We start from the raw sequence: 57,671 nt of genomic DNA, 5'->3' as shown, positions 1-57,671 counted from the left end.
GGATCGAGGACATAACGAAGTTCATCGCGGGACAGGCCATAAGCGCGCGCATACCAACCGTCGAGATCGGCGCGGAGTTGCGCTCGGCGATCTTCGTTCCAGGCGAAGGGCGGCCCTTCATAACAGAGGTCGCGAGCAAAGGGAGCCATCGCATGGCTCGTGTAAGCGAGTTCGAGAACGCGCGGAACGATGAAGGCAAGGTCACTTGCAGTATAAGCCGTTGGAGGGAGGATAGGAAGTTGTTGGTAGATGAAGAAATTGAGATGAGTTCCACCAACTTTATGCCGTGCTATAAAATCGGCCGATAGGGATGAGAGGTTGCCAATCAGTGCGGCAAGTCTCCGGCAGTCTATGGATTGATCGAAGAACATCAGCGGCAAGTTATTACCTACACCACTTGCAGGAAATAGGCTGGATATTATCGTCCGTTCATTGGTGGCGTTGGTAATATCACGCCATCCCATCAGCCAGCCGTGTAGCCAATTTTTGCTGCGTATGCGGTCTCCTACATCACCTTCCCGAACCCAATAGCGGGGGCAAGGTTCAAAATCAGCATCGACTTTTTCAACGAGCGAAACATCGCTGCTGGTCTCACCGCTGTTATCATAGCCTGCCCAGCGATGATCAAATTGGTGGATCATCTTTGCTTCATAGAGCGGCACATAGCGGTCGGTCGGTCTTGCGCCGCCGGTAGAGAGATCAAGATGAGCGGCGTCATGGCCGCCCAACAGGTCAAGCGCAGTCTGTTTTGGGGTTGTCCCCGCCGGGCCGACCCAATCTCGCCCGTCACGCTCATACCCCGCAGCTCGGAGCTGAAGTGCGTTGCGGAATAGCGCACTGTCTGACGTCATATTAAACAGACCTTGGCGGAACTCGACACCCCAAGGGCTGCCGTTGACACCCTTATCCTCCTCGATCAGCACCGGAACGCGGGCATAGATTTTGGCAGTAAGATCGGCATCAGCCTGCGCGCGAAAAACGGGTGCGGTTTTTGTGTTTGGATTGATTGCAGCGATCTGCGCCGGGGTGAGAAAGTAGTGTCGCCGAACGTCTTCGAGGTCGTCCATCTCTAGGATATACGCGGTAAATTCGGCTGACTCTTGGTTGGCACCGGCCGTAAAAAGCGTGAAGGGCGTATCCGGATGAATGGCAGGAAAAATTCGCTTGGCATTGTCAAATGCCAAAGATGACACAAGCCGACCTTCGCCAACAACGGAACTGAAAAAAGCGCTGGATGAAAAATCTGTGATAATGCCCGTGGGCACGATCACACCGGCTCGCCCTTCGGCTCCGACTAACCCCAGAAAATGTTCAGCGAACAAACCGTATGTGTTGACCTTCCCTCGCGCTGTCAGATCGAAACGTCCGCTCGCTCTTGCGAATTCGTTCATCGCATCGAAGCCACGTTTGTCATTCTCAAACTGCGCAAATATTTCGGGCTGTTCTGCCTCCAGCGCCGCAATCGCGCGCTTGCGAGTTGCACCCTTGAGTGACGCAATTTCGGGAACGCGCGAAGTGAAATATTCCTCCTCGCCAAGCTGGACGACCTCCCAGGGCGGATTGCCGATCACGACATCGAACCCGCCTTTGCCGATCATCACTTCGGGAAACGCGAGCGGCCAATGCAGTGCCCGTGCCGTCTCCGCCACATCCACTGCTGCTGCCTCCAACGGTACATAAATTTGCGCGCCGCTCAGCTTGGCGCGCACCGCCGCTGTCGTCGGGATCATCGCGCTATTGGCATTGGCCGGAATGCCGCCGCGTTTGGCAATAAGGAACGTAGCTACATAAAGATCGCAGGCGACCTTGGTTGCATAGCGTTTGGGGTCTCGCACCCAAGCGGCAAAGCGACTGCGCTTGGCTTCCACGTCCGCCACCGTATCCTCGGGTAGATCGCGCAAATGTTCCATGTCCGTCGAGAGCTTCGCCGGCGGCAATCCGCCACCGCCGCCCGCCGCCCAATCAAAGCTGCCCTGACCTTCGCGTTCGGCTTTGTTCTTCTTGCGGAACCAGACGGCAGTTTCCTTGTCATCGCCGGTCAGCGGTTTGTAGGCATCGTCTGGAATGCCATCTTCCAGCGCCTTCAAGTCGAAAATACCAAGCAGGCTGTCACCGCAGACAAGATTGGTATCGAGGAATCCAAGCGGCTTGCCCGGCTCCACGGTTTCGATCCACAGCGCGACCTTGGCGAGTTCAACCGCCATCGGATTGCGATCAACGCCGTGGATGCAGTTGCGGGCAACATCACGCATCGCGCGCGCATAATCCGGCGCATCGATGCCGTCGGCATTCGCCCTGAATTGCGCCACGCGCGTCGCCATGCGCCGCGCTGCACCCAGCAGGAAATGTCCCGAACCACAGGCAGGGTCGATGACGTCCAGCGCAAGAATGGCATCAACGCCGCCTTCGGCCTCGGCGCGCTCAAGCACGGGATCTAGCGCACTGTCGAGCAAGGTTTGAACAAGGCTATCGGGTGTGTAATAGCTGCCCGATATTTTGCGGGCATTGCCTTTGGCCTCTGCGCCGCCAGCAAAGGCGAAACTGCGCCCATCATCGCCGCGCACCGGCACGAGTTCGAGCAACCCCTCATAGACCGAGCCAAGTTCCTCGGTCGCCATATCGCGCCAGTTGATACGAACACGGCGGCCTTCCTCGATCAGCCACGACAGGCGAAAAATGGCGGTCAGGAAATTCCGATTTTGTAGAGCGGCGGCATCGAGATCGGGCGTCAGCCCGCGCGCGAACAGCCCGCCCAGAGCGGGCAAGCCAAGCTGCTTTTCACCCTGTTCGAGTGCGCGGAGGACAATCTTCGCCCCCTCCCACGCATCATGATGATGGTCATGCGATGAGCGCTTCGCGGCGCGATCGCGCAAATATGCGAAGCCATAGCCATTGGCGTAAAGTTCGGTCGCGGCTTTCGTGGCGCTTGGCGGATGAAGCAAGTCGCGGTCTTCGGCGACGGCTAGGAAAATCATCCGATAGACGAGCCGCAGCAATTGCTCGAACCACGCTTGCATGGAGAGGCTGCCGTCATCAAGCCGCCCACGAAGGGCGGGATTGCCGTCGAGAAAACCTTGGCCCAGGGCTATAAGCGCATCCTCGACATTGCCGCGCAGACGGTCACGCGCCGCGGTGCCTGCCCGTTGGCCAGCCTCGCGCCATCGCTCCAAAGCACAGTCGCTCGGGCCTGCGTCCTCCGCCCCGAACCGGCTCGAGTGAATCAACAACCAAAGGGCCGTGAAATCCGCAAACATTTCATCACGGAAAATCGCGCCAATATCGGCTTCGACATAGGCAGGACGGGTGAAACTGGCATTGTCCCGCATCAACCGCACCCGGTCGCCAGCGAACACAAGTCCCCAGTAAAACTCAGGACTGGCGTTCAACCAATCTTGCAGCAAGATGGCAGGTGATCGCCGCGCACTTCGCCCATCGGCCCCGTCGCCAAATTCAGGAAGCGATTTTGTGAATGCTTCGCCGCCGTCGATAGGCGCTGCGACGACGATAGGCACTCGTCCGCCTTTTGCCTCCCACGCAATACGAAAACGGTGATCATCGCGCGCATGAGTGTGTGGGCCAGTCAGCGCAAATCCAAACGCTTCCTCCAGCAAAGCTTTAACGAAGGCCGCCGTCTGGGTGACAGTGGGGGATTCGATACGCGCATATCCCTGCCAATGAGCTTGGCCGATCCGGAAATAGCGCGTGATTTCATCGCGCAGGCTGGTGCCTTTCGGGCAGCCATATTCAGCGGCGGTTTTCAAATCCGGCGTGGCAGCGGCGATGACAGCAAGTTGTTCAGGCGCGATGAGTCCGCCTTCCACACTGATCGCAGCAAGGCCAATATCGGCGGCACGTTTTTGCGGGCGCGTCACGCCGGCACACCGGGCAGCAAGGCATAGAGTCCGATAATATCGGCGGGCAATACAGGCGTCACTTTCACGGAAACACCGCCACCTGCTGCATCCGTGAGCCTAAGATGATCCTCGGATAGCGCCATCGCCCGCTCGTTGGCGAAGTCGGCGATAGCCTCTGAATATCCCGCAATCCGGCCCCTGGCATTGTCGATATGGCGGATGCGCGTATCGCTTTCCAGATTTTGGGAGGCTTCGGCTTCAAGAAGCGCAAGTGCTTCTATGCCGGAAAGCGAAGCGATATTGCCGGTTCCTGAGAAGGCGATACCGGTCGCCTCTTCCGCCAAAATCAAGCGATTGGTGCGGCCGCTCGTTACCAATTGGAAGCGAAGGCGAAGGAGGAGAAGGGTTGTCATCTCGGCAACGGCATTCGTGCGCCAAGCGCCCGCCCGCCCCAAGGCCTTGTTCTCCGAGCCAAGTGGATCAAGCGCACCCTCTGCCAAGGTTTCAGCGAGCGTCGCGACGAGCGGATGAACGCGGCCAACATAGCTAACCCCAGGTGCCGGATTATCGGTGAAAGCAATCTTGCGCGTGCCTTTCAGCCCGCGAAGTTCAAGCCGTTCCTTCATCGCATCTGGCAGCGCTGCCAGATGGACGAGGCGGTGGTCGCTCACCTTTTCGAGTGGCGCGCCAACGCGATTGAGGGCACGGCCCGTAAAGCGCGCCACTTCCTCTGGCCCGCCGTTGAGCGCGCGCATTTTGCGCCATTCCGGTATGACCTCATCGGGTTTGAGTGCGCCTTGGGCATAGCGCGCCCGGCTGGCCTTCGCGTTGTCAGCCGTATCCCGCCATTTCGTGTCGAGGCGTTCGACATCAGGGCCAAAATCGAATCTGAATTGCGCTGTGCTGCCGCCTTTACGAAGAAGGACCGCCTGCATAAGCGCAGAGGCAACGCCTTCCTGATCCTCAGGCATTGGCACGTTCACGCCTGTTGCCTTTTGAATTTCAGCGGCCTTGCGGATGATGACATTCAGAACAGCGCCATCAATTGCGCTATTGTCACCATACATCATGATCGAGCGAACGATAGCCGCTTGCTGGCCGAAACGATCCACCCGCCCCTCTCGTTGCTGGTGCCGAGTTGGATTCCAGCTCAGGTCGTAATGCACTACAGTATCGAACAAGGATTGCAGGTTTATCCCTTCTGACAGACAATCTGTGGCAACAAGGATGCGGTTTTCAAAGGGTTCGAGGGCATCGACCCGCGCGCGACGCTCATCGGGAGTGAGCGTGCCGGTAACAACCTCAATCTTGGCCTTGGGCCACGCCTTTCGCAGAGCCGCACCAACCGCCTCCGCAGTCGCGATGAAGCGGCAGAAAATGACTGGTTTTACGCCATCTTTCAGTAGCGGTCTGAGTTCGCCCTGCAATCGCCGTACCTTTGGATCTTCATCGCGGCGCTCGTCGAGGCGATGAGCTTGGGCAATCAGACTTTCTAGGGCCGCACATTCTTCGTTGCTTTCACTGGCGGTGGCAGGCTCGATGTCACTCTCATCAAGGAGACCATCTTCGGCATCAAAGATTGTCGGTTCGATGGTGTCTATATCGGCGATTCCGCTCAGCCGGTTGGTAAGCGCGCTGGCCGCTGCGGCGGGTGAAGAACCAACGCAACGCATCAACGCAAGGGTTCCCCAAAAAGCTAGCCGGCGTGTGCGTTGGTCAAAGCCTGCCCGTTCGGTGACGGCCAAACAGTAATCAAGCACGTCTTCGTGAAACGAAGCGAAATCGCCGGTCAGTGAATAAGGCGCTTCCTTGGCTTCATGTTTGGCAAACGCGCGAACCTCGTTCCAGCCGTCTTGAATATCAGGACGCCGACGCTGGACAAAATGCTGTGCAAGTCTGCGAGCATAGCGTTCACGAGCATTGGTATCGCCACTTTCCGCTCCTACTCCCAGGTCGCTATGCACGAGTCCAAGAAGGCGATTATAGGCACCTGCATCCCCGCTATGCGGCGTTGCTGTCAGAAACAGCATATGGCGGTTATTGTCGGTCGCCAGACGTTGCAGCAGGTCATAGCGTTGCTGCTTTCCCCGCTCGCCGCCAACACAGGCATGGGCTTCATCTACGATAACTAGCGGTGGACATGCGCGAGCGAATTCGTCGCGGCGACCATCGGCTTTAATATAATCGAGGCTGACGACGCTAAACGGGAAAGCATCAAACAGGCTCTGAGCCGTCGGAAGCCCTCGTTCTAGTCCGCGAGCTTTAGAGGAAGTGACGGCGACAGCATCAATGTCAAATTTTTCGGCGAGTTCGCTTACCCATTGGTCAACAAGATGAGGCGGGCAAAGCACAGAAAAGCTATCCACCGTGCCGCGGTCCAGCATTTCGCGCAAAATCAGTCCGGCCTCAATCGTCTTGCCAATGCCCACGTCGTCAGCAACCAACAGCCTCACCGTCGGGAGTTTTAGCGCCATCATCAACGGAACAAGTTGATAGGCGCGCGGCTCGACGCCCAAATGTGCTGAACAACGGAAGGGGCCGGCCCCGCGTCTGAGCGAAAGTCGCAGTGCATCCGCCAACAGACGCGCACCGTCCTGTGTGTCTATGCGGTCTGTCGTTGGAGCTGCAAAACTTGCGGGCGTAACAGGCACGGCCTCCAGAGCCGGTGCAATCACTTGAGAATCAGAATCTGCGCCGGATAGTGGCCTGATGGTAAGCAGATTATCGACGGACGATGGCAGCACCACCCATTCACGACCGCGTGCGCGAACCAGATCGCCAGGTGAAAAATTCATAGCATTGCCAATGCGGCTAGTAGCTTGGTTGGAGGCTCGATGCCGGGCTCGATCGGTAGCTCTATAATTTCAAGAATACCCAATGCCGCAGCTTGTTCAACAAGCTCGGGCGGAGCTTCGCCCGCCACCCCGAGGACGTCCTTGGTCGGCCAGTATAAAGGATATAAAATCCCGCCTATCTTCAAGGCACTCGGAGCAGTCAGTCCCCAAGCTGAAATAGCGCTGTGCCAAGCATCGCCGGGCATTTCACCTGCAGAATCTGAGTCATCCGCAGTCGCGAGAGCGCACAGAAATTCAACAATATCATCATCTCGCCTGTCAATCAGTTCGTGATCTGGCTGATTGAAATATGAGAGAAGACAGCGATAACATCCCGCCACACAGGCATCTTCGTTTGTCGCGATGGTGCTGGGGGAAAACGGCCCCTGATAATGCATCAGTTCAAGGGCTTTACGCGCCACTTCAGGCAGAGCTTGCGGCTGCGATGCAAGGCGGTTCAAGACCCCTGCGCCGCCTTCAGTCGCCTCATATAGCAGAATGGTGTTTCGGCAATCTCGCGTTGGTAGTGCTTCACCAAGCAATTCGCCTTCTTCCAATTCAAACGCGATCTGAATTCCGCGAATCAGTGCGTGCTGCAAGGTTGCCATCTGTCCCTGAGTGAGATTCGCTACAGGGCGAAGCAACATCGCGTTTTTGTGATCTTCAACGATCGGAACAATACGCTGCACTTTTGCACTAGCGACATCGCCTTCGTCAGGGCCGTCATCGTCTGCACCGTTCAAGCTGTCCTTCATCCAGCGGCCAGTTTGAGGTTCGATGCAAAATCCGAAGATAGACTTCGACTTTCGCCGCCTAAGCCCCTTGTTTATGCGAGAGAGTTTCGTGCTTGCGCCATAGTCAACATACAAAAGTGGCTCTGAGTTAGACGTAACTAACCTACGCCTGATGTCGGTAACGCCATTTTTCACAGGCCATTGGAAAACCGTTTGTATTTCAAAGCCCCGGCGTTGCCGGTCTTCGTCATTCGCCGTGATGCGGGCTGACGGCGATGTTTCGACATTATCAATGCGATAAACGGTATCTATTCGATCCACACCGCCAAGTGATGCAGCGCAAGCATGGCACCGCTCCAGCAATTCGTCGTCGTGGGCAGCGCCACATTCAGCACAAAGAATCAGGGTTGAAGTTGTGAGCTGGCCATTGTCCGCACGGCCATCGGCGGGCAATTTCGCCTTTGTCACTCGATAGGCACGGCCTTCATGGTAGATCAGGCTGTTTGGCCCGAATTCGGAAATAGCTAGAAACCTCGGGCGTTGTAGAACCGAACTCTGGGTGGCGGGGATGAAGGCATAGAGCGGCAACCGTGGGAAATTATAGCCTGGTAGGAAGCCCTCGGTTGCCAAGTAGCGATAGGAGTAGAAGTCGGAGCCATTGGACGCTCGACCTCGCTCCAGAATTTCAAGCTCTCGCGAAGCATTACGATAGCGCGTGGCGGCCGCCGTGCGTTCTCCGGCCATCAAACCCGTTTTTTGCTGTATGGCGTGAGCAAGCTCTTGCTCTTGCCGTGCACCGCGGTGAAGGTTTCGCCAGCGGTCAAAAGTCTGGGAAAAAGCCTCTGTAGCGGTGCCATCGGTTTCAGATACAAAAGCGTCAATGTCGTCCAACCACGGCGCGTCTGTCCGCACAATTGCTGGCAGCATTGCCTCGACAAGCCGCTTCAAAATCGGTCGGGCCGCTCCGCTTTTGGACAGTCTCTCAAAACGATTACGGATCTCCGGCAGGACAGCGAGCGCCGCATCCGTCATATCTAAATTCTCAGGGATTGAGGCTTTGAGAGGCACGGAAGCTGCTGCCAGCCATTCGGCGTGTAGATGACTGGTCAGCAAATCACGGTTCGCGAGATCAAGTGCAGGCGGACGAACCACGCCTGCAACAAGCGCCTGACGATCAGAGAAATAATACTGATCGTGGGGTGACTGGGCAGCACAATATGTGACAACAAGCGCCGCTTGCCCGCTCCGTCCCGCACGGCCCGATCGCTGAGCATAATTAGCCGGTGTTGGCGGCACATTGCGCATATAAACGGTATTAAGCGCGCTTATATCAACGCCCAATTCCATCGTAGGCGAACAAAACATCGCAGGCAGGAAATCTGTGGGCTCACCTTGCTCGCGCATCCGGTCAATATTTTGTTTGATGCGCAACTGATCGTCTTTTTCAAATCGAAAACGATCTTCACGCCAAGCTCGCACTTCATGATCGACTTGAGCGGTGTGCTCGCGGGCCTCGAACGAGAATGGCAACCCGCCTGGCTGATTCAGCATGGCGGCGATTTGGGTATAGAGATCACGGAAAAACGGATTTTCTCGTTTTTCATCGGCCCGCTTGTTCGCCGGAAACAGTCGCAAAGCCGATGGTGACAGACGCCATGCTGGAGCATCGAAACCCGAAGAAATGCGTCTTACTACCTGATGCGCCTCTGCTGCCTGCAAAAGCGTGGTCAGCATTTCTTCATAGTCTGCGTTCGGCAGCACTTCGCCCCAGATTGCCTTATCGCGAAGGGCTTTGCCCAAATTTGTCCGCCATCCGGCGCGAATGATCAAGATATCGTCGATCACCTTAGACTGGTCTTTTTTTGGCGGATTGATCATCAAGAATCCGCTTTCGCGCAATCCATCCTCTTCATTACGATCAATGGCCCAAGGGTCGCACAGCCTCTGGCGCGACTCTTGAGCAGTTTGCAGGACACGTTGCCGATCCAAGGCATCCGTCGCGACAGCAAGCCCTTGGCGCATGTGCTGAAAGAGGAGTTCATAGAGCTTACGTCGTTGATCCAACGAGGCAGCGCTCAAATACGAATTCTCAGCAAATTCAGAATCGTCGCTTATGAGGTCATCGAGACCCGGAAAGCGGGCGGAAATAAGCCCCACTTCTTCAAGATTGGGATTTGTATAACGCCAACCTTTGCGCAAGTCAGACCAAAGGCGATGCGCAAGCACTTCATTCATTACTTCCTCTGCCTGCTGCCGATTGCTGTAACCTTTCGCATTCGGATCGAGCATCCAGTCTGCCAAACGGTCAGGTATCTCCAGTTCAAAACCCAATGCGCGCCTTATGGCTTCCCCAAATTTTGCAGGAGCCAAGCCCTTCTCGCCAGCATCGTTGACGGCTCGCAGAATCGCACCACGTAATAGCGTTACGAAAATGAAATCGTTGAAATGCCCTGCTTGAAGTGCCGCGTCCTGGCGGTTGTCAGTGAAGCCTAATAACTTACGAGTGTGAGGGTCGAGTGACCCATCGCGTTCCATCCATGCCAAAATCACCGATACGATCAACGTCGTCGCCGAACTGCGCCCTTCCGCCGAAAGGCCAGCCAATTTGTTTATGTCACGCGCTTGCTGCGGAGGTTGATGTTTGCAGCTTGGGCAAAAGCGGTATTTTCCGGGAAAAAACCAAGCGGCTTCACCTTCGGAGCCAATTATTCCATCGGTTAAGATATTGAGCAATTCACCATCATGTTTTCCACGATGCGAGGATTTGAGCCGCTCCTGTCCGGAGGCCGTTACTTCCTGCCAATCATCGGGGTAGTCGCTGGGAATTCCAGAAAATTCGACATTGAATGCCGGCACAAGAAACCCGGTTCTCGTTCCATCAGCTTCTGGTTCGTCACGGGCGGGTTCATCAATCGCGCGTGCAACAACACGTTGTCCAACCAGATCATTTACAACCGAAACGCTATGATGCTCTTGGCCGCATTCGCGGCAGAAAAAGAGCGGATAAAGTCGTTTCTCGGGGTCGTCCGGCAAGAATAACTGGCCATCCAACGTGACGCGCCGAATGCCGACGGGCTCAAGCGTCGCATATGCTCGCCCAGCACCCGAAATAAATCTATGGAGTTTGAAGGCCAGAAACGCCCTCTGGCTCGCCCCGCCGCGCTCGACTTCCGGCTTACCAATCAATGCGAGCATTTTAGCGAGTGACGCTAAACAGTGGGCCAAAGGCAATGTCGTTTGCGCGGCCAAAACTTCAGCCGCCGCTTTCAACGTGATTGGCGGTCTCCGACGCAGCTTCTCTCCCTCTTGAAGCCCAATCTGGGTTTCAATCCAGCATGCTAGCGGATGAGCTTCTAGTTGCTGATCCGTCAGATTCTCGGCGATCGGTTGCTGCACGATAGCCCGCAACTGTTCGCCCATCGTTTCGATCTTCACCGCGGTTGAGGTCGCACGTTTGAGCGACTCATCAATCACACAGCTTGCAGGGATCGGAACGCCGAACAATTTGGTGGCGACATCCGATACCGCCACAGCCCGCTCATGATCGTCTGGCGAACTCGACATGGTTGCAGACGTGCCGATGCAAATTAGCTTTTTGTCGGCACTCAGACGCTCTTTGACGCGACGAACGAGCATCGCAACGTCAGCGCCTTGCCTGCCGCGATATGTATGCAGCTCATCCAGCACCAAGAATTCCAAGCCCTGCGCGTTCCCGATCACAGCTTGGTCAAGACCGTCTTGGCGCGTCATGAGCAATTCGAGCATCATGAAATTGGTGAGCAATATGTCAGGCTTTCGCTCTGCAATCTCCCGCCGTTCAGCGTCGTTTTCTTGGCCGGTATATCGTGCGACCGTCGGACGTAGATTCTCGTCAATATCCGAGTCATCGATGTATTTTTTGATCTCTCCCAACTGGCTGTTAGCGAGAGCATTCATTGGGTAAATTATGATGGCGCGTGTGCGACGTGGCTCACCGGCACGTCTCGCCCGCACAATTGCGTCAACAATGGGCACAAAAAAGCAGAGCGATTTTCCCGAGCCAGTTCCGGTTGTGACGACAAAGCTCTCTTGATTTCGCGCCTTTGCAACAGCGCGCTCTTGATGCCGGTGAAGTGTGACCGGCGCTCTTTTTTGGCCAAAAGCAAATATTTGGCGGAGAGCTGGATCAACTACGCCATCATCGGCCAACTGATCCATTGAGCTACCTTGCTCAAAATGGGGGTTAATCGTTATAAGTGGGTCTGGCCAGAATTTCCCGAGATCATATATCGCGTTGACTTGCTCAGTAATATCTGGCGCTTTGATAGTAGAAAATGATCGTGCGAAAGCAGCGTAGCGGTCAACGAGCGCTTTATCCAAGTCAAAAATGTTCACGCGCGCGCCCCCCCAATCAGTGTCAGCGATTAACAGCCCAATGGTGAAAATGCGAGGTGTTTCACCAACATAGACGCAGTTTCATGATCTTTGGACTGAGCCTCGATCAGTCGTCCGATTCGCTTGGATTACAAGGATTTCCGAAGCATTCTTCCGGATCGTCGCCCCGTTTAGTGGGGCTCCGCAACAATGTCCTGCACAAGTCGATAGCGCGCGTAGCGACGCTCACCAGTTCGGAATAGCGCTCCCTTCTCGATCAGGTCGTTCAAATCTCGTGTCGCGGTGGCAAGGCTAGCTCCGGTGATCGTCCGGTAATTTCCGGCGCTCAACCCGCCCGCGAAACCATCCGGTCCTTCACGGAAAATGCGAAGCAGCGCCTTTTCCTGACGTTCGTTAATCGCGCCGCCTAAGCGATCGAGCAGCCGCGTCTTGTCGATCAGGAATCGGATTCGGGTAATCGTTCGCGCCTGCGCCTCGATCACAATATCGGCAAACCATATCAGCCAGCCGTTGATGTCGTTGCTCTGGCTGCCAAGCTGAAGCGCAGCGTAATAGGCTTTGCGGTGACGATGGATCGTTTCCGCGAGCGCTGTCAGTGTCGGTGCCGCGAGGTTTTGGGCCAGTGCCTTTTCAGCAATCGCGCGACCGATCCGGCCATTGCCGTCTTCAAAGGGATGGATGCTCTCGAACCAAAGGTGCGAGATCGCCGCACGGGTGATCGCGGGAAGCGGGTTTGGTGACGAAGGCGCGCTGTCATTGAACCACGCAATGAAGCGGGACATTTCCATCGGGACGGTATCCGACGGCGGAGCCTCGAAATGCACTCGCGGCTCGTGGAGTGCGCCCGACACAATCTGCATTGCATCTTCATGCGTCCGATAGCGGCCAACATCGGCAATATCGCGGCGACCATTCATTAGCATCGCGTGCCACGCAAACAGGGTCTGATCGTTGAGCCGCTCAGCATGATTGCGATAAACATCGGCCATGAGTTCGGCGGCCCCGGCCTCTGCCGCGCTTGCGCGGCGCTGGTCGGTGGCAAAGCCCAGATGCCGTGCGAGCGACGACTGGACGCTGGCACGGTCGAGGATCTCGCCCTCGATGGCAGAGCTATCGACAACCTCTTGGGAGATTAGTTCGATAGTCAACCCATCGCGCTCATCAGTGTCGAGGTGGTGGAGGGCACCAATGACGACGCCAGAGCCTTTCAGGAACTGCTCTTCGGACGCGCGGATGCGATCCGCGTCGAAGCGGAAATCAGGCCAGTCGGGAAGTTGCCAATTCCAGCTCATGATCGATAGGATGCCCTTCTATCAATCACGATATAGGCCAATTATGATTGATAAAGCGATAGCCAATCAATCATCAAGGACAATTGTCGCTTCGCGTCGTCGATTTGTGGCGATGGCCGCATCCCGGATGGGTTGCCAAGTGCCAGCATGACAATGCCGTTCGATTGTCATTTCGCGCAGCGGAGCGCGGGCCGTGCGACCCTGGGGCGTCCGCTGATGCAGGCTCCTGTCCCCCGTGCGGTGGACTTTTCAGAGCCTGCTATCTTGGATGGTGCGGGCGGTGGGAATCGAACCCACACTCCTTGCGGAACGGGATTTTGAATCCCGCGCGTCTACCAATTCCACCACGCCCGCGTTGGGAGACGCCTATAGCGCCGCCATCAAAACACGCAACGGCAAACATAAGCTATTTGGCTTAGGTTGCTGGCATCAATGCGTTCTTTCGGACGGCGACTTTCGGGGGCTTAGCCTTGCGAACATTGACGGCGGATGCGTCGATGTTGTTCTTCAAGTGCCGTCCGTAAAACTTCTCGATCATCTCGACACTGGTGCGGCAGTTCTTGGCGACCTGATAAATGTCCGCCCCTTCGAGCAATCGGAGGCAGATATAGGTATGCCGCAGGCTGTAGCAGGTGCGGATGTGGCCATCGCGGTCGAACTTCAGATTCAGCTCGTCGAGGACGGTGTTCATCAATTCGCGCGGCGATTTCCCGAATATCCGGTCGGTCGGTTTGAGCCCCTTGCGTTTGCGAACGCGCTCGAAGGGCAGGATCGCACCGGGCATCGACTTGCAGAAGCCGACCCCGCGCTTGCCGCGCACCTCGATCTCCAGGATGCGCTCGCCAGTCGACTCGTCTTTCACGATCGTGACGTCTCGCAGCTCAAGCCGAGCGGACTCATCGGGTCGAAGTCCGGTGTTGCCCATGAACAGAACATAATCGTGGAAGGTCTCGCAAACTTCACGCCAGCGCGGCTTCGGCGGGTTCTTCGCCCGCTCGCGCGTGGCCTCATAAAGCATCTTGTATTCCTCAGGCGAGAACCACGCGCGATGCTCCACCTTGCCGGACGTCTTGTAGGGCGCTGACATATCCGGGATTGCCGCAATCCAGCCCTTGCGGTTGGCGGTTTTCAAGACCTGCCGAAGCGTGACGATCTCGCCGTGCAAGGTCGCACGTGCTGGCTTCTTCGGCTTGCCGGTTCTGGGATCGAGCCTCGATGTCTGACGGTGCGCCCGATACTCCTGCACCTTGCCGGCCGTTATGTCCTCAAGCGCGGTGTCGCCAAAGAAGGGTAACAGGTGCACGCGGATGTGATCTGACTTCGATGCCACATATTCCGCGTTGCGTTCGCCCAGCGTGATTACCTCGAACTCGCTGGTGAAAGCATCTGCGGCATCCTTAAAGCTGGGGCCAGTCGGCGTTCGCCGACGCCGACCATCGGTCGGCGCGCCGGTTCCGGCGATCGGGGGCTGGACGGTGCCGTCCAGCAAGGCAACACCACCGCGTCGGCGTTGGCGGTCCTCGACGCAACGCTCCATATACCAGTCGCGCGCGAAATCCTTGGCGGCAGCAAGGCTGACCTCCTTGGTCGTCTGCCGGTGGTTGCGGCTGCCAAGATAGGTCGAGCATTGCCAGTAGCGGCTGTTCTCACGCCGATAGACGTGCAGCGCCCCATCCATCAGCAGATGGCTTTCTGTCGGCATTGAAAGAACTCCAAAATGTGTAAGACATGTGTAAGTCTTTTTGGAGGTCTCGTCCTTGCTCAAACTATTGATTTTGCGTTGTTTTTGGCTTACTTTATTAGGCTAAACGCAATTTTGAGTCGAGCGCGTCTACCAATTTCACCACAGGGGCACAGCATCGGCATGGTGCCGAAAGCGCGGCGCTTCCCCTAGGGCGAAGCGCCGCCGCTTGCCAAGCTATTTCTTGAGTTCTTTCGCCAGCGTCTTGGCGGTCGCCTTGCCATAGGGCGGCTTGAAGCCCGCGAGCCCCGCGACATCGAGCTTCGGCTGGCGGTAAACAGCGCGCGCGTGACTGAAGGTCCTGAAGCCGTCCAGCCCGTGGTAATTGCCCATCCCCGACGGCCCGACCCCGCCGAAGGGCAGATCCTCCATCGCATTGTGGAACAGCACGTCGTTGACCGTGACACCGCCCGAGATCGTCCGCGTCAGCACACGGTCCTCCTCGCTCTTGTCCTGCCCGAAATAATAGAGGCCGAGCGGGCGGTCGTGCTCGTTCACATAGTCGATCGCGTCGTCGATCGTCTTGTACGTCTTCACCGGCAGGATCGGACCGAAGATTTCCTCCTGCATCACCTTCATCTCGTCGGTCGGATTGCGGACGATGTGGAGCGGCATCTTGTGGCCGTTCGCGCTCGCAAAATCCTCGCTTGCCGGGTTGACCTCGATCACCTCGGCGCCCTTCTCGCGCGCATCGGCGAGATAGCCCTGCAGACGGTCGTAATTCCGCCCGTTGACCACCGACGTATAATCGTCGTTCGACAGCAACGTCGGATAGAGCGCGGTCGCACCCTTGACGACACTGTCGATCACCTCGCCTTCCTGATCCTCAGGCACGAGCAGATAGTCGGGCGCGAGGCAGATCTGGCCCGCGTTCATCATCTTGCCGAGCGCGACGCGCTGGCCGACGAGATCCTTGTTCGCGCTGCGCCCGATGAAGGTCGGCGACTTGCCGCCGAGTTCGAGCGTCACGGGTACCAGATTATCCGCCGCCGCGCGCATGATGTGCCGCCCGACGCCCGTCGCGCCGGTGAAGATCATATGGTCGAAGGCGAGCTTCGAGAAGGCGATCCCGACCTCGGCATCGCCGGTGAACACCGCCATCTCGCTTTCGTCGAAATAGTCGGGCACCAGCCGCGCCATCAGCGCCGAGACATTCTCCGTAAACTCGCTCGGCTTGATCATCGCGCGGTTGCCCGCCGCGAGGATGCCCGCCATCGGCACGAAGACCATGCCGACGGGGAAGTTCCACGGCGCGACGACGCCGACGACGCCCTTCGGCTGATAGACGACCTCTGCCTTCGCACCGAGAAGGCCGAGCGGGAAAGTCGGCTTGCGCTTCTCACCCTTCGACCAGGCCGCCATATGCTTTTTCGCGTGCTTGAGCGCGCTGACCGACGGCATGATATCGGTCATCAGCGTCTGTTCGCGGCTGCGGTGGCCGAAATCCTCGCTGACGGCCTTGGCGAATTCCTCGGCATGATCGACGAGCATCGCGACCGCGCGGTCGAGCCGGTCGGTCCGCACGGCGAGGCTTTCGGGCATCGCAGCCGTAAAGCTCGCCTTCTGCGCCGCGAGCACTTCGTGCATCCGCGCGGTTTCGCCGGCAATATCCTGCTTGATCGCGGTGGCCATGACCCGTCTCCCCTTATGATCTGCGGGCGCTGTTTGATCATGCCGCGCGGTTAGTTGCAAGTTGAAACCCGCGCGCGGTGTGACCAAGGCGCTTGTGGTTTGGGTTCCGATGGCAGGCATCGGAAAAGCGGGGAATGCGGGCGGTCCGAAAACCGACCGGAATTGGACATAAGCGATCCTCCCCGGCACGGGGAGGATCGGAGACGCCCGCTCCCCACCCCAATTCCGACATTCCCTCTTCGTCATCCCGGACTTGATCCGGGATCCATGGGCACCCTCGCCTTCTGGACCCCGGATCAAGTCCGGGGTGACGAGGGGTGGCGGACTGTGACGCTCCCCACCCCTTTCCGGACCTTCAACAAGCCATATCGATCTTCGCCGCCCTTCCCCAAACGCCATCCCCAAAAACCGCTTTCCTACAATATCCGGCCATGCTTCAAGCTGGCGGATGCGCAGTCTCTTCCCGATCCGCCACGCCATTCACTCGTCCTCCATTCCGCAGCGTCGGATTCGACGGGTTCGCCAATGGGCTGACCTTTCCTGAACTTTGACGGGTCGGTGTCGGCGGCGTGATGCCCCTTTCGCAGATGCAGCATTTGGGTTAAACGCGCCGCCGATCCAGTTTTCCCCTACGGAGTCTCATGCCATGACCGCCACCGATCCCGTCGTCTTCCTGTCCTATGCCCGCACCCCGATGGGCGGCATGCAGGGCGCCCTGTCGGACGCGAGCGCGACCGATCTCGGCGCGACTGCGGTCAAGGCGGCGGTCGAACGCGCGGGCGTCGCCGGCGACGATATCGAGCGCATCTATATGGGCTGCGTGCTGCCTGCCGGGCTCGGCCAGGCGCCGGCGCGTCAGGCCGCGATCAAGGCGGGCCTGCCCAAGTCGGTGCAGGCGACGACCGTGAACAAGGTCTGCGGCTCGGGCATGCAGACGGTGATCATGGGCGCCGAAGCGCTCGCCGCTGGCAGCGTCGATCTGGTCGTCGCGGGCGGCATGGAATCGATGACCAACGCTCCTTATTTGCTCAAGAAGCATCGCTCGGGCGCGCGCATCGGCCATGACACCGCCTATGACCATATGTTCCTCGACGGGCTGGAAGATGCCTATGAAGCCGGGCGCGCGATGGGCACTTTCGCGCAGGATACCGCCGACGCCTATCAGCTCAGCCGCCAGGCGCAGGACGAATATACCCTCGAATCGTTGAGCCGCGCCAAGGCCGCGATCGCCGACGGCGCCTTCGCCGCCGAAATCGCACCGGTGACGATCGCCGGCCGCAAGGGCGACGTGATCGTCGACACCGATGAGGCCCCGGGCAAGGCGATGCCCGACAAGATCCCGACGCTGAAGCCCGCCTTCGCCAAGGACGGCACGATCACCGCCGCGACCAGCTCGTCGATTTCGGACGGTGCGGCTGCCGTCGTTCTCACGCGCCAGTCGGTCGCGGACGCCAAGGGCGCGAAGCCCGTCGCGCGCCTTGTCGCGCACGCCGCGCACGCGCAGGAACCGAAGGACTTCACCGTCGCCCCGGTCGGCGCGATCAACAAGCTGCTTGCCAAGGCGGGCTGGTCGATCGGCGACGTCGACCTGTTCGAGGTCAACGAAGCCTTCGCCTGCGTCGCGATGTTCGCGATGCACGACCTCGGCATCCCGCGCGAAAAGATCAACGTCCACGGCGGCGCGACCGCGCTCGGTCACCCGATCGGCGCGAGCGGCACGCGCATCATCACGACGCTGATCGCCGCGCTCCAGCGCCACGGCAAGACGCGCGGTATCGCCAGCCTCTGCATCGGCGGCGGAGAGGCGACGGCGGTGGCGGTCGAGCTGGTCTGAACCGTTTTCGGCGAAAGTTCCGGGGCGTCGTCGCAAGACGGCGCCCTTTCGTCGTTTGGGGCGCGACAAATTGCGACACTAATGACCTGAAAATAAACGCGTCATTCCGGTTTGGTTCAAACCGGCGCGCCTATTCCATGCTTGTCATCGGGCAGATCCCCTCCCCCTGACGATGCAAAGGAATGGCACAATGAAGAGCAAAATTCTCACCGCCGGCCTGATCGCCGCGATGATGGTCCCGGCGATGGCACAGGCCCAGACCGGCGAACTCCGTCGCGACCGTCAGGACATCCGCCAGGAACAGCGCGACCTGAACCACGCCAAGCGCTACGGCGATCGCGGCGACGTCCGCGATGCGCGTGACGATGTGCGCGATGCGAAGCGCGAATATCGCGAGGACAAGCGCGACTGGCGCCGCGACGCGCGCTATCAGAATTACCGCGCTCCGTTCCGCTACCAGCAGTTCCGCGTCGGGCAGGCGCTGCGTCCCACCTATTACGCCCCGGCCTATCGCCCCGCATGGGACCGCCGTTGGGGCGTGCCGCGGGCGGGTGCGGGCCTGACCTATGTCCGCCACTATAACGATCTGCTGCTGGTCAACGTGCGAACCGGCAAGGTGGTCAAGGTGTATCGCAACGAGTTCCGCTGGCGCTAAATGACGGCGGATCGGGAAGGGCCGGGCGCGAAAATCGTCCGGCCCTTTTCGCATTTGCTTGCCGCGTCGATCGGCGTAGCTTCGCCTCACCTTGGATGGGGAGAGGTCCGATGAAGAAAATCGTCCTGCTGGCTGCGCTTTCGATGCTCGCCGCCTGTTCGCAAAAGACTGAAGAGAAAAAGGAAACGCCTGCCGAACCGGTCGCCGAAGCGACGCCCGCACCGGCAGCCGACTCGGGAACGGCCCCGGGCACCTATGACGTGAAGATGGCCGACGGCACGATGGGCACGACCACGATCAACGCCGACGGCACCTATGTCGACACCGATGCCAAGGGCAAGCAGGTGAAGGGACTCTTCGCCGCCCACGACGGCAAGGATTGCTTCGATCCCGAAGGCGACGAGATGGGCATGTGCTGGGCGGTTTCGAAACCCGCCGCCGACGGCAGTTTCACAGCCACCGCCGACGACGGTACGGTCGTGACGGTGACCCCGAAGAAGCAATGACGAGGCGCGCCTGACGTCTGCCGCAGGGGCGCGATCAGTCGCCCCAGATATGGTCGGTCTGGATCCAGCCCTTGCGGCCACCGACGTTGAACAGGCACCAACCTTTCTGGCAGTCGGTGATCCGGCCGACGACCCCCGGTTGCGCGCGAAAGGCGACCGCGGCGGACGTATCGGGCTCCTCGCGCATCGGACGGATCTCGCCGGTCACGATCGCGGTGCGCGTGCGGCTCAGCAGCCGTGCCGCCATCCAGCCCTGTGTGCCGTCGGGATCCTCGATCTTGCGCCAGGTCTCGTGCCGCGCGATCACCTTCACCGGCAGATCCTTGCGCCGATATTCCCACGTCACGGGCACGTCGGGGGACGGCCCCTTGCGCATCCGCGCCTCGTCGACGCTGATCGACGCCCAATAGGGCAATTCGACGTCGGATTGCGCGGCGGCCGGTCCCACGGCGGCAAGCAGCAACAGGCTGGTCAGGATCTGGCGGCTGGTCATACCCTTGCCTTGTCAAAGTCGTGCCGGCATTTCAACCGTTCGCCGCGCAAAAGGATGCGTTCGTCCCCAGCCTTTTCGCGCCGCCCCCTCTTGACCCCCGTGCCGCGGCGCGCTCTACCCGCGGCCATGCCCGATTCATCCCGCCCGAAGCGCCCGCGCGTCATCGTCACCCGCCAGCTGATGCCGCATGTCGAGGCGCGCATGGCCGAATTGTTCGACGCCCAGCTTTCGGCGCACGATCACGCCTTCACCAAGGACGAATTGAAAGCCGCGGTCGCGGACTGCGACGTGCTGGTGCCGACGGTGACCGACGAGATCGACGCCGAAGTGATCGGCGCGGCCGGCGAACGGCTTAAGCTTATCGCCAATTTCGGCGCCGGCGTCGACCATATCGACCTCTCCGCCGCGCGCGCGAAAGGCATCATGGTGTCGAACACCCCGGGCGTCTTCACCGAGGACACCGCCGACATGACGATGGCGCTGATCCTCAGCGTGCCACGCCGCCTTGCCGAAGGCGAGAAGCTGATGCGATCGGGCAAATGGGCCGGCTGGGCACCGAGCGCGATGCTCGGCCACCGCGTCGGCGGCAAGCTGCTCGGCATCATCGGCATGGGGCGGATCGGGCTGGCGGTCGCGCACCGCGCCCGCGCCTTCGGCTTGTCGATCCATTACCACAACCGCCGCCGCCTGCCCGAAGCGATCGAGGAGGAACTGGGCGCGAGCTATCACGCCAGTGTCGACACGCTGCTGCGCATCAGCGACGTGGTGACGATCCATTGCCCGCATACGTCCGAAACGCACGAGCTGGTGAATGCCGCGCGGATCGGGGCGATGAAGCCGACCGCTTACCTCATCAACACCGCACGCGGCGAGATCATCGACGAGAAGGCGCTGATCGCGGCGCTCCAGACCGGCCGTATCGCGGGCGCGGGGCTTGACGTCTATACGCACGAACCCGCGGTCGACCCGGCGCTGCTCGCGCTCGACAACGTCGTGCTGCTGCCGCACCTCGGCTCGGCGACGATCGAGGGCCGCGAGGCGTCGGGCGAAAAGGTTATCGCCAACATCCGCGCCTGGTGCGACGGGCATCGCCCGCCCGATCAGGTGCTGGAGGGCTGGGCCTGAACCCAGCCTCGCGGGGCGGCGCAAGACCGCTCTGGATTGCTTCGCTTCGCTCGCAAGGACGGGGAGATCAATCCCCCGTCAAAATCCGGTCGACCAGCTGCTTCACCGTCGGGGTGAAGTTGTTCGAATAAAAGGGATCGGTCTTGAAGTTGAATGCGGCGTGCCCCGCGAACATCAGATTCTGTTCGACGTCGCCGCCGTGCGCGATGTCCTGCAGCGTCTTCTGGATGCAGAAGCTGCGCGGGTCGGCGAGATAGCCGGTCGAATAATCGTCATGGTCCTTCCATGCCGAAAAGCCGCAGTGCGAAAGGCAGCCCATGCAGTCGGCCTGGTCCTTGCGGATTACGCTTTTGTCGGTATCGGTGACGAAGACAACGGTGTTGTCGGGGGTCTTGAGCGCTTCGGTATAGCCCTCCGCAACCCAATCGCGCGCGCGGTCGCGGTCGTGCGGGGTGACCCAGAAATTCTTGCCCTTCACCCCGACGTCGAGCTGGACGACATGGTCGCCCGCTTCCTGCTTCGAATAGGGAATCTGGCGTTCCGAACGCGCTTCGAGATCGCGGAGGAACGGGTTGCGCACGGCGCTCGAATAGAAGCCGGTCGGCGAGAAGCGGTGGAGCAGCACGTCGCCCTCGTCGAGGGTGCGGAGGCGGTCCTTCCACTCCTGCGGGATCGGGCTTTCCTCGGTCAGCAGCGGACGCGTGCCGTACTGAAAGACGATCTGGCCGAGTTCGGGATTGCCGATCCAATGCTCCCAGTCGCGCAAGTACCAGACGCCGCCGGCCATCACGATCGGCACGTCGTCCGAAATTCCCTCGGCGCGCATCGTGTCGCGCAGCGCCTTGACTCGCGGATAGGGATCCTCGGGCTTGCGTGGATCCTCGGCATTCGACAGGCCGTTGTGACCGCCCGCAAGCCACGGATCCTCGTACACCACCGCCGCCATCAGGTCGGCGACCTTGTGATAGGCGCGCTTCCACAGCGCGCGGAAGGCGCGCGCCGACGAGATGATCGGCAGGTAATTCACATTGTGCTTCGCCGCGATCTCGCTGAGCTTGTACGGCATCCCCGCGCCGCAGGTCACGCCGGTCACGAGGCCCCTGGTCTTTTCGAGCACGCCCTCGAGCACCTGCTGCGCGCCGCCCATTTCCCAGAGCACATTGATGTTGATCGCGCCCTTGCCGCTCGCGATGTCATAGGCGCGCCGCACCTGTTCGACCGCGCCGTCGATCGCATATTGGATGAGTTCCTGGTGACGCTCCTTGCGCGTCGCAGCGCGATAGATTTGCGGAATGACATTGCCGTCGGCGTCGTAGCTGTCGGCATTGACCGCCGAAACGGTACCGATCCCGCCCGCCGCCGCCCATGCGCCGCTCGACATATGGTTGGTCGCCGATACGCCCTTGCCACCCTCGACGAGCGGCCACACTTCACGGCCACCGTAAAGGATGGGCTTCAAACCTTTGAACACACTAAACCTCTTTCTCTCCGCCTGGCCTTCGTCGCGCCGGAACCCCCGTCTACCGCTTCCGTAAGCGGAAGCCGGCCATGAAAGTCAATGGGGGCGCCTCCTATTCCCCGGAGAAAAGGCTGCGACCCTTGAGCGCGCGACCATAGAGATTTTCATAGGCCGCGACCATGATTGATTCGTCGAAGCGCGCCGCCGCGACATCGCGGTTTGCGTGGCCGATGCGCGCGCGAAGCGCAGCGTCTTCGGTCAATGTTGCCAAGGCCTTGCGGAAGGCGGCCTCGTCGGCAGCGACGAAGGGGTAATTCTGCCCCGACACCATTGCCGCGACGTCGCCGACGTCGGGGCTGACCACGGGCAAGCCTGCCGCCATCGCCTCGATCACCGCGATCGGCGCCTGTTCGCTCCGCGACGACAGCGCGAGCATATCGAAATGGCCGATCCAGCGTGCGGGCTCGGCCATGAAGCCGGGCATGACCAGCCGGTCGGCGATCCCGGCAGCGGCCGCCTCGGCGGCGATCGCCGCACGCTCGGGCCCTTCGCCGACAATCACCAGCCGGACATTGCCCGGCAGCGTGGCGACGGCGCGGACGAGCCGCGGCAAATCCTTGACCTTGCGCAGCCCGGCAACGGTGCCGATCACCACTTCGCCCTTCCGCCGCTCGAACCCCGGGATCGGCACGTCGGGACCGCGCGCGTAAGCGGCAACGTCGATCCCGTTGCGGATCAGTTGCACGCGCCGCCGTTTGCGCCATTCGTCGGCGGCGATCCGTTCGAGTTGCATCGACGGCACAACCAGCGCCTCGGTCGTCGGCAGCGCGGCATAGCGGAACCAGTTGCGCTTCCGGTTGCGACGGAGGCTCTCATCCTCGTTGAAGCCGTCTTCGTGATGGATCATCGGCGGCAGGTGCAGGAAGGGCGAGAATATCCGGTGCGCCATCACCCCGTCCATCGCGCCCCAATTATAGCTGAGTACCAGATCGAAGCGCCGCATATAGCGCGCGAGCGCGCGATAGCGCGACGGCCCGGGCTTGCCATGGAGCGGAGGTGCATCGGCTGGGAAACGCACGTCGATGCCGGGGTCAATCGCAGCGCGCGCGTCCAGCGCGTCGGGCATCGCCGACAGGATGACATGCCGCGCACGCGGCCCCATCAGGTTCATCAGCCGGATAGCGCGCGCCTCCTTCCCGCCCAGCGAAAAGCCGGAATGGAGGTGCAAGATCCGCACGGGGGCGCTGTTGCCCGTCACGTCGGCGGCAGGTCCGATATCCACATATCGATCGCGGCGCGCGCTTCGCCCTCGTCCATCGTCGGGGCGTGGCCGACGTGCGGCACCTCGACGAGCCGCGCTTTGGGCAAGGCATCCGCCATCTTGCGTGCCGCTCCGGCCGACACGATGTCCGACAGCGCCCCGCGCAGGATCAGCACCGGAACATCACCGAGCGCCTGATAGGCCGGCCACAGGTCGACCCCCGCGTCGCCGCCGTTCGGCACGCGCAGCGGTGCAGCGATCTGCTTGTCGTAGTCGGTGACGATCCGCCCTTCCTGCGTCAGCCGGTGCGTGCGTTTGGTGATGCGCAGCCAGTCGTGGATGTCATAGGCGGGATAGATAGCGGCGTTAAGCTCACCATAAGCGCGCGCCGCGTGGATCCACGTCGGCTGGCTGCCGCCCGCGCCGATATAGTCGCGGATACGGTCGAGCCCCGCCTTTTCCAGCTCGGGCCCGACATCGTTGAGCACCGCCCCGACGATCCGTCCCGGCTGGGTCGCCGCGAGAAGCATCGAAACGAGCCCGCCCAGCGACGTGCCGACCGTCGCGAACCGCTCGATCGCCAGCTCGTCCAGCAGCGCGACCACGTCCTGCACATAGGTGAGCGGGACGTAGGTCATCGGATCCTTGGCATAGGCGCTCTCGCCGCGACCGCGGAATTCGGCGACGATCACCCGCCGTTTCGCCGCCATGTGCGGGGCGAGCGCCTCGAAATCGCGGGCGTTACGCGCGAGACCCGGCATACAGAGGATCGGCGGGGCGGCCTCGCTGCCCTTCGGCCCCGCATAGATGCGCGCGTGCAGGCGGACGCCGTCGTGCGACCACCAATAATGGTCGTCCCAGTCGCGCATGATGTCCTGCCTTGCCGAAATCGCGCGTCCCCTTCTCGTCGCCGCAACCATCGCCCCTCGCGCGTCTATCGCCGCCCAGCGCGCCCGGCGCAAGCCATCCGTCGCATCGGCGCGGTCAGGCCGGTTGCCGCCATCTGCTTTCACCGATAAGAGGCGGGGGACCATGAGCGACACGCTGCTTTCCTTCGAACCCGCGACCGGCAACGAACTGTGGCGCGGGGCGGCGAGCGATGTCGACCGGGAAGTCGCGATCGCGCGCGGCGCTTGGCCCGCATGGGCGTCGAAGGCGGTTGCCTTCCGCTCCGAAGCGCTCCGCCGCTTTGCCGACCGGGTGAAGGCCGAAGGCGAAGTGCTCGCCGACCTGATCGCGCGCGAGACGGGGAAGCCGCTGTGGGAGGCGCGGACCGAAGTCGAATCGGTCGCAAACAAGGTCGATATCTCGATCAAGGCCTATGCCGAACGCACGCCCAACCGCCGTATCGAGGGCGCCATGGGGCTACGCAATGCAGTGCGCCACAAGCCGCACGGCACGCTTGCGGTCCTCGGTCCCTATAATTTTCCAGCGCATCTGCCGAACGGCCATATCGTCCCCGCGCTGCTCGCGGGCAATTCGGTGGTGTTCAAGCCCTCCGAAAAGACGCCCGCGGTTGGCGCGAAACTTGTCGAGCTGTTCCACAGCGCGGGCGTGCCCGAAGAGGTGCTGCGCCTGGTCATCGGCGGCCCCGACGCCGGCAAGGCGCTTGCCGGCCATGACGGGCTGGACGGGCTGCTGTTTACGGGGTCTGCGCGCACCGGGGTCGCGCTCAGCCGCCAGTTCGCCGACAAGCCGGGCAAGATCCTCGCGCTCGAAATGGGCGGCAACAATCCGGTCGTGGTGTGGGACACCGCCGACATCGCGACCGCCGCCATATTGGTGGTGCAATCGGCTTTCCTGAGCGCCGGGCAGCGTTGCAGCAACGCGCGCCGCCTGATCGTCAAGGAAAGCATGGCGGAGCCGCTTCTCGAAGCGGTCAAGACGCTGTCGAACCGGCTGATCGTCGACCATCCGCACGCCGACCCCGCGCCCTATATGGGGCCGGTGATCGACAATGAGGCGGCCGACCATCTGACCGAAAGCTTCCTGATCCTGATGTCGAACGGCGGGCAGGTCATCCGCCATATGTCGCGGCCGGTCGCCGGCAGGCCTTTCCTCACGCCTGGCATCATCGATGTGACGGCAATGCCGGAGCGGCCTGATGTCGAGCATTTCGGCCCGCTGTTACAGGTGGTTCGCGTCGAAAGTTTCGAGGCCGCGATCGCCGAGGCGAACAATACGAGCTTCGGCCTCTCGGCCTCGCTGATCGGCGGCACGCCGCAGCTTTACGACCAGTTCTGGGCGAATGCGCGCGCGGGTGTGATCAACTGGAATCGCCCGACGAACGGCGCGTCATCGGCAGCCCCCTTTGGTGGCATCGGGCTGTCGGGCAACCACCGCCCGAGCGCCTTCTACGCCGCCGACTATTGCGCCTACCCGGTCGCGAGCGCCGAAAGCGACGCGATGCGGGCGTCGATCGGGGTCGGGCTTCGCGATCCCGAAGGGTCGCAGCTTGTAACCAAGAAGTATCTTTAGTGTCCTGACCCTGAGACAGTCTCGTCACCCCGGACTTGATCCGGGGTGACGGCGTATTGAGGCAATTTTACCTTCATCACCGTCAATAAAGCCTGCTTTGCCATTCGCGGCATGCTGGACCACCTATCATGCCATGGAAAAGTCTCTCCCTTCTGCGGGCAAGCTCTGGCTCGTCGGCGCCGGTCCGGGCGACCCAGACCTTTTGACCTTGCGCGCCGCGCGACTGCTGCAGAGCGCCGACCTTGTCGTTCATGACGGGCTGGTTGGCGACGGCGTACTCGCGCTGATCCCCGCGCCCATCGAACGGATCAGCGTCGCCAAGCAGCGCAGCCGCCATACGATGAAGCAGGAGCTGATCAACGAATTGCTCGTGCGTGAAACGCTCGCGGGCAAACAGGTCGTGCGCCTGAAGGGCGGCGATCCGTTCATCTTCGGGCGCGGCGGTGAAGAACTCGACGCGGCGCGCGAAGCGGGCATCGCGGTCGAGGTCGTCCCCGGCATTACCGCCGCGGCGGGCTGCGCCGCGCAGGCCGGCCTCCCCCTCACCCACCGCGAGGATGCGAGCGCGGTCACCTTCGTCGCGGGTCAGTGCAAGGATCTGACCGATCAGGACTGGTCGGGGCTCGCGGGACATGGCCGCACCCTGGTCATCTACATGGGCCTTGCGACCGCCAATGCGATCGCCGACAAGCTGATCGCCGACGGCGTTTCACCCGACCTGCCCGTCGCGGTGGTCGAGCGCGGGACCACCGCCGAAGCGCGCGTCCTTCGCACGCTGCTGACCGACCTCGGCGACCTTGTCGCGCGCGAACGGGTCGCCAGTCCGGCGCTGATCATCGTCGGCAAGGTTGTGGCGCGCGCGGACGCGCTCGATTGCCTCGGCGCACCTGGCGTCGCGGCTCAAATAAGGGACTTCACATGAAACTGCTCACGGGCAACGACCTGAAGACAGGATTTGTCACCTGGTGGACCGGCGCCGACTGGTCCCTCCACATCGAGGACGCCGCCGATGTCGGCGAGCATGGCGAAGCGATCCTCGCCATCGAGGAGGCCGCGCGCCGCGTCAACGCACCCTATATCATTGCGGGCGAGCAAACCGCCGACGGCCCCCGCCCCGCGCACATCAAGGACCGCATCCGCGCATTGGGCCCGACCGTGCGCCCCGACCTGACACTGAAACCCGCCGATCCCACGGCCGGCGACTGGGTGATCTGACATGTATAAATATGACGAATATGACCATGCGATGGTCGCTGCCCGCGTCGCCGAGTTTTCGGACCAGGTGAAGCGCCGCCTTTCCGGGGAAATCACCGAGGACCAGTTCAAGCCGCTGCGCCTGATGAACGGGCTCTATCTTCAGCTCCATGCCTATATGCTACGCGTTGCGGTGCCCTACGGCACGCTCGACAGCCGCCAGATGCGGATGCTCGCCCACATCGCGCGCAAATACGACCGCGATTACGGCCATTTCACCACGCGCCAGAATATCCAGTATAACTGGATCAAGCTGGAGGACGCGCCCGCGATCCTCGCCGACCTCGCATCGGTCGAAATGCACGCGATCCAGACGAGCGGCAATTGCATCCGCAACATCAGTTCGGACCAGTGGGCCGGCGCCGCCGCCGACGAGATCACCGACCCACGCCCGTGGGCCGAGTTGCTCCGCCAATGGTCGAGCTTCCACCCCGAATTCAGCTATTTGCCACGCAAATTCAAAATTGCGGTGATTGCTGCGGACGAAGATCGCGCCGCGATGCGCCTCCACGACATCGGCATCCAGATCGTCGAGCGGGACGGTGTCCACGGCGCCGCTTTCTACGTCGGCGGCGGAATGGGCCGCACCCCGATGATCGCGCCGCTGATCAAGGATTTCGTACCGCTCGAGGACATGCTGAGCTATGCCGAAGCGTGCCTGCGCGTCTACAATCGCTACGGGCGCCGCGACAATATCTACAAGGCGCGGATCAAGATCCTGATCCACGAGCTCGGCGCCGACGAATATCGCCGGCAGGTCGAGGAAGAATTTGCGCATGTGAAGTCGCTCGGCATCGACCCGCCCAAGGCTGAATTCGACCGCATCGCGAAGCAATTCGCGCCGCCCGCGCTCGACGCCTCGGCCCCCGACGCGATCGACCGCAGCGATCCCGACTTCGCTGTGTGGGTCGATCAGAATGTCGCCGCGCACAAGGTGGCTGGCCACGCGATCGTCAACATCAGCCTGAAGCCGATCGGCGGAATCCCCGGTGACGCCAGCTCGGCGCAAATCGACCTGATGGCCGACCTTGCCGAACAATACAGCCACGACGAACTCCGGGTAACCCACGCGCAGAACATCGTGCTGCCGCACGTCCGCAAGGCCGATCTCTACACGATCTGGCAAGCGCTCGACGCCGCGGGGCTCGCGACGCCCAACCTCGACCTGATCAGCGACATCATCGCCTGCCCCGGCCTCGATTATTGCAGCCTCGCCAACGCACGCTCGATCCCGGTCGCGCAGAAGATTGCGACGCGCTTCTCGGACCTCGGCCGCCAGAAGGAACTCGGCGAGCTGAAGCTCAAGATTTCGGGCTGCATCAACGCCTGCGGGCACCACCACGCCGGCCACATCGGCATCCTCGGGGTCGACCGCAAGGGCACCGAAAATTACCAGCTGCTGCTCGGTGGATCGGGCGCGGAGGATGTGTCGCTCGGCACAATCACCGGACCCGGCTTCGACGAGGACGGCATCGTCGACGCGATCGAGCGCGTGACCGACAGATATCTCGCCGAACGCGCAGAAGGCGAACGCTTCGTCGACACCTTCCGCCGCGTCGGCATGGCCCCCTTCAAGGAGGCGATCTATGGTTGAGCATCTGCATAGCGACGGCGAAGAACCCTGCGTCACGCTCGACGCCTTCCTGTCGCAGTCGAACGCCACCGCGGTGCGGCTCGAGCCCGACGAGGATGCGCGCGCGCTGATCCCGCATCTCGACCGGCTCGCGCTGATCGAAGTCGCCTTCCCGAAATTCCGCGACGGCCGCGGCTACAGCTCGGCGCGCATCCTGCGCGAGGCTGGCTATACGGGCGAACTGCGCGCGCAGGGCGACGTCCTCGTCGACCAGATCGCCTATATGAAGCGCTGCGGCTTCGACACGTTCGCGCCCGAAAAGCCGCTCAATCCGGCCGATGTGGAGGCGGCGCTGACGCGCTGGCCCGAACATTATCAGGGCGCCGCCGACGGCGCGGTGCCGATATGGAAATTAAGGCATGGCTGACGTGAAAGTCTCTCCCCCCGAGGCCGGCGACCGCACCCGCGACCGGATCGACGTGGCACCGCGTTTCACGCAGGCCGACGTCATCCGCCTCAACAATCTTTTCCGCGGCCAGGACGCGGCGGAGGTCGTAGTGAGCGTGATCGGCGCGGGGTTGCTGGGCGAGACCGCGATCGTGTCGAGCTTCGGTGCCGAAAGCGCGGTGTTGCTGCATCTGGTGAGCCGCGTTGCGCCCGACATGCCGGTGCTCTTCCTCGACACCGGCAAGCATTTTCCCGAGACGCTCGCCTATCGCGACGAACTGGCTTCGAAGCTCGGCCTCAATATCGTCAATCTGACGCCCGACGCCGAGGAACTGGCAGCAAAGGATGCCACCGAGCTGCGCTGGTCGTACGACCCCGATGGCTGCTGCGAAATCCGCAAGGTGAAGCCGCTCGAAAGGGCCCTGGCCGATTTCGACACCTCGATCACCGGACGCAAGGGCTTTCAGTCCTCGACTCGTACCGGCCTGCCGCGCTTCGAGCTCGACGGCAGCACCGGCCGCCTGAAGTTCAACCCGCTCGCCAACTGGAGTCGCGACGACCTCGACGCCTATTTCGACGCGCACGACCTGCCGCGCCATCCGCTGGAATCGCAAGGCTATCCCTCGATCGGCTGCTCGCCGTGCACATCGAAGGTCCAGCCGGGCGAAGACCCGCGCTCGGGCCGCTGGCGCGGCTGGGACAAGACCGAATGCGGTATCCACACCGCGGTCACCCCGATCGACGACGATCCCGCGAACGATCCGGCTTTCTGATCACCTCGTCATTGCGAGCGAGCGGTCAGCGCCTACTCATAATCCGCATAGGCCTGACTCTCGTCCGCCAGGTCACTGAACTTGGTCGTCTTCGCCTCGAAGTGCATCCGAATCTTGCCCGTCGAACCGTGACGCGATTTGGCGACGATCACCTCGGCGAGGCCGAAGACGCGTTCCATCTCGGCCGCCCATTCCTCGTGCGCGGCGTGGATCTTCACATCGTCGCCCTCGACGGGGCGCTTGGGCTCGCGCGCCGCGACATAATAATCCTCGCGGAACACGAAGAGGACCATGTCGGCGTCCTGCTCGATCGAGCCCGATTCACGAAGGTCGGAGAGCTGCGGGCGCTTGTCCTCGCGGCTTTCGACCTGTCGGCTGAGCTGCGACAGCGCCATCACGGGGACATTAAGTTCCTTCGCCAACGTCTTCAGACCGCGTGAGATTTCCGAGATTTCCTGCACGCGATTGTCACCGCTCTTCGACGAACCCTGGAGCAGCTGCAGATAGTCGACGATGATGAAGCCGATGCCGTGACGGCGCTGCAGGCGGCGCGCGCGGGTGCGCAGGCTCGCGATCGTCAGGCCCGGCGTATCGTCGATGAACAGCGGCAGGGTCTGCAGCGCCTGCGCGGCGCGGCTGAGCTGCTGAAACTGCTCCTTGCTGATCTTGCCCATACGCAGCGCCTCGCCCGACACCCCCGACTGTTCGGCGAGGACGCGCGTCGCGAGCTGATCGGCCGACATTTCGAGGCTGAAGAAGGCGACTTTCGCGCCCATATTCTTCTCGGGCGGAATACCGTCCTCTTCATCGCGGCGAAAACGCTCGGCGGCATTGTACGCGATGTTGGTCGCAAGCGAGGTCTTGCCCATGCCCGGACGCCCGGCGAGGATCATCAAGTCCGAATTGTGCATACCGCCGATCTTGGCGTTCATGCTGGCAATGCCGGTGGTGATCCCCGACAGATGGCCGCCCGAATTGAGCGCACGTTCCGCCGCCTGCAGCGCGGTGAGGCTAGCCGTGCTGAAGCTCTTGACCGATCCCATCTCGGCCTCGCCGCCCGCGACGCGATAGAGCGCGGTTTCGGCCTCCTCGATCTGGGCGTGCGGATCGACGCTCTCGCTCGTGTCGAGCGCGCTGTCGACGAGCGTGCGGCCGACACCGATCAGTTCGCGGAGCAGCGCGAGATCGAAAATCTGCCGAGCGAAGTCGCGCGCGCCGATCAGGCCCGCGCCGCTGCCGGTCAGCTGTGCGAGATAGCCGACCCCGCCGACCGCCTTCATCGCCTCGTCATTCTCGAAGAAAGGTTTCAGCGTGACCGGCGTCGCGATGCTGTTTCGCTCGATCAGCGCCATCGTCTGCGCGAAGATGCGGCCGTGCAGCGGCTCGAAGAAATGTGCGGCGTGCAATTGCACGGGCAGATCCTCGACGACTCGGTTGTCGATCAGGATCGCACCGAGAAAGGCCGCTTCTGCCTCGATATTCCGGGGTAATTGGCGTTCTTCCCCGGCGGGAGCCGGGGTGGGAATCAGGGCTAGTTCTGGCATGGCGACCTTCATGCGTTGCCACCTCTGGCGGTGCAACAAGCGATGCCCGCATCCCTAACATAGTTGTGGGTTGCTGTGAATAAGTCGCCCCCTTGCCCTTCACGCCCGGCCAAGTAGAAGCTCTTCGCAACATGACCGTCGCCGATCCCTCGCAGCAGCGCATCATCTCGATCGACCTCGACGAGGGGTCTATCGTCTGGCGCAACCCCGATGTCGAGCAGGAGCGGCGCGTCGCGATCTTCGACCTGCTCGAAGAGAATAAGTTCGTGCCCCAGCGCGGCCACCCCGACGGTTATGCCGGCCCCTATCGGCTGAGGTTGCGGGTCGAGGAAGGGCGCCTGATCTTCGAGATCAGCCGCGAGGACGGTTCGCCGCTGGAGGCTATCATCCTCGGCCTTGGCCGCTTTCGCCGTCCGATCCGCGACTATTTTGCGATCTGCGACTCATATTATCAGGCGATCAAGACCGCGACCGCGCAGCAGATCGAGACCGTCGACATGGCGCGCCGCGGCCTCCACAACGAGGCGGCGGAGATGCTGATGGACCGGCTCGACGGCAAGATCGCGGTCGATTTCGACACGGCGCGGCGGCTGTTCACGCTGATCTGCGTGCTCCACATCAAGGGCTGAGCATGGCGACGCGCGCAGCGAAACGACCGGTCAAGGCAGACGGCAACTGGCGCGGCGCGATCGCGCATTTCCTGCGCCGCACCGCGGGACTGATCCTGCTCGCCGTACTCTTGGCGGGCCTTGCCCTGTGGTGGGCGGCGCGCTGGACCCCGAGCCGCGACCTCTATCCGCTGCAGGGCGTGACGATCAGCGCCGACAATGGCGAGGTTCATTGGGGATCGATCAAGGCCGCGGGCGCCGATTTCGCCTATGTCGCCGCGACAGATGGCGCGAGCGGGGTCGACCCGATGTTCGCACGCAACCTGTCGGGCGCGCGCGAGGTCGGGATCCAGGCAGGCGCGATCCATCGCTACAGCCTCTGCCAGCTTGCGACCGATCAGGCCGCGAACTTCATCCGCCACGTCCCGCGCCGCGCCGACGCGCTGCCCGCCGTCGTCTGGCTCGACTATGACGATCGCTGTCCGGACCGGCCGACGCGGGCGCTGCTGCTGTCCGAACTCGCGACCTTCCTCGCGCAGATCGAAGCGCATACCGGCAAGCGCAGCCTGATCGCGCCCGGCCCGTCGTTCGAAAGCGATTACAAGGTAACGCGGGGAATCGCGCGCACCACATGGCTGCGCCGCGATTTCTTCGAGCCAGACTATGGCGCGCACCCCTGGGCGATGTGGCAAGCGAACCACTATATTCGCCTGACCGGCGCCGACGGCACCGTCGGCTGGAACGTGCTGCGCCCGGAAGGAGAGACGCCATGAGCGAGACCCGCGATGCCCTGATCGCCGCCGCGCGCGACGCCGCGAGCCGCGCCTATGCCCCTTATTCGGGCTTTCACGTCGGCGCGGCGCTGTTGCTCAAGAACGGCGACGTCGTCACCGGCGCCAATGTCGAGAATGCGAGCTATGGCCTGACGCTCTGCGCCGAGACGGCGGCGGTCGCGAAGATCGCCAACGAAGGCTGGATCGGCGAACTCGCCGAGGTTGCGATCATCGGCGGGCGCCCCGACGGCGGCGACCTGATCGGCAGCGATCCGGTCAATCCATGCGGCCGCTGCCGCCAGATATTGAACGAGGCGGCCGAGCGGTCGAAGACCGACATACTCGTCCACTGCGCCTCGGGCGACGGCTCGGCGGTGAACAGCTACAGGCTCAGCGAATTGCTTCCAGCCGCCTTCGGACCGAAGGACTTAGGGCTCGTCAAATAATCGCCGTGCCCCTGCGAAGGCAGGGGCCCATCACCGGCGCTCTCCTTTTACAGCACGCTCGGTGGTGAACGCCACGGCAGAAGATGGGCCCCTGCCTTCGCAGGGGCACATGGAGGCACTGACCGCTTGCGCGAAGCGCGGCTGCCCGACAAGACAGCGGCATGAGCATTCTTTCGGACAAATGGATTCGCGAAGCCGCCCTCAATCAGGGCATGATCGAGCCTTTCGTGGAGGCGCAGCGCCGCGACGGCTGCATCAGCTACGGCCTCTCCTCCTATGGCTATGACGCGCGCGTCGCGCCCGAATTCAAGATATTCACGAACATCGACAGCACCACGGTCGATCCCAAGGCGTTCGATCCCAAAAATTTCGTCGATCGCGAAACCGATGTCTGCATCATCCCGCCGAACAGCTTTGCGCTCGCCCGCACGGTCGAGTATTTCCGGATTCCGCGCGACGTGCTCGTCATCTGCCTCGGCAAATCGACCTATGCGCGCTGCGGCATCATCGTGAACGTCACCCCGCTCGAACCCGGCTGGGAGGGGCATGTGACGCTCGAATTCTCGAACACCACCCCGCTGCCCGCCAAAATCTATGCCAATGAAGGCGCGTGCCAGTTTCTGTTCCTGCAGGGTAACGAGCCGTGCGAGACGAGTTACGCCGACCGCGCGGGCAAATATATGGGGCAGAAGGGCGTCACCCTCCCAAAACTCTAATGCATCGTCATTGCGAGCGGAGCGAAGCAATCCCGGGCGTTCTTACGCAAACCCTGGATTGCCGCGTCGCCTCCGGCTCCTCGCAATGACGAAGATAGGTTGCGCCTCGCGCCAAAATTGATAACGTTCCCATAAATCCATAACCGGGGACGAGGACATGAAATTCGGGTCGATTGCGCTCGCGCTCGCAGCGCTGCTTTCCTCCACCAACGCGCACGCCGAAGGCTGGCTGAGGGCCGAGGGCACGAAGATCGTCGATGACAGCGGCCAGCCGGTCATTCTGCGCGGCATGGGACTCGGCGGCTGGATGCTGCAGGAAGGCTATATGCTGAAGCTCGGCGAGATCGGGCAGCAACACAGAATCCGCGCGAAGCTCGTCGAACTGGTCGGCGAGGAGCGCACCGCCGCATTCTACCGCGCCTGGCTCGATAATCACACGACGGAAGCCGATATCGAACAGATGGCGAAATGGGGCTTCAATTCGGTGCGCCTGCCGATCCATTTCGACCAGCTCACCCTCCCCTCCGACAAAGAGCCCAAGGCCGGTGAAGATACCTGGCTCGAGGATGGCTTCCAGCGCATCGACCGCCTGCTCGAATGGAGCCGGAAGCACGGCATCTACCTGATCCTCGACCTCCACGCAGCGCCCGGCGGCCAGGGCAACGATCTCGCCATCTCAGACCGCGATCCGACCAAGCCCTCCTTGTGGGAGAGCGCGGAGAACCAGCGCAAGACCGTCGCGCTGTGGAAGAAGCTCGCAGCCCGTTACAAGGACGAACCGTGGATCGGCGCCTATGACATGATCAACGAGCCCAACTGGAGCTTTGCGACGCCCGGCAAGGGCAATGGCTGCGACGAGACGGAGAACAAGGGCGTCTGGGAGCTCCAGCAGCGCATCACCAAGGCGATCCGCGAGGTCGACCAAAGGCATATCGTGATCATCGAAGGCAATTGCTGGGGCAATAATTACAGGGGCCTGCCGCCTGCGTGGGACGCCAATATGGCGATCAGCTTCCACAAATATTGGAACCGCAACGACGAAGCGAGCATCGCCGACATCAAGAAGCTGCGCACAAGCTACGGCCGCCCGATCTGGTTCGGCGAGTCGGGAGAGAACAGCAATGTCTGGTATCGTGACGCGATCGCGCTGGTCGAAGGCGAAGGCATCGGCTGGAATTTCTGGCCATTGAAGAAAATCGGTTTCAACCAGCCGCTCGAGATCGACCCCGGCCCGGGCTGGGCAAAAATCGTCGCCTGGGCGACCGGCAAGGGCCCGAAGCCCGATGCCGACACCGCCTATGCGGCGATGATGACGCTCGCCCGCAACAGCCGTTTCGACCGGAATGTTCCAAAGCCAGATGTCATCGACGCGATGTTCCGTCAGCCGCATGACGCAAGCTACAGGGCCTTTTCTCCGCGCACGCTCGACAAGGGCGTGCTGACGATCCGCGCCGTCAATTACGACCTCGGCCCCGCCGGCGTCGCCTATCACGACAGCGCCGACGCCAATTATCATGTCGCGACCGGCGGCGAACGAACGCCGTGGAACAATGGCACGACCTATCGCAACGATGGCGTCGACATCGCGCGCGCCGCGGACGGCAGCCCCTATGTCGGCGACTTCGTCACCGGCGAATTCATGCGTTACAGCGCGGACGTCGCAAGGCCGGGTCGCTGGACCGTCACCGCACGCGTTCGCTCCGCCAAGGGCGGCCGCATCGGCATCGACGAGCGCGGCGTCATAATCGCTGCCGGCGCCGCATGGCAGACGATCAAACTCGCCGAGATCGACCTCCCCGCCGGCTCCGGTAGCGCGATGCTGCGCGCAATCGATTGCACCGACTGCGAGGTCGAGAGTCTGAGCTTCACACCGCGCTGATCGGGAACCGATTGCCTTCGCCGCGCGTCCTGTCTGCACCAGCGGGCGGGGCGCACGTGGAGGAGGCCCTATGTCCATGATCGCCGTCTTCATCGGCCGCCTGTTCATCGCCGTGATTTTCATCGTGTCGGGGATCAACAAGCTGATCCATGTTTCCGACACCAACGCGATGATATCCGCCGCGGGCCTCCCCGGCGGCCTCGCTGTTCCCACAGGGCTGTTCGAGCTGATCGCCGGCATCTGTATCGCGCTCGGCATCTACGCACGTCTCTTCTCGATCCTGCTGGCCGGTTTCGTGCTCCTGACCATTCTCTTCTTCCACCGCGACTTCACCGACCCGATGCAGGCGATGGCGGCGATGAAGAATCTCGCGATTGCCGGCGGTCTCCTTTGCCTGTTCGGCTATGGCAACACGCGCTGGAGCTATGATGCACTCCGCCGCCGCGGGCACGACGAGATCGCGGCGCATGAGGCCGAACTCCGCGCCGCGCGTGCGGAAGGGCGCGCCGAAGCCATCGATGCGCCGGTGGTCGCCCGCCGCCCCTGGTGGCGCCGCTGACGCTTCGCGCTTGGCATCGCGCGCCGTCTGCGCTAGCCTCTACTTAACGTTTACGTAAAGGGAGGGTTTGCCATGGCGTCCCGCGATCTCGACATCGTCGTTTACGGCGCGACCGGTTTCACCGGCCGCCTCGTCGCCGAATATTTCGCGCATCACTACAAGGGCCGCAAGGACGCGCCGAAGTGGGCGATGGCGGGGCGCAGCCTCGCCAAGCTGGCCGAGGTGCGCGACCTGATCGGCGCCGGCGAGGAAACGCCGTTGATCGTCGCCGACGCCAGCGATCCCGCGAGCCTCGATGCAATGGCCGCGAGCACCAAGGTCGTGCTGACCACCGTAGGCCCGTATCAGCTTTACGGCAACGAACTCGTCGCCGCCTGCGTCCGCGCGGGCACCGCCTATGCCGACCTTTGCGGTGAGCCGGGCTGGATGCGCGAGATGATCGACACGCATGAGGCTGCCGCAAAGGCCTCCGGTGCGCGCATCACCTTCTCGTGCGGCTTCGACTCGATCCCCTTCGACCTCGGGGTCCATTTCCTGCAGGCGGAAGCGGTGAAGCGCCACGGCAAGCCCGCGCCGCGCGTCAAGGGCCGCGTTCGCAAGATGGCGGGCGGCGCCTCGGGCGGCACGATCGCGAGCCTGACCGAGACGCTCAAGGCGATCGCGAAAAAGCCCTCGCTCGCGCTGCTGCTCAAATCCTCCTTCGCGTTGACCCCGGGCTTCGAGGGACCGTCGCAGCCGACCGGCCTCGTCCCCGAATATGACAGCGCGACCGGCACCTGGACCGCGCCCTTCGTGATGGCGCCGATCAACACCAAAAATGTCCATCGCACCAACTTCCTGCTCGGTCACCCGTGGGGCGAGGATCTCGTCTATGACGAGATGGTGATGACGACGATCGGCGACGCCGGCAAGGCGATGGCCGAAGCGATGGCGAAGGCGAACCCGTTCGATCCGAGCATCAAGCCCGGTGAAGGCCCGAGCAAGGAGGAGCGCGAGAACGGCTTCTACGATGTCCTGTTCATCGGCGAATATCCCGACGGCGCGACGGTGCGCGCCAGCGTGCAGGGCGACCGCGATCCGGGCTACGGTTCGACGTCGAAGATGCTCGCCGAGACAGGGATGGCGCTGCTCGAAAACAAGGGCGCGGGCGGTATCTGGACGCCGGGGGCGCTGCTTGGGGACAAGCTGATCGAACGGCTCACCGCCAATGCCGGACTGACGTTCCAGATCGAAGAATAGGATAAAGATGACGACCTCTCCCGGCGCGCTCGACGCGCTTCTCTCCACGCTGCGCGTCGAAGGCGACGCCGTGACCGCGCATATCGACGAAGGCTGGATGCAGGGCCGCACCGCCTATGGCGGGATCAGCTCGGCGGTTGCGCTCGCAGGCGCGATGGCGCTCCATCCCAGCGAGGCGCCGCTGCGCTATGCGCAGATCAGCTTCGTCGGCCCGGTCGGCGGCGATTGCACGGTGAATACCCGCGTGTTGCGCCAGTCGAAGTCTAGCCTCTTCATCGACGCGGGCGTGTCGAGCGACCAGGGCTTTGGCACCGCTGCGGTCTTCGCCTTCTCGGGCGAGCGCACGAGCCACCTCGATCACAACCGGCTGACGATGCCCGACGCGCCTGCTCCCGAAACGCTCGAGCCGGTCCCCGAGCACAAGGCGCGCCCGTCTTTCGTCCGGCATTTCGATATGCGCCCGACCACCGGGCCGCGCTTCGCCTGGAAAAGCGATGTCGGCGAATATCTGACCTGGGTGCGCTTTGTCGAGCAGCCGGAATGCCACCCGGCGATCCAATTGCTCGCGCTCGGCGACGCGCTGCCGCCAGCGGCGATGGCGCTGTTCACCGAGTTCGGGCCGATCAGCTCGATGAACTGGACCGTCAACATGCTCGGCGGCACCCCGACGACCGATGACGGCTGGTGGCTGCTTTCGGCCAAGACAGGCTACGCGCGCGGCGGCGTGTCGGTGCAGGACATGATGCTGTGGAACCGCGCCGGCGAACCGGTGCTGAGCGGTAGCCAGGCGATCGCGATCTACGCCTGAACGGGCAGCTCGATCACTGCATCGAGCCCGCCGCCGGCACGGTTCGCCAGCGTCAGCGCCCCGCCCTCGCCCTCGGCAATCTCGTGCGCGATCGAGAGGCCGAGGCCAGCCCCACCGGTCGCCCGGTTGCGCGATTGCTCGCCGCGCGCGAATGGTTCGACAAGCGTCCGTATCTGTTCCTCGGTCAGACCCGGACCATCGTCGGAGACGATGATCTGCGTCCGGCCGGCTGCAGCGGTCACCGACAGCCGCGCGCGCGCCCCATAGGCGAGGGCGTTGTCCGACAGATTGCGCAGCGCGCGCTTGAGCAGCATCGGGCGAACGAGGACATGGACGTCGGCGACATCGCCGTCCGCCACATCCATGCCGCGCTCCTGATAATCGGCCACAAGTTCGCCGATCAGTTCCCGGATCGGGACGCGTTCCTGCGCTTCGGTCCCGGAGCCCGATCGCGCGAGCGCCAATATGTCGGTCAGCATCGCGGTCATCTCGTCGATGCTGGCGATCATCTTGTCGCGCAATCTGTCGTCCTCGACTCCCTCGACGCGGACGCGGAGACTGGCCAGCGGCGTGCGAAGATCGTGGCCGACCGCGCCGAGCATCCGGTCCTTGTCGGACAGCATGGTCGCAATGCGCGTGCGATAGGCGTTGAACGCCGCGATCAGGTCGCGCACGTCGGACGGCCCTTCCTCCTCGAGCGGGGTCGTGTCGCGCAACGCCGGATTGCTGCGCGCAGCGCGCGTCAGGTCGCGCAGCGGGCGCGCCGCGCGATATGCGATCACCATGATCGGGATCAAAAGCAGCAGGTAGAGCGTCAACGTCTGCCAGACCAGAAAACCCGACAGACGGTTGCCCCCGGCCGCGATGCGCGAGCGCACCGCGAAATACCGCCCGTCGACCTTGGCGACGACGACGACCGCACGGTCGGGGAACGCCGCGCGCTGCAGCCGCTGCCGCGACCTCGGCGGGAGCGCCCAGGCCTCGACCATATCGGCATGGATATTCGTGTCGTCGAGCAGTCCCGCAACATAGTTCGAAAGCTCGGGAAGACGCACTGCGCCCGCAGGAAGCCGCGGCGGCGTTTCGGAAATCATCAGCTTTTGCGCGCGCTCGCGTGATTCTTCGTCACGCGGCGGCCCGCGAAACTCGCCGCGCCGGTCGCGTTCGATCGCATCGATAACGCGCGCGACCGCCATGCCGCCGCCGTGCGCCAGCGTCTGCTGCTTCATCCCCCGCGACAGCAGGACGAAATTGATCGCCTGCGCAAGAAACAGCATCACCGCGACCGCAAAGACGAGCTGGCCGACAAGGCTCCGGGGCCAGAGACGGAGTTTCACGCGGCCGGGCCCAGGCGCTTGACCTCGCAGGCGAGCGTATAGCCCCCGCCCCACACGGTCTTGACGATTTGCGGATGCGCCGGATCGTCCTCGATCTTCTTGCGGAGACGGCTCACGAGATTGTCGATCGCGCGGTCGAAGATATCGGCCTCGCGCCCGCGGACGAGGTCGAGCAGCCGGTCGCGGCTCATGACCTGTCGCGGGTGGCGCACCAGCGCGTGAAGCAGATGATATTCGCCCGACGACAGCGCGACCTCTTCGCCGGCCTCGTCGACGAGCACGCGCTCGACCTCGCGAAGAACCCACGGCCCGAACGCATAACTCGTGCCGTTGCGGTCCAGTGCGCGGCCGGCCGTCTGGGTGCGGCGCAACACGGTGCGGATGCGCGCCACCAGTTCGCGCGGGTTGAAGGGTTTGACGACATAATCGTCGGCGCCGATTTCCAGCCCGATGATCCGCTCGGTATCCTCGGCGCGCGCGGTGAGGAGGATGACGGGAATACTGCTCGTCTCGCGCAGGTGCCGCGTGAGCGACAGCCCGTCCTCGCCGGGCATCATGATATCGCTGACGACAAGATCGACCGCCTGCGCGCGCAGCACCGACCGCGCCTCCGAAGCATTGGCGGCATCCGTGACGGCGAAGCCCTGCGCCTCCAGATATTCGGATAGCGGTTCGCGGATCGAGGGCTCGTCGTCGATCAGCAATATGCGCGGCGTGTCGGTCATCATCTGTCCGTAAAATGCAGTAGTTCGCCCACCGGTCGATTGCGACCGGTGGGCGATGCTGGCAGGGGCCGGCGGCAAAGGCAATGCCGGGAGGGGGAGGATAGCCTGCCCGTCACCGCGGCCCCGCGCCATGGGGTTATTCGCTGGCGGGAGCAGCCGGAGCGGCGGCGCGTTTCGCGCGCCATTCGCCGGCCTTCGCCTTCCACGCCTCGCGCTGCGCAGCGCGTTCCTCGGCGGTCACCTGGCCGTCCCTGTTCGCGTCGGCCGCGTCGAAACGCGCGAGCGCCGCGGTCTGGAACTCGGCCTGGCTGATCACCTTGTCGCCATCGGTATCGGCGCGCGCCATCATCATGCCGTGACCGCCGCGCTTGCCGTGATGACCGCGCATCCCGCGCTTGCCGTCACCGGCATCGGCGCGCTTCTCGGCGCGCTTCGCCACGCGATCGGCGCTGTGCTGGTCCCATTCGGCCTTGCTGATATTGCCGTCCTTGTTCGCGTCGAGACGCTCGAACATCTTGGCCTGCATATCCGCGCGCTTGGCGCTACGGTCGCTGGCGTCGAGCTTGCCGTCCTTGTTGACGTCCATCCTGGCGAACATTTCGGTCGCATGCGCCTGCGCCTCGGCGCGCGTCAGCGTACCATTGGCATCGGCGTCGCCCTTTGCCACCTGACCGGGGGCGGCGAAAACGGGTGCGGCGATCAACGCGGCACCCAGCGTCAAAAGCGAAATCTTTTTCACGTCACGAACTCCTCATGCGGGAACAAGCGCTGTTCCGATAAGGGCGTTCTAAATACGATTTGTCCCAGCGAATTGCCGGATGGGCGAAAAATTGTCGCAAATTGTCGCAAAAGCGCCGCCGCGTTCATCGGGGCGCAAGTCGCTGCGGTCCGGTATCGCTAGGGTCAGGACCCTAGCCCGCGCTATAGGCTCCGACGCCGTCGCCCAGATAGACGTTGTTTGCCTCACGCTGCGCAGCCGCGGCGTCGTCGTACAGGAACGGCAGAAAGGCATAACGCCGTCCGCGCGTCACCGGCGTTGCTTCGTGAAGCAGGCCGCAGCCGAACACGATCGCACCACCCGGCGGCGCGCGATAGGTGCGCGACCCGAATTCGGGAAAGCACAGTTCGCCGCCGTCGAAGTCATCGTTGAGGTTGATGGTGACGGCAAAACGCCGATGGGCTGTGCCCTTGGTCGTGTTGTCGCGATGCGGCCGGAAGTGTCCGCCGACCGATGCGTCGTAGCATGCGACGATATAGCGCTCCATGCGCGACGCGTCGAAATTATAGGCCAGATTGATCGCCGGCCGCACACAGTCGTTGATCCGGCCGACGAGCGAGCGGCGGAGCTCCATATCGGTGATGGTATAGTCCGATCGCCTTTTGTGGCCATGGTCGATGATCGAAACGGTTTTCCCGTCGACTTCGCGCATAAACCCCGAATCCGCGCCGCCATCGGCCTCGTAAAGATCGATGAGGTGCCGGCAAGTCGCACGATCGAGGACGCGCGGAATGCGGAGCACCGGCGCCCAGTCTTCGGGTTGGTCCTCGTCGATCAGACGGCCTGCGAGCGCCAGCGCCTCGGTCGCCTGAGACGGCGGATAGCGGCCCGCGACCCTCAGTTGGCGGTCGAGAACGGCAATATAGGCTTCGTAGCGATCCGAGCCTTCGCGACACGCGCCATAGATCGTGCTTATCGCACGGTCGTGGTCGAGGAAGTGGCGCACCCCATATTGCCCTGAAGCGATCCGGCCCGACGACACATCGCCGGGATCGTGCGTCACGGTAAACAGGCAGACGCGCGAATCGTCATAACGGTCCGACGAAAGAAGCACATCGAGCGCCGACTTGATCGCCGCATCGCGCGCCGATCCCATGAAGAACAGGATTGCGACGCGTCCCGCTATCGTATGGAAGGAATATCGCGGATTCCCGTCGAGCACCGGCGCCTTGAACCAGGGCGCCGGGACACCGAACGCCGGCTTCGGTATCGACATGGTTACAACGGAAGATTTATGCACCGCACCGCCCTCACCCGTTTTGAAGGCGGCATCCTACCATCGCGCGAAATGGGGGCACAAATGCCCAAAAGGGGTAAGCCCCACCGCCTTCCCGCGGTGGGGCTCGTCGATTCCGTCCGGGGAGCGGCACCAATGCCGCCTGTCCCGATCGTCGAGGATTGCGAAACGACCGGTCGCCGTCAAACGACCTTGCGTCCAGCGACCACGCCGAGAATGAGGAAAAGCGCGACGAGCGCCAAACCGACGAAGAACAATATCTTTGCTACGCCCGCGGCGGCCCCGGCGACACCGCCGAACCCGAGAAGTGCCGCCAGCAACGCGATCACGGCAAAGATCAAAGCCCATTTGAACATCAGACATCTCCTAACCGGCGGGCACGGAAAGCCGCCTTCCGGAGAGGCAGTAAAACGGCCCTCCAAAAGCCGGGCGATCCATCGTCGCGCCGCCTGTTCCTGCAATTCGTGTGCGCTGTTAGAACGAGAGGACGCGCCGAAAGTTCCTGTCGGCCGATCGGCATCGGCGCATTCCGCGTGACCCGTCGCCGCAACACGCGTAGCATGGCCCCGTCACCGAAGAAGGAGAAGGCGCATGGTCACGCAGCCGTTTCGGTTCCCCGGCTCGGCGGGCAAGACATTGTCGGGACGGATGGAGCTTCCCGGCGGGCGCGTGCGCGGCTGGGCGATTTTCGCCCATTGCTTCACCTGCGGAAAGGATAACCGCGCGGCGGTGCGGATCGCGCGCCTGCTCGCGCGCGAGGGCATCGGCGTGCTGCGGTTCGACTTCGCCGGTCTCGGTGAGAGCGAGGGCGATTTCGCCGACAGCCGCTTTTCGTTCGACGTGCAGGATCTGAAGGCGGCCGCGCGGGCGCTCGCGGACGACGGCAAGGCACCGTCGCTGCTGATCGGCCACAGCCTTGGCGGTGCGGCCGCGATTGCCGCGGCGGTCGACCTGCCCGCGATCCGCGCGGTCGCGACGATCAATGCGCCGTTCGATGTCGCCCATACGCTCCATCAGTTCGATCCCGCGGCAATCGCGACGATCGACGCCGAGGGCGCCGCCGACGTCCTGCTCGCCGGGCGGCGTTTCCGCGTCGGGCGCGGCCTGATCGACGATTTGCGCTCGCAGGATCAGGGCGCGCGCATCGCGGCGCTTCGTCGTCCGCTACTCGTGATGCACGCCCCGCTCGACGATACGGTCGGCATCGAAAATGCCACCAAAATCTACGTCGCGGCGCGCCATCCCAAGAGCTTCTTCTCGCTCGACGACGCCGACCATCTGCTCAGCCGCCCGCAGGACGTTCAGCGCGTCGGTTCGATGATCGCGGCTTGGGCGAGCCCCTATCTGACCCCGCCGCCCGAAGCACCCTTGCCGCCGGTTGATGCCGAAGCCGAAGAGACGGGCGACGGAAAGTTCCAGGTTGCGATCAGCACGGGCGACCATGTGTTCCTGGCCGACGAGCCGGTCAGCGTCGGCGGCGGCGGCACGGGCCCCAGCCCCTTCGACCTCCTCTCCGCCGCGCTCGCCGCCTGTACGACGATGACGCTGCGCCTCTATGCCGACGGCAAGAAATGGCCGGTAACGCGCATCCGCACCGCGGTCGGCCACCAGAAGGAGCTCGCCGATCCCCAGCCCGACCTTTTCAACGTCCGCATCTCGATCGAAGGCGCGATCGACGCCGAGCAGCGCACCCGAATGATGGAGATCGCCGAACGCTGTCCCGTTCACAAGACGCTCGAACGCGGCGCGCGCTTTACGACGGCCGAAGGCGATCCACCCGCCCCGTGCGAACCGCCCGAGGCGCATATGGAAGCGATGGACCGCGCGACCGGCTGAAGGCGTGCAACCGATCCGGCCTGCATTGGCCAACGGCGGACTCAGGCGGCCAGTGCCCGCGCAGACCCCGGTCCGAACATCACTGCGCATTGTGCCGGATTCATGAAATCGCGATAGCGTGCGGCATCGACGCTGGTCAGGACTTCGACGAGGGTCATATTGTCGATCCAGAGCTCGATCAGGCCGAAAACGCCGCCCCGTTCGCAGCGGATCGCCCGAATCCCCGCTTCCCGCGCCAGCGCGAAAATCTGTTCGTCATCGAGGCCCGTGACGATAGCGATATGGAAGGCTGACGGGCGCAAAGGGTCGCCATCGGAAATAATCTGATCCTCCCACGGCATCTGCGCCGGTTCCTCGGGAACGAGCAGAGGGTCGGCTTCCCCGACGCCGGGATGATGAGCGATGCCGACGGGATAGACCTCCACGGCCGTTCCCGAACCATCGCGCGCAACGGCGATCCACGCGCCCGGCACGACAGGAAATGTGAAAGCCTGTCCATCGATGAGGGCCGAGAACAAGAGCGCGGTCGCTTGAGGGTCGGCGGAGGGAATCGAAACATGGGCAATCATTTCATCGGATCCTTGATCTGTTCTAGAATCAGTTCGATCAGCCAGCGCGTGGCCTCCGCCGCTTCGGCGCCGTGCAAGTCCCACTGCTCGCGCAGCGAGGCCCAGGCATAGGCGCTGTGGAGAAGCTGGAGCAGCGCGGCGACTTGCCGCTTGCGCTTGCCTTCAAGCTCGGGCGCGGCATCCGCCACAATGGCAAGAAAGGCTTCCTGTCGTTCCCCGTTCAGCGCGGCGCGCATTTCGCGTCCCTGCGGCGTCGCGATGGCGGCGATGATCTGGGGGGCGACCCGATCGAAACCCGCATAGAGTTTGTCGTGCTGGCCCCGGAGCTCGCCGACGCTCGTCGGCATACCGATCCCCGGCCCCATCCGGGCGTTGATGCGTTCCCATATGCCACGCAGCAAGGCTTCGCGATTGGGGAAGTGGCGATAGACCGTCATTTCGGTAACCGCCGCGCGCTCTGCAACCGCCCTGAACGTAATGGCGCTCTGGTCCCCGTCCTCGCCAAGCAGCCCGGCGGCGGCGTCGCAAATCCGTTCGCGGGTCAGCGCCGTCTGCGCCCTGCGCAGCGAAGGCTTGGTCGGTTCAATTGATGTTTGTTCCGATACCACAATGATAGTTTTACTAACGTCAATATGGCTCCTGGTCAAGCCACGTGGCACGCCCGGCAGAGGAACGGCACGGCGCAGCGGCCGATCAAAGCCGCCTTGCGAGGAATTCAGACGATAAAAAGGGGATGGAGCGGTAGCGGGAACCGCTAAATGCCTTGAAAACGTAAGATTTGCGTCAGTCGTAATCGTTTTGATTTGCCAGATACCCCCAATCATACCCCCAAATGTGCTGGCTAGGTGCAATTACGGGCGACAGGATCGCGGCCTACCCGCCAACCCCAAGGTCAGCGGAGACCGGTCCCAAGCGCGCCTTGAATTCAAGTTACCCTTTTCCCGGTAAACTCTGCATCGCCGCCAGCACTTGCGCGACCAAGGCCGGATCGACCTCCGCCGCTATTTTGCCGTCCGCACCCTTAGCCGCCCCCATGCCCCGGATCAATTCCGCCTGCCGGTGCGGGGCAACGGTACCGTAGCTGGTAAGCGTCGTCATTACCCGGTCGTGCCCTAGATTCTGCGACCATGCCTTGAATTGCTCCGGCGTGGTGCAGACCTGTTCGCCATGCTGCACCAGCGTATCGCGCAGCGAATGCGGGTTGAAATAGGGCAGGCCGGCCGCTGCGAACGCTTTACGGAATATATCGCGGATTGGCCCGGCACCTTGCCAGCATTCGCCACGGCGAAGGCCAACCGGCGCAAAGCCGCCATTTTCGCCAAGGCCGATTTGCGTGGGCGGAAACAGCGGGTCATCATCGCCCCAAAGAAGGGTGTCGTGCAGGTAGTGGCACCAGTCCCGCACAATTGGCAGGGCTTCACCGCCAACCGGGAAAAACCAAGTCGCAAAGGTCTTGCTGGCCTTTGTCTTCACGTCGCGGGCGTCCTGATCGACGCGGCCCTGCAACAGATCGAGGTGCTTCAGCCGGAACGAAGCCAGCGCCCCGTCCCGCGCGCCGGTCAGCAGGGCGAAGGCCACCAGTGCCCGGTTGCGTAATTCAATGGCGGTGCCGGTCGGCATGGCGGCGATGACGTGATGGACCTGTTCCAGCGACGGGAACGCCTTGTGCCGTGCCGCCTTGGCAATCCGCACGTCCTTTTCGGCCAGGTTGAAATAATCGGCATCGGCATAGGACAGGCGGGACTTGTAGCCGGGCTGCCCCGCCAGCCATACAAAGAACGCGCGCAGGGCTGACAGGGTGGAATTGACCGTCGCCCGGCTCAGGGGCTTGCCGGTGCGGACGGCCGGCTGCTTGTCCAGCTTGTGCTTGAAGGCCACAGCCTGCGCCCGGTGAAAGGTCTTGAAATCCTTGTGCCCGTTCGCCTCTTCAAAGCGTGCCAGCGCCTTCGCCACGGCATCGATCGATCCTTCGTCCCGGCGCTGCGCTTCCTTCAGATAGGTGAAATATTCGCGCTTGATCCGGGCGTTCGCAGCATTGTGTTTTGCCATGGTCTGTCAGTCCTTGCGATTGTCACAATTCAGGGAAGGTTCGGTGCGCTCACATATGCGTGGGCCTGCCTCCCTGATTTGGACGTCCAGATTGGGCATGACGGAGGGGATAGCGGCCAAGCGGGTGCTTCGGTGCATCATGGTGCCGCACGTTTCGCAAATGCCGCTCAGGTTGCCGGCGGTGGCATTCTGGCGGGTGGCTTCCACCATCCCCATGGCAGGCGCGCGCGGCTGGCGGCACTTGAAGCAATAAAGCGTTCCGGGTGGGCATGGCCGCTTGCGGCTGGCGTTGCGCTTGGCAAGAAAGGCGCGAACGGTTGCCCCGTCAAACAAGGTGGGGCGGCCCTTGCTGACCGGCTTCAGCCCATTAGCTTGCCAGTGCCGCACGGTGTTCTTGTGGACGCCGCAACACGCCGCCAGTTCCGCCGTGCTGTAGATGCGGTGGAGCTTGACCCGTTGCGGTGTAGGCCGTCGCGCGGCCACGGCGATCAGGCCTGTCCTTCAATCAGCGCACGCAGTGATGCGGCCGGGATCAGGGTGCGCCTGCCGATCTTGAGCACATCCAGTCGCCCTTCGGCGATGAGCGCATAAAGGCGGGTCCGCCCAATCGACGTGACCCGGCAAGCGTCGGAAATGCTGTAGGCAAGCGGTTCAGAAATATGGCTCTTCATGTTCGGCTCCGTTCATGGTGGAACGGGGCCGTTTTTCGTTTGGCAGGCCGGAAAGATCAGCCAATTGAGGCCGGAAATAGCCGAAAACCACCGGCGATTCAGTTTCCGGCTGAGCGAATTCGCCGCAAAACCGCGTTCACCACGGGCTGCACCGTGCCCCGGCCCGGCTCCGGCTTTCCTTGCTCTGACATGCGCGCGAATACGGCATCTATCAGCGTTGATTGCCCGTCATGCCCTTGCCCTTCGGGTATGCCGTTGTCATGAATATAGACGGCCAGTTCCTCGGCAAAGTCAGGCCACCAGTTCGCGGCTGGACGGCCACCGCCGCGTTGGCCGGTGGAGTGGGCCGCTTGCCCATCCTTGTCGCCGTTTGGCAGCGACCATGAAACATGCGGCAGGCGGTTAGCATCTACTTCCAACCCGATAGCCGCGCCCCTGCCTATGATACCCCAGTCGCTCTTGGTATCGGGGGCGATCACCTTGAACTCGAAATCGCCAGCCAGCCAATCCCATTCCTGATGGACCGGCTTGCTTGCCACAAAACCTCTCCAAAAACTTATCGAGACCGGGATCATGTTATCAGCGTCGCGGCTCGGCCAAGGCGGTGGCTCGTTATCAAGTCCGTCTTCCCATTCCTCGCTTACCGAAGCCGCCCGCGATGGCAGCTGTCCGGATTGCAAACGCCTAAACAGGGCTTCGCCTGCGGCCTTCCAGCAAACTTCGTCATCGGTGTAATAATTGGACGCCTCATATTGCTTTCGCAGCGCGTCGAATGCGGCGAAGGCTGGAACCCAGCGAGGACCGGCCGCGCTCATTTTGCCGTTGCATCGCCGCCGATGGGCAATTCGATGGTGCGCATGATGCGGTCGGTTTCGGCCAGGATTTTAATGATGCGCTGGTAGTGGCGGATGTCGTCATAGGTTAAGGCGCGGCCCCTGCGATCCTTCAGCCACTTTTGCGCTGGCTGATAACCGCCGATGTGGAAGGCCCATGCAATCGCGGGCACGCCGTCAAAATACTGCTCTGCATTGATCCAGACTCGGCCGTTCTCATGGCGCGCCTTGTCCACCACGCTGTCGCCGTCACCGTGGAAGGGATAGGGCGTTGCACCGATTGCGGCATCCTCCATCAGGTGCAGGCGGCGCAGTGCCTCGCCCTGTTCACTGATCGCGCGGAAACTTTCCGGGCTGGTCGGGAAGGGGATGCGGGGGAAGTCGATTTTTAGGAATTCGGCATAGGTGGCCCGATATTCTGGGCAGTGCAGCACGCCATAGATGTAGTCGAACACCTTGACCTCATCGGGGCGAGCATCGCCTGTGGCTTTGCGAAAGGAGTCGGTGCCATTGGGTGCGGTTTGGGGGCCGGTGAGGCCAGCAACCTTGCGGATTTGCGCATATAGCTTGGGATCGAAATTGACGCGGATTGTTTGATCTAGCGTGCCCGCGTCGGGGTAGAGGTAGAATGGCGCAAACATGCTACCGCTGGCGCGCTCCGCGCACTTTACATCTGACATCCATCGCGAAACAAGAAAATGATCAATTTCCTGTGATTTATTCGTCCTGCCAAATAGGAGTGCGAAGTTTTCTTCTCTGAGGTGTCGAGAAACATTTGAGCGCGCGCGATAGGATTTTGGCAAATACCCGCTTGCCATAAAAGGGGAAGGATTATCAAAAAAAGTGAACCACCTCTTATCGAAGGGCTTATGCAAATACGGAACTATTTCATAGTCTTCCGAAATTCCGTTATCTGATAACCGTTTAGACAAGGCATTTTTGCTGAAACCTATAAACCGCTCTTCGCTCCCTGATTGAATTCCAGTCGTGTTGACCGGCATGAGTTCGACAATGGAGAAGCCCTCTGCATAAACGGATTCCACATCATAATCACGATTCACAAAGGGATACTGCGGCGCTTTATGCGGCAACAAACTATCGCAAATCTCTGTCGCGAGGCCATTCCAAAGTGTCGCATACTTCCCTTCACGTTCTCCCCAGAGTTCTCCATGAAACACCTCAGCGAGCGCCTTGGATTTTGTATCATCCCTTTGCCGCTTTACGGCGACGATAATCGCGACTCCTTGCATAATGTCGAACACGTTCTTGTCCGGTGAGCCGTCGGGACAAACCTCTTTCTTGTTAGCATTGCCGTGCAAGTCCAGAACGTAGATGCGGTCAAAAGTCTGCATTAGATGCCATCGCATGCCACGTAGGGTTGGATCGGCTAGGTAGCCGTGGCTGGAAATGAAGCCCAAAACTCCTTCGCCATTTTTGGCGATCATGTGTTCGGCAAAACGAATGAACTTATGCTCATCCTTCTTGACCCATTTTGGGTTTCGCTCTTGTAGTCTCTGAACTCCGCCCGGCTCCAGCATGTAAGGGGCCATCAGTTCTTCAATCCATGCGCCTTTGTTGGAGGAATGGCCCGAATAAGGCGGGTTGCCGATCACGCACATGATTGGAGTCTGGCGCTTGATGTCGCTGGCGGCCTTGGCCTCATTGGCAATGGCGCGGGACAGGCCGAACAGGGTCTGTTCCACCCTCTCGCCTTCCTCAAGGCTATTGGTCAGGTAAACGCCAAGGCGCGGCGGCTGGGCCGATGGCTTGTAGCCTAGCCGGGTCAGGATCATGTCCAGCTTCATGTGGCACATGGCATAGCTGGCCATCAGCAGCTCGAACCCGTGCAGGCGCGGGATCAGGTCGCGCTCGATATAAGCCGACAACTGCCCCGGCGCGACGCCCTTGATCCGTTCGGAAACCAGCTTCACCACTTCGGCCAGAAAAGTGCCGGTGCCGGTAGCTGGGTCCAGAATCTGGACGCGGTGGACTTCCTTCTTGAGGTGGGCGGGCTTGCCTGTTTTGGGATCGTTCTGGCCGGTGTCCCAATCGATGGTGATCTTGCTGGTGTCGGCCAAGCCGTCGGCCAGCCCGAATTCGGATTTCAGCACCTCGTCCACCGCGCGCACGATGAAATTCACGACGGGTTCGGGCGTATACCACACGCCCCGCGCCCTGCGCTTGGCCGGGTTATATTCGGCCAGAAAGTCCTCATAGAAATGCAGGAACGGGTCTTGCCGTGCGGTGATCTTGCCGAAATTGCGCAGCACCCGGTCCATATCGGTCGCGCAAAACACGTGGCACAGTTCATCGATCACGCGGCGTAGGCGTTCGTCCAGATTGGGGCCTGCGATGTAGATGAACAGTTCGCGCAAGAACGGGTTGGTTTTGGGTAGCAGGTCCAGCGCCTCGGCACGGGTGAATGTGTCCGGAGTCTCATCATGGAGCCGCGCGGCGAACAGGCCATAGGCGATCGTTTCGGCATAGATGTCGGCAAATTCCTCCACGGTGATGTCGTGGATCAGGCTGGTCTTGAATGCCTCATACTGGCCGACCAAGTCGGTTGCCGTGCCTGTGACATCGCGTGCCTTCATGTCCGTCACCAGTGCGCGGCCCATGATGTCCTTTATGATCGCCGCTTTGCCCGCCATCATCGCGGCCAGTTTGGCCGACGAAGTGACGCTAAGCGGCGTAACTCGCGCGAAGTCGCGCAGCCGGTTTTCCAGAAGCGGGAAGCTTTCGGCCCGCGCAGGCAACGTCGGGATCAGGTCGGCAATGGTGACGAAATCCACCGACTCGCCATCGCGTATGAATTCAAAGTCCAGCCCGTTGGTATAGATCAGGTTGGGCAGGCCCTTCTTGTAGCGTTCCTTTTGGGCCTTGCTGTAATCGGTGGCGGCGAATTGCCGCACGTCCTTGCCAATGTCCTTAGCCTCGCACCAGCCGATGGCAACGTCACCACGGTTGAACACGAAATCGGGCGCGCCAACGTCTGTTAGGTGTTTGGGTTCATTGATAACGGTCAATGCTGGATCGATGGAGCCAAACAATTTGGCCAAGGCAGGCCGGAAACTGTGTTCGGTTGACTGGCCACTGGCATAGAGCGCGCGAATTTCGCTGACGTAACCTTGAATATCCACGCTCTATAACCCCTCACAAATCGAATTGAGGGGCTTAACGCCACTTATTCACATCGCCAAGTCAGTCAGACCGCTTCCCGTTCGGGGAAGGGCACAATGTCCGCCCCTTTGCGTAACTGGTCGAGATAGTTCGACCACCATTGTGCCATTTCAACGCGCTCTTTCCAGTGCACCCCCCGATGATAGGCCGCACGCACTTTGTCATTATCCCCATGTGCGAGCGCACGTTCGATGGCGTCGGGGTGCCACTTGCCACTTTCGTTCAACAGCGTCGAAGCCATCGCGCGGAAGCCATGCGCTGTCATTTCATCGCTGGCATATCCCAGTCGTCGCAGGCCCGCATTGATGGTGTTTTCACTCATGGGGCGGGCGCGAGTGCGCACGGAAGGGAAAACGTAGCCACTCGGCCCCGTTACAGCCTGCACTTCGCGGAACAAATCCACCGCTTGCCTTGAAAGCGGGACATGGTGCGCCTTGCGCATTTTCATCTTGCCTGCCGGGATGATCCAGAGCGCGCCGTCCAGATCGAATTCGCTCCATTCGGCATGGCGCAGTTCGCCGGGGCGGACGAACACATGCGGGGCGATTTGCAGGGCCAGTTTGGTAATGCCGCTGCCTTCATAGCCATCGATGGCGCGCAGCAGTTCGCCAACGCGCTTGGGTTCGGTAATTGCGCCGTAGTGCGTAACCGTTGGCGCAGTTAGCGCGCCGCGCAGATCGCGGGTTGGGTCGGAACGAAGCCTCGCCGTCGATACGGCATACCGGAAAACCATGCTGGCGAGTTGCAGCGTCCGGCGCGCACTCTCCAGATTGCCTTTGGCTTCGATCTTACGCACCGCTGCCAGAATGTCCGCAGGCTCGATTTCCGCGATGGCCAGCTTGCCAATGGCGGGATTGAGAATTGACAGTAGATATTCGCTACGGGTCGCAGTGGCGGGCGACCATCCTTTTTCACCGTCACGTTTGCGCTTGGCGCAATATTCACTGGCGATTGCGGTGAAGGTATCCGCTGCCCGTATCCGCGAGCGAACTTTGTCGCGCTGCTTTTCGCGCGAGGGGTCTTTGCCCTGCGCGATCATCGCCCGCGCTTCCTCGCGCCGCTTGCGGGCTTCGCTCAGCCCGATGTCAGGGTAAGCCCCAATCGCGAGCAGTTTTTCCCGCCCATCGATCCGATACTTGAGTCGCCACAGTTTTCCGCCAGCCGGGGTGACCAGCAGAAACATGCCCGCCCCGTCCGCCAGCTTGATTGCCTTCGCGCCCGGTTTAGCGTTTCGGATTGCCACGTCTGTAAGCGCCATTTGCTGTCAGCCTTTCCGGGACAATGCCCATGACATACCCCCAAACATGGGGGTACCGAATTGGCCGTCTGCAAACACCCCCCAATCATACCCCCACCGGTTGGGGGCTGAATGCGAACGCCGATGGACGCCTACGGCTCAACATCCGCTAAATACCGTCATTCTGTGGGGACTGTCCAGTCGAATGCGCACATCAGCGGACAGAAATTTGGAGCGGGTAGCGGGAATCGAACCCGCCTAGCTAGCTTGGAAGGCTAGAGCATTACCACTATGCTATACCCGCATCTCCAAGGTCGGCGGCGATTGCCAGTTTGACCGCGCGGCGTCAAGCGCGCCCTTGCACGGAACATTGAGAACATTTCGGCAACATGCTAGACCATCGGCGTGAAAAATGGCGAAGATCCAGTTCCCAACGACGGGCCCGACCCGCCCGTTCGCAAGATCATCCATGTCGACATGGATGCCTTTTACGCGTCGGTCGAACAGCGCGACGATCCGGCACTCCGCGGCAAGCCCGTCGCAGTCGGCGGCTCGTCGCGGCGCGGCGTCGTCGCCGCTGCGAGCTATGAAGCGCGCAAGTTCGGGGTGCGATCGGCGATGCCGAGCATCACCGCGAAGCGCCAATGCCCCGACCTCATCTTCGTGCCCCCCCGCTTCGAGGTCTATCGCGATATCTCCCACCAGATTCGCGCGATCTTCCGCGACTATGCCGACGAGGTCGAGCCGTTGTCACTCGACGAAGCCTATCTCGACGTCAGCCGCGACAAGGCCGGACTCGGCAGCGCAACCGCGACCGCGAAGCTGATCCGCTGCCGGATCCGCGAGGAGACGGGGCTCACCGCCTCGGCCGGTGTCTCGTACAACAAGTTCATCGCCAAGCTCGCATCGGACCAGAACAAGCCCAACGGGCTGACCGTCATTCGCCCCGGCGAAGGCGCGGCCTTCGTGCAGACGCTGTCGATCCGCCGCTTTCACGGCATCGGCCCGGTGACCGCGGCGAAGATGGAGGGACTCGGCATTTTTTCCGGCGCCGATCTCGCGGCGAAGGACATGGCGTGGCTTGCCGAGAATTTTGGCAACAGCGCAGAGTGGCTCCACAATCTGGCGCGCGGAATTGATCATCGGCGGGTGAAATCGAACCGGCCGCTGAAGTCGCTCGGCGGCGAGCGCACCTTCTTCAACGACCTGATCACCGACACCGAGATCCGCGAGGCGCTGGCGCATGTCTGCACCGTGGTGTGGGACCGCGCGGCAAAGAAAGGCGCGCGCGGGCGGACCGTGACGCTGAAACTGCGCTACGCCGATTTTCAGACAATTACGCGCGCGCGGACCGTTCCCGCGCCGATCGTCGACGGCACGGCGCTGCTCGCCGCAGGCGAGGCGATCCTGGCCCCGCTGCTGCCGACCGAGCAAGGCATCCGGCTGCTCGGCATCACGCTGAGCAAGTTCGAGGGCGAAGAGGATGAGGAAGCGGCAGAAGCCGCACCCGCCGATCTCCTCAGCCTGCTCTGACATCCACCCCGCGATCACCCCCCACGGGATAGTGTGCCATCGCTGGCCGCCTTTATCGCCAAGGCGAAATTAACGCCGATTCTCGTCGCGATTAGCGCACGCCGACCCTGTCTTTGCCTTGACCGGGCCGGGGGCGGAGCGCAGCCCTCGCCGCGGACGATCATGAGGTCGCATCGCTGCCCGCCCCCTCAAAGGGCAGCACGTCCGGTTTTCTGACAAACTGGAGAGACATCATGGCCAAGCAACCCAAAAGACTCGAGAAAAAGATCGAAATTGTGGAAGGCAAGAACTTCCACAAGGAGCTGAAGATCGAGAAAATCGAAAAGATCGAGCACAAGGAACTGAAGCACGAAAAGCTCGAAAAGAATGAGCTCAAGGAGAACAAGAACGAGAAGATCGAGCACAAGGAATTCAAGGAGTTCAAAGAGTTCAAGGAGCATGGCGAAAAGCCGATCAAGGAAAAGGACGGCAAGGAACTCGTCGAAAATCCCGGCGACATCTTCGACCCCGTGCTCCAGATCGAGGCGCTGAAGGCGCATCTCGAACAGCTCGAAAAGGCCGCCGTCGAAGTCCGGCACTTCATCGAAAGCGCCGAACGTCCCGACCTGGGCGAGGGTGCGCTCAAGAATGAAAAGGACAAGAGCGGCTGACACGGGGCGGAGGCACCGGCAATGAAGCCCCTGCTCATCCTGTATGAAGAGTATGACCTGTCCGCGGCATGGCTCGCGGACAGGCTCCGCGCCCGCGGCCGCGCGGTCCGCGCGCTGACCGCCGCGACGCTCGGTGCTGAAACGCTGCGCTGGCATCACCGGCTCGGCGCGGGCGGCGTCGATTTCATCCTCACCCATTCGAACGGGCAAACCCTGTCGCCGGACGATTGCGGCGGCGTGGTCAACCGCCTCCACTATCTTCCCCTCGCGCTGCTCGCGCGCATCTGCGGCGAAGACGAGGATTATGCGCGCAGCGAGCTTTATGCGCTGTTCCTGAGCTGGATGGCGGCACTCCCCACCCCCATCCTCAATCCGCCGACGCCGCAGGGGCTCGCAGGCAACTGGCGCCATCCGTCGGCCTGGACGATGCTCGCGCAGGCGGCCGGACTGCCCGTGGTGGCGTGGCGGCAGGACAGCGCGGGCGAGCCCGAACGCGACTGGACGATCGCCGAGCAACCCGGCGAGATTTGCGTGGTGGCGGTCGGCGGCCGGCTGGTGCGACCGGGCTGGCCCGCCACGATCGATCTGATTGCGGCGGTCGAGCATGGCTGCATCGCGCTCGCGCGCGCGGCGGGCGTCGGCCTGCTCGGCGTGCGCCTGATCCCCGACGACGCCATTCCGGAAGGTTGGCGCTTCGTCGGCGCCAACCTGCTCCCCGATCTCGCCGCGGGCGGCGAACCGATGGTCGACGCCATCGACGCGGCCTTCGCGTCATGATCCTGCTCGCCGGCATCCCCAGCGAAACGCCGCTCCGCCTCGTCCGCGAGGCACTCGACGCGCGCGGCGCCGACTACCGCCTGTTCAACCAGCGCGAGGTCGCCGTCTGCGATTTCGCCTTTCACATCGACGACGGCGGTCTGGACGGCAGGCTGACCCTGGGCAGCGACCGCATCGCGCTCGGCGACATCGCCGCCGTCTATCATCGGATGATGGACGATAACCGGTTGCCGGAGGTCAAGCCGCTCGCCCCCGATGCCCCGCCGCGCCGCCGCGCGCGCGCGCTCCACGACGCGCTCTACCGCTGGTTCGAGGTTGCGCCGGCGCGGATCGTCAACAGGTCTGACCCGCAGGGATCGAACATGTCGAAGCCCTTTCAGGGGCAGATCGTGCGCCGCCACGGCTTCGACATTCCCGAAACGCTGATCAGCAACGATCCCGATGCGGTGCGCGCCTTCCACGCCGACCACGGCCCGCTCATCTACAAATCGATCAGCGGGGTACGGTCGATCGTCGCCGAGCTCGACGTCACCGACCGCGACCGGCTTGAACGCATTCGCTGGTGCCCGGTGCAGTTCCAGCAGCGCGTCGCGGGAACCGATATTCGCGTCCATGTCGTCGGCGAGGATGTGCACGCGACCGAGATCGCGAGCGACGGCGTCGACTATCGTTATGCATCGCAGCGCGGCGGCCGCACCGACCTTTCGGCGATCACGCTTCCCGACGAGATCGCCGAACGCTGCGTCGCGATGACCGCAGCCATGGGCCTGTCGCTGTCGGGCATCGACCTGCGCCGCGCGCCCGACGGGCGCTATTATTGCTTCGAGGTCAATCCGAGCCCGGCCTTTTCCTATTACGAGCTCGACACCGGCCAGCAGATCGCCGCGTCGATCGCCGCGTTGCTTATGGCCGGGCCGCCGGACTCGCCACCAGTGCGGGCGCAAAACGCCGGATCGCCGCCTGCATCTTTGGCGACAGCGTCCTGAAATCGCAGCGGATCAGCGTCTCGTCCGATTCCTGTATCTCGTCCTGAAACGGCGCCCCGACGCGATAGAGCGCGCGGCCGGGGCCAAGCAGCTTGATGCGGAAATAGCCCGCGCCGTCATAGCCGCCGAACTGCATCTGGGTAAAACCGCCCGCGACAGCCCGCGCCTGCGTGATCGGCTCGAGTTCGGCGGCCGGCCCCATGCTGCCGTTGGGACCGTAATAATAGAGGGCGCCCCAGCGTTTGCCGTCGAATATATAACCGTGACGGACGGCCGTGCATTTTTCCGTGTCGTTGGTCCAGAACCCCGGCGCGACCGGAAGCTTGATCCCCTGTGCCGCCACCGGCGCGGTGCCCGCGGCCATCGCCAGCGCCAAAATCCA

At 62.2% G+C, this 57,671-nt stretch carries 48 protein-coding genes and 2 tRNA genes (2 of these 50 cut by a window edge); 23 read left to right on the top strand and 27 right to left on the bottom strand.

Annotated elements, in window-relative coordinates:
* The 7 genes from QOL68_RS16555 to QOL68_RS16525 form a co-directional block, all read right to left on the bottom strand.
* On the bottom strand, positions 1-3,872 hold the 5' portion of the coding sequence (locus tag QOL68_RS16555) for an Eco57I restriction-modification methylase domain-containing protein (protein ID WP_282950149.1). Its footprint begins 631 nt before the window's first position; the window shows 3,872 of its 4,503 coding nt (coding positions 1-3,872); its start codon is at positions 3,870-3,872; the stop codon falls past the left edge of the window.
* Entirely contained in the window at positions 3,869-6,649 is a 2,781-nt protein-coding gene (locus QOL68_RS16550) for a DEAD/DEAH box helicase (protein ID WP_282950148.1), read from the bottom strand. The genes QOL68_RS16555 and QOL68_RS16550 overlap by 4 nt, the downstream gene beginning before the upstream one ends.
* Entirely contained in the window at positions 6,646-11,796 is a 5,151-nt protein-coding gene (locus QOL68_RS16545) for a DEAD/DEAH box helicase family protein (protein WP_282950147.1), read from the bottom strand. The genes QOL68_RS16550 and QOL68_RS16545 overlap by 4 nt, the downstream gene beginning before the upstream one ends.
* Positions 11,797-11,966: 170 nt before the next feature.
* A complete protein-coding gene (locus QOL68_RS16540) occupies positions 11,967-13,088 on the bottom strand; it encodes a Fic family protein (protein ID WP_282950146.1) in 1,122 nt (373 codons plus the stop codon).
* A gap of 269 nt (positions 13,089-13,357) precedes the next feature.
* Positions 13,358-13,442, bottom strand: a tRNA-Leu gene (locus QOL68_RS16535).
* 61 nt (positions 13,443-13,503) lie between these two features.
* The gene (locus QOL68_RS16530; RefSeq protein ID WP_282950145.1) at positions 13,504-14,790 is read right to left on the bottom strand and encodes a site-specific integrase; all 1,287 of its coding nucleotides are present in this window, start codon (positions 14,788-14,790) and stop codon (positions 13,504-13,506) included.
* A gap of 216 nt (positions 14,791-15,006) precedes the next feature.
* Positions 15,007-16,461: a coniferyl aldehyde dehydrogenase gene (locus tag QOL68_RS16525; protein WP_282950144.1), complete on the bottom strand. Its 1,455-nt coding sequence runs from the start codon at positions 16,459-16,461 to the stop codon at positions 15,007-15,009.
* A 646-nt stretch (positions 16,462-17,107) separates the two neighbouring features.
* Between QOL68_RS16525 and QOL68_RS16520 the strand changes: the two genes are divergently transcribed.
* The 3 genes from QOL68_RS16520 to QOL68_RS16510 all read left to right on the top strand — a co-directional run bounded on the left by QOL68_RS16520 (position 17,108) and on the right by QOL68_RS16510 (position 19,456).
* The gene (locus QOL68_RS16520) at positions 17,108-18,295 is read left to right on the top strand and encodes an acetyl-CoA C-acyltransferase (RefSeq protein WP_282950143.1); all 1,188 of its coding nucleotides are present in this window, start codon (positions 17,108-17,110) and stop codon (positions 18,293-18,295) included.
* A gap of 190 nt (positions 18,296-18,485) precedes the next feature.
* A complete protein-coding gene (locus QOL68_RS16515) occupies positions 18,486-18,950 on the top strand; it encodes an RcnB family protein (protein ID WP_058454769.1) in 465 nt (154 codons plus the stop codon).
* Positions 18,951-19,060: 110 nt separating this feature from the next.
* Positions 19,061-19,456 (top strand): hypothetical protein, encoded by a 396-nt coding sequence (locus QOL68_RS16510; protein WP_282950142.1) that lies wholly within the window; start codon positions 19,061-19,063, stop codon positions 19,454-19,456.
* Positions 19,457-19,490: 34 nt separating this feature from the next.
* On the opposite strand, the gene QOL68_RS16505 is transcribed toward QOL68_RS16510, so the two are convergent.
* Positions 19,491-19,949, bottom strand: a complete 459-nt coding sequence (locus tag QOL68_RS16505; protein WP_282950141.1) for an SH3 domain-containing protein — start codon at positions 19,947-19,949, stop codon at positions 19,491-19,493.
* A 126-nt stretch (positions 19,950-20,075) separates the two neighbouring features.
* Here QOL68_RS16505 and QOL68_RS16500 point away from each other — a divergent pair, with 126 nt between their 5' ends.
* On the top strand, positions 20,076-21,074 hold the full coding sequence (locus QOL68_RS16500) for a 2-hydroxyacid dehydrogenase (protein ID WP_282950140.1): 999 nt from the start codon (positions 20,076-20,078) through the stop codon (positions 21,072-21,074).
* A 67-nt stretch (positions 21,075-21,141) separates the two neighbouring features.
* On the opposite strand, the gene QOL68_RS16495 is transcribed toward QOL68_RS16500, so the two are convergent.
* The 3 genes from QOL68_RS16495 to QOL68_RS16485 all read right to left on the bottom strand — a co-directional run bounded on the left by QOL68_RS16495 (position 21,142) and on the right by QOL68_RS16485 (position 24,663).
* A complete protein-coding gene (locus QOL68_RS16495) occupies positions 21,142-22,545 on the bottom strand; it encodes an NAD(P)H-dependent flavin oxidoreductase (protein WP_282950139.1) in 1,404 nt (467 codons plus the stop codon).
* Between the two features lie 100 nt (positions 22,546-22,645).
* Positions 22,646-23,815: a glycosyltransferase gene (locus QOL68_RS16490; protein WP_282950138.1), complete on the bottom strand. Its 1,170-nt coding sequence runs from the start codon at positions 23,813-23,815 to the stop codon at positions 22,646-22,648.
* The gene (locus tag QOL68_RS16485) at positions 23,788-24,663 is read right to left on the bottom strand and encodes an alpha/beta fold hydrolase (RefSeq protein ID WP_282950137.1); all 876 of its coding nucleotides are present in this window, start codon (positions 24,661-24,663) and stop codon (positions 23,788-23,790) included. Before QOL68_RS16485 ends, QOL68_RS16490 begins: the two co-directional genes overlap by 28 nt.
* A 163-nt stretch (positions 24,664-24,826) precedes the next feature.
* Between QOL68_RS16485 and astD the strand changes: the two genes are divergently transcribed.
* The 6 genes from astD to QOL68_RS16455 all read left to right on the top strand — a co-directional run bounded on the left by astD (position 24,827) and on the right by QOL68_RS16455 (position 30,319).
* Positions 24,827-26,272, top strand: a complete 1,446-nt coding sequence (astD, locus tag QOL68_RS16480; protein ID WP_282950136.1) for a succinylglutamate-semialdehyde dehydrogenase — start codon at positions 24,827-24,829, stop codon at positions 26,270-26,272.
* Between the two features lie 133 nt (positions 26,273-26,405).
* Positions 26,406-27,194: a uroporphyrinogen-III C-methyltransferase gene (gene cobA, locus QOL68_RS16475; RefSeq protein WP_282950135.1), complete on the top strand. Its 789-nt coding sequence runs from the start codon at positions 26,406-26,408 to the stop codon at positions 27,192-27,194.
* The gene (locus tag QOL68_RS16470) at positions 27,191-27,487 is read left to right on the top strand and encodes a DUF2849 domain-containing protein (RefSeq protein ID WP_282950134.1); all 297 of its coding nucleotides are present in this window, start codon (positions 27,191-27,193) and stop codon (positions 27,485-27,487) included. The genes cobA and QOL68_RS16470 overlap by 4 nt, the downstream gene beginning before the upstream one ends.
* Position 27,488: 1 nt before the next feature.
* Positions 27,489-29,120 carry a nitrite/sulfite reductase gene (locus tag QOL68_RS16465; protein WP_282950133.1) on the top strand — a complete coding sequence of 544 codons (1,632 nt, stop codon included), beginning with the start codon at positions 27,489-27,491 and terminating at the stop codon, positions 29,118-29,120.
* Positions 29,113-29,526, top strand: coding sequence for a DUF934 domain-containing protein (locus tag QOL68_RS16460; protein ID WP_058454778.1), 414 nt, complete (start codon positions 29,113-29,115; stop codon positions 29,524-29,526). The genes QOL68_RS16465 and QOL68_RS16460 overlap by 8 nt, the downstream gene beginning before the upstream one ends.
* Positions 29,519-30,319: a phosphoadenylyl-sulfate reductase gene (locus QOL68_RS16455; RefSeq protein WP_204994070.1), complete on the top strand. Its 801-nt coding sequence runs from the start codon at positions 29,519-29,521 to the stop codon at positions 30,317-30,319. Before QOL68_RS16460 ends, QOL68_RS16455 begins: the two co-directional genes overlap by 8 nt.
* Before the next feature lie 32 nt (positions 30,320-30,351).
* Here the strand turns inward: QOL68_RS16455 and QOL68_RS16450 are convergent, their stop codons facing one another.
* Positions 30,352-31,863: a replicative DNA helicase gene (locus QOL68_RS16450; protein ID WP_282950132.1), complete on the bottom strand. Its 1,512-nt coding sequence runs from the start codon at positions 31,861-31,863 to the stop codon at positions 30,352-30,354.
* 131 nt (positions 31,864-31,994) lie between these two features.
* Between QOL68_RS16450 and QOL68_RS16445 the strand changes: the two genes are divergently transcribed.
* The 8 genes from QOL68_RS16445 (at position 31,995) to QOL68_RS16410 (ending at position 38,891) form a co-directional block, all read left to right on the top strand.
* Positions 31,995-32,492 (top strand): UPF0262 family protein, encoded by a 498-nt coding sequence (locus tag QOL68_RS16445; protein ID WP_282950131.1) that lies wholly within the window; start codon positions 31,995-31,997, stop codon positions 32,490-32,492.
* A gap of 2 nt (positions 32,493-32,494) precedes the next feature.
* Entirely contained in the window at positions 32,495-33,244 is a 750-nt protein-coding gene (locus QOL68_RS16440; RefSeq protein ID WP_282950130.1) for a glycoside hydrolase family 25 protein, read from the top strand.
* The gene (locus tag QOL68_RS16435; protein WP_282950129.1) at positions 33,241-33,690 is read left to right on the top strand and encodes a cytidine deaminase; all 450 of its coding nucleotides are present in this window, start codon (positions 33,241-33,243) and stop codon (positions 33,688-33,690) included. The genes QOL68_RS16440 and QOL68_RS16435 overlap by 4 nt, the downstream gene beginning before the upstream one ends.
* A 161-nt stretch (positions 33,691-33,851) precedes the next feature.
* On the top strand, positions 33,852-34,406 hold the full coding sequence (gene dcd, locus QOL68_RS16430) for a dCTP deaminase (RefSeq protein ID WP_058454783.1): 555 nt from the start codon (positions 33,852-33,854) through the stop codon (positions 34,404-34,406).
* A 157-nt stretch (positions 34,407-34,563) separates the two neighbouring features.
* Entirely contained in the window at positions 34,564-36,285 is a 1,722-nt protein-coding gene (locus tag QOL68_RS16425) for a cellulase family glycosylhydrolase (protein WP_282950128.1), read from the top strand.
* Between the two features lie 70 nt (positions 36,286-36,355).
* A complete protein-coding gene (locus QOL68_RS16420; protein WP_282950127.1) occupies positions 36,356-36,844 on the top strand; it encodes a DoxX family protein in 489 nt (162 codons plus the stop codon).
* Positions 36,845-36,916: 72 nt separating this feature from the next.
* The gene (locus tag QOL68_RS16415; RefSeq protein WP_282950126.1) at positions 36,917-38,083 is read left to right on the top strand and encodes a saccharopine dehydrogenase family protein; all 1,167 of its coding nucleotides are present in this window, start codon (positions 36,917-36,919) and stop codon (positions 38,081-38,083) included.
* 7 nt (positions 38,084-38,090) lie between these two features.
* Entirely contained in the window at positions 38,091-38,891 is an 801-nt protein-coding gene (locus QOL68_RS16410; protein WP_282950125.1) for an acyl-CoA thioesterase, read from the top strand.
* On the opposite strand, the gene QOL68_RS16405 is transcribed toward QOL68_RS16410, so the two are convergent.
* From QOL68_RS16405 to QOL68_RS16385, 5 genes are all read right to left on the bottom strand, one after another.
* Positions 38,882-40,228, bottom strand: a complete 1,347-nt coding sequence (locus QOL68_RS16405) for a sensor histidine kinase (RefSeq protein ID WP_282950124.1) — start codon at positions 40,226-40,228, stop codon at positions 38,882-38,884. The genes QOL68_RS16410 and QOL68_RS16405 overlap by 10 nt on opposite strands.
* Entirely contained in the window at positions 40,225-40,953 is a 729-nt protein-coding gene (locus tag QOL68_RS16400) for a response regulator (RefSeq protein WP_204994088.1), read from the bottom strand. Before QOL68_RS16400 ends, QOL68_RS16405 begins: the two co-directional genes overlap by 4 nt.
* Positions 40,954-41,089: 136 nt before the next feature.
* Complete coding sequence (locus tag QOL68_RS16395) at positions 41,090-41,692, bottom strand: EF-hand domain-containing protein (protein ID WP_282950123.1); 603 nt, start codon at positions 41,690-41,692, stop codon at positions 41,090-41,092.
* A gap of 172 nt (positions 41,693-41,864) precedes the next feature.
* The gene (locus QOL68_RS16390; protein WP_282950122.1) at positions 41,865-42,947 is read right to left on the bottom strand and encodes a 2OG-Fe(II) oxygenase; all 1,083 of its coding nucleotides are present in this window, start codon (positions 42,945-42,947) and stop codon (positions 41,865-41,867) included.
* A gap of 203 nt (positions 42,948-43,150) precedes the next feature.
* Positions 43,151-43,324 carry a DUF1328 family protein gene (locus tag QOL68_RS16385; RefSeq protein ID WP_082657675.1) on the bottom strand — a complete coding sequence of 58 codons (174 nt, stop codon included), beginning with the start codon at positions 43,322-43,324 and terminating at the stop codon, positions 43,151-43,153.
* A 235-nt stretch (positions 43,325-43,559) separates the two neighbouring features.
* On the opposite strand from QOL68_RS16385, the gene QOL68_RS16380 reads away from it, so the two are divergent.
* Entirely contained in the window at positions 43,560-44,804 is a 1,245-nt protein-coding gene (locus tag QOL68_RS16380; RefSeq protein ID WP_282950121.1) for a bifunctional alpha/beta hydrolase/OsmC family protein, read from the top strand.
* 41 nt (positions 44,805-44,845) lie between these two features.
* Here QOL68_RS16380 and QOL68_RS16375 read toward each other — a convergent pair whose 3' ends face one another.
* The 9 genes from QOL68_RS16375 to QOL68_RS16335 all read right to left on the bottom strand — a co-directional run bounded on the left by QOL68_RS16375 (position 44,846) and on the right by QOL68_RS16335 (position 53,647).
* Entirely contained in the window at positions 44,846-45,373 is a 528-nt protein-coding gene (locus QOL68_RS16375) for a hypothetical protein (protein ID WP_282950120.1), read from the bottom strand.
* Positions 45,370-46,197 (bottom strand): TetR/AcrR family transcriptional regulator, encoded by an 828-nt coding sequence (locus tag QOL68_RS16370; RefSeq protein ID WP_282950119.1) that lies wholly within the window; start codon positions 46,195-46,197, stop codon positions 45,370-45,372. The genes QOL68_RS16375 and QOL68_RS16370 overlap by 4 nt, the downstream gene beginning before the upstream one ends.
* 106 nt (positions 46,198-46,303) lie before the next feature.
* Positions 46,304-47,422: a tyrosine-type recombinase/integrase gene (locus QOL68_RS16365; RefSeq protein WP_282950118.1), complete on the bottom strand. Its 1,119-nt coding sequence runs from the start codon at positions 47,420-47,422 to the stop codon at positions 46,304-46,306.
* Between the two features lie 6 nt (positions 47,423-47,428).
* The gene (locus tag QOL68_RS16360; RefSeq protein WP_282950117.1) at positions 47,429-47,905 is read right to left on the bottom strand and encodes a helix-turn-helix domain-containing protein; all 477 of its coding nucleotides are present in this window, start codon (positions 47,903-47,905) and stop codon (positions 47,429-47,431) included.
* Between the two features lie 5 nt (positions 47,906-47,910).
* Positions 47,911-48,093 carry a helix-turn-helix domain-containing protein gene (locus tag QOL68_RS16355; RefSeq protein WP_282950116.1) on the bottom strand — a complete coding sequence of 61 codons (183 nt, stop codon included), beginning with the start codon at positions 48,091-48,093 and terminating at the stop codon, positions 47,911-47,913.
* Positions 48,094-48,191: 98 nt separating this feature from the next.
* Positions 48,192-48,908 (bottom strand): hypothetical protein, encoded by a 717-nt coding sequence (locus QOL68_RS16350; RefSeq protein ID WP_282950115.1) that lies wholly within the window; start codon positions 48,906-48,908, stop codon positions 48,192-48,194.
* Positions 48,905-52,066: a type ISP restriction/modification enzyme gene (locus QOL68_RS16345; RefSeq protein ID WP_282950114.1), complete on the bottom strand. Its 3,162-nt coding sequence runs from the start codon at positions 52,064-52,066 to the stop codon at positions 48,905-48,907. Before QOL68_RS16345 ends, QOL68_RS16350 begins: the two co-directional genes overlap by 4 nt.
* A gap of 65 nt (positions 52,067-52,131) precedes the next feature.
* Positions 52,132-53,364 carry a tyrosine-type recombinase/integrase gene (locus tag QOL68_RS16340; RefSeq protein WP_282950113.1) on the bottom strand — a complete coding sequence of 411 codons (1,233 nt, stop codon included), beginning with the start codon at positions 53,362-53,364 and terminating at the stop codon, positions 52,132-52,134.
* A gap of 209 nt (positions 53,365-53,573) precedes the next feature.
* Positions 53,574-53,647 (bottom strand) — tRNA-Gly (locus tag QOL68_RS16335).
* A 101-nt stretch (positions 53,648-53,748) separates the two neighbouring features.
* On the opposite strand from QOL68_RS16335, the gene dinB reads away from it, so the two are divergent.
* From dinB to QOL68_RS16315, 4 genes are all read left to right on the top strand, one after another.
* Positions 53,749-54,876: a DNA polymerase IV gene (gene dinB / locus QOL68_RS16330; protein ID WP_282950112.1), complete on the top strand. Its 1,128-nt coding sequence runs from the start codon at positions 53,749-53,751 to the stop codon at positions 54,874-54,876.
* A gap of 233 nt (positions 54,877-55,109) precedes the next feature.
* Entirely contained in the window at positions 55,110-55,526 is a 417-nt protein-coding gene (locus QOL68_RS16325; protein ID WP_058454793.1) for a hypothetical protein, read from the top strand.
* 21 nt (positions 55,527-55,547) lie between these two features.
* Positions 55,548-56,303: a hypothetical protein gene (locus QOL68_RS16320; protein WP_282950111.1), complete on the top strand. Its 756-nt coding sequence runs from the start codon at positions 55,548-55,550 to the stop codon at positions 56,301-56,303.
* Positions 56,300-57,289: an ATP-grasp domain-containing protein gene (locus QOL68_RS16315; RefSeq protein ID WP_058454795.1), complete on the top strand. Its 990-nt coding sequence runs from the start codon at positions 56,300-56,302 to the stop codon at positions 57,287-57,289. The genes QOL68_RS16320 and QOL68_RS16315 overlap by 4 nt, the downstream gene beginning before the upstream one ends.
* Here QOL68_RS16315 and QOL68_RS16310 read toward each other — a convergent pair.
* Positions 57,207-57,671: the 3' portion of a hypothetical protein gene (locus QOL68_RS16310; protein ID WP_156416488.1), read on the bottom strand. It continues 42 nt past the right edge of the window; 465 of the gene's 507 nt are visible here — the last part of the coding sequence; the start codon falls outside the window, past its right edge; its stop codon occupies positions 57,207-57,209. The genes QOL68_RS16315 and QOL68_RS16310 overlap by 83 nt on opposite strands.

Origin of the sequence: Sphingopyxis sp. Geo25, assembly GCF_949769135.1 — a bacterium.
Lineage (GTDB): Bacteria > Pseudomonadota > Alphaproteobacteria > Sphingomonadales > Sphingomonadaceae > Sphingopyxis.
Note: the sequence above shows the minus strand (reverse complement) of the source record. Positions and strands in the feature narration are given on the sequence as shown.

Coding starts and splice junctions, on each gene's coding strand:
- QOL68_RS16550 (WP_282950148.1), bottom strand. CDS start 6,649: ATGAATTTTTCACCTGGCGATCTGGTTCGCGCACGCGGTCGTGAATGG.
- QOL68_RS16540 (WP_282950146.1), bottom strand. CDS start 13,088: ATGAGCTGGAATTGGCAACTTCCCGACTGGCCTGATTTCCGCTTCGAC.
- QOL68_RS16530 (WP_282950145.1), bottom strand. CDS start 14,790: ATGCCGACAGAAAGCCATCTGCTGATGGATGGGGCGCTGCACGTCTAT.
- QOL68_RS16525 (WP_282950144.1), bottom strand. CDS start 16,461: ATGGCCACCGCGATCAAGCAGGATATTGCCGGCGAAACCGCGCGGATG.
- QOL68_RS16520 (WP_282950143.1), top strand. CDS start 17,108: ATGACCGCCACCGATCCCGTCGTCTTCCTGTCCTATGCCCGCACCCCG.
- QOL68_RS16515 (WP_058454769.1), top strand. CDS start 18,486: ATGAAGAGCAAAATTCTCACCGCCGGCCTGATCGCCGCGATGATGGTC.
- QOL68_RS16510 (WP_282950142.1), top strand. CDS start 19,061: ATGAAGAAAATCGTCCTGCTGGCTGCGCTTTCGATGCTCGCCGCCTGT.
- QOL68_RS16505 (WP_282950141.1), bottom strand. CDS start 19,949: ATGACCAGCCGCCAGATCCTGACCAGCCTGTTGCTGCTTGCCGCCGTG.
- QOL68_RS16500 (WP_282950140.1), top strand. CDS start 20,076: ATGCCCGATTCATCCCGCCCGAAGCGCCCGCGCGTCATCGTCACCCGC.
- QOL68_RS16485 (WP_282950137.1), bottom strand. CDS start 24,663: ATGCGCGACTGGGACGACCATTATTGGTGGTCGCACGACGGCGTCCGC.
- astD (WP_282950136.1), top strand. CDS start 24,827: ATGAGCGACACGCTGCTTTCCTTCGAACCCGCGACCGGCAACGAACTG.
- cobA (WP_282950135.1), top strand. CDS start 26,406: ATGGAAAAGTCTCTCCCTTCTGCGGGCAAGCTCTGGCTCGTCGGCGCC.
- QOL68_RS16470 (WP_282950134.1), top strand. CDS start 27,191: ATGAAACTGCTCACGGGCAACGACCTGAAGACAGGATTTGTCACCTGG.
- QOL68_RS16465 (WP_282950133.1), top strand. CDS start 27,489: ATGTATAAATATGACGAATATGACCATGCGATGGTCGCTGCCCGCGTC.
- QOL68_RS16460 (WP_058454778.1), top strand. CDS start 29,113: ATGGTTGAGCATCTGCATAGCGACGGCGAAGAACCCTGCGTCACGCTC.
- QOL68_RS16455 (WP_204994070.1), top strand. CDS start 29,519: ATGGCTGACGTGAAAGTCTCTCCCCCCGAGGCCGGCGACCGCACCCGC.
- QOL68_RS16450 (WP_282950132.1), bottom strand. CDS start 31,863: ATGCCAGAACTAGCCCTGATTCCCACCCCGGCTCCCGCCGGGGAAGAA.
- QOL68_RS16445 (WP_282950131.1), top strand. CDS start 31,995: ATGACCGTCGCCGATCCCTCGCAGCAGCGCATCATCTCGATCGACCTC.
- QOL68_RS16440 (WP_282950130.1), top strand. CDS start 32,495: ATGGCGACGCGCGCAGCGAAACGACCGGTCAAGGCAGACGGCAACTGG.
- QOL68_RS16435 (WP_282950129.1), top strand. CDS start 33,241: ATGAGCGAGACCCGCGATGCCCTGATCGCCGCCGCGCGCGACGCCGCG.
- dcd (WP_058454783.1), top strand. CDS start 33,852: ATGAGCATTCTTTCGGACAAATGGATTCGCGAAGCCGCCCTCAATCAG.
- QOL68_RS16425 (WP_282950128.1), top strand. CDS start 34,564: ATGAAATTCGGGTCGATTGCGCTCGCGCTCGCAGCGCTGCTTTCCTCC.
- QOL68_RS16420 (WP_282950127.1), top strand. CDS start 36,356: ATGTCCATGATCGCCGTCTTCATCGGCCGCCTGTTCATCGCCGTGATT.
- QOL68_RS16415 (WP_282950126.1), top strand. CDS start 36,917: ATGGCGTCCCGCGATCTCGACATCGTCGTTTACGGCGCGACCGGTTTC.
- QOL68_RS16410 (WP_282950125.1), top strand. CDS start 38,091: ATGACGACCTCTCCCGGCGCGCTCGACGCGCTTCTCTCCACGCTGCGC.
- QOL68_RS16400 (WP_204994088.1), bottom strand. CDS start 40,953: ATGACCGACACGCCGCGCATATTGCTGATCGACGACGAGCCCTCGATC.
- QOL68_RS16390 (WP_282950122.1), bottom strand. CDS start 42,947: ATGTCGATACCGAAGCCGGCGTTCGGTGTCCCGGCGCCCTGGTTCAAG.
- QOL68_RS16385 (WP_082657675.1), bottom strand. CDS start 43,324: ATGTTCAAATGGGCTTTGATCTTTGCCGTGATCGCGTTGCTGGCGGCA.
- QOL68_RS16380 (WP_282950121.1), top strand. CDS start 43,560: ATGGTCACGCAGCCGTTTCGGTTCCCCGGCTCGGCGGGCAAGACATTG.
- QOL68_RS16375 (WP_282950120.1), bottom strand. CDS start 45,373: ATGATTGCCCATGTTTCGATTCCCTCCGCCGACCCTCAAGCGACCGCG.
- QOL68_RS16370 (WP_282950119.1), bottom strand. CDS start 46,197: ATGATTGGGGGTATCTGGCAAATCAAAACGATTACGACTGACGCAAAT.
- QOL68_RS16365 (WP_282950118.1), bottom strand. CDS start 47,422: ATGGCAAAACACAATGCTGCGAACGCCCGGATCAAGCGCGAATATTTC.
- QOL68_RS16355 (WP_282950116.1), bottom strand. CDS start 48,093: ATGAAGAGCCATATTTCTGAACCGCTTGCCTACAGCATTTCCGACGCT.
- QOL68_RS16350 (WP_282950115.1), bottom strand. CDS start 48,908: ATGAGCGCGGCCGGTCCTCGCTGGGTTCCAGCCTTCGCCGCATTCGAC.
- QOL68_RS16340 (WP_282950113.1), bottom strand. CDS start 53,364: ATGGCGCTTACAGACGTGGCAATCCGAAACGCTAAACCGGGCGCGAAG.
- QOL68_RS16325 (WP_058454793.1), top strand. CDS start 55,110: ATGGCCAAGCAACCCAAAAGACTCGAGAAAAAGATCGAAATTGTGGAA.
- QOL68_RS16320 (WP_282950111.1), top strand. CDS start 55,548: ATGAAGCCCCTGCTCATCCTGTATGAAGAGTATGACCTGTCCGCGGCA.
- QOL68_RS16315 (WP_058454795.1), top strand. CDS start 56,300: ATGATCCTGCTCGCCGGCATCCCCAGCGAAACGCCGCTCCGCCTCGTC.